At 63.7% G+C, this 57,671-nt stretch carries 46 protein-coding genes (1 of these 46 running past the window's edge); 28 read left to right on the forward strand and 18 right to left on the reverse strand.

The features are described 5' to 3' along the window. From MUB52_RS20305 to MUB52_RS20335, 7 genes are all read right to left on the reverse strand, one after another. A partial coding sequence (locus MUB52_RS20305) for an AMP-binding protein (RefSeq protein ID WP_263845977.1) occupies positions 1 to 1,477 on the reverse strand: 1,477 nt, incomplete at its 3' end. 27 nt (positions 1,478 to 1,504) lie between these two features. Then, a complete protein-coding gene (locus tag MUB52_RS20310) occupies positions 1,505 to 2,440 on the reverse strand; it encodes a TauD/TfdA family dioxygenase (protein WP_263845978.1) in 936 nt (311 codons plus the stop codon). Positions 2,441 to 2,564: 124 nt separating this feature from the next. Then, positions 2,565 to 3,506, reverse strand: coding sequence for a glycosyltransferase (locus tag MUB52_RS20315; RefSeq protein ID WP_263845979.1), 942 nt, complete (start codon positions 3,504 to 3,506; stop codon positions 2,565 to 2,567). A 77-nt stretch (positions 3,507 to 3,583) separates the two neighbouring features. Continuing rightward, a complete protein-coding gene (locus MUB52_RS20320; RefSeq protein ID WP_263845980.1) occupies positions 3,584 to 4,642 on the reverse strand; it encodes a glycosyltransferase family 2 protein in 1,059 nt (352 codons plus the stop codon). After that, the gene (locus MUB52_RS20325; RefSeq protein WP_263845981.1) at positions 4,635 to 5,939 is read right to left on the reverse strand and encodes a glycosyltransferase; all 1,305 of its coding nucleotides are present in this window, start codon (positions 5,937 to 5,939) and stop codon (positions 4,635 to 4,637) included. The genes MUB52_RS20320 and MUB52_RS20325 overlap by 8 nt, the downstream gene beginning before the upstream one ends. 3 nt (positions 5,940 to 5,942) lie before the next feature. Further along, positions 5,943 to 7,274 (reverse strand): Gfo/Idh/MocA family protein, encoded by a 1,332-nt coding sequence (locus MUB52_RS20330; RefSeq protein WP_263845982.1) that lies wholly within the window; start codon positions 7,272 to 7,274, stop codon positions 5,943 to 5,945. Next, positions 7,271 to 8,371 carry a Gfo/Idh/MocA family protein gene (locus tag MUB52_RS20335; protein WP_263845983.1) on the reverse strand — a complete coding sequence of 367 codons (1,101 nt, stop codon included), beginning with the start codon at positions 8,369 to 8,371 and terminating at the stop codon, positions 7,271 to 7,273. Before MUB52_RS20335 ends, MUB52_RS20330 begins: the two co-directional genes overlap by 4 nt. Before the next feature lie 445 nt (positions 8,372 to 8,816). Here MUB52_RS20335 and MUB52_RS20340 point away from each other — a divergent pair, with 445 nt between their 5' ends. Next, positions 8,817 to 9,380, forward strand: a complete 564-nt coding sequence (locus tag MUB52_RS20340; protein WP_263845984.1) for a VPLPA-CTERM sorting domain-containing protein — start codon at positions 8,817 to 8,819, stop codon at positions 9,378 to 9,380. 93 nt (positions 9,381 to 9,473) lie between these two features. On the opposite strand, the gene MUB52_RS20345 is transcribed toward MUB52_RS20340, so the two are convergent. Then, a complete protein-coding gene (locus tag MUB52_RS20345) occupies positions 9,474 to 10,532 on the reverse strand; it encodes a glycosyltransferase family 2 protein (protein WP_263845985.1) in 1,059 nt (352 codons plus the stop codon). Positions 10,533 to 10,711: 179 nt separating this feature from the next. Between MUB52_RS20345 and xrtD the strand changes: the two genes are divergently transcribed. From xrtD to MUB52_RS20360, 3 genes are all read left to right on the forward strand, one after another. Continuing rightward, positions 10,712 to 12,259 (forward strand): VPLPA-CTERM-specific exosortase XrtD, encoded by a 1,548-nt coding sequence (gene xrtD / locus MUB52_RS20350; RefSeq protein ID WP_318527450.1) that lies wholly within the window; start codon positions 10,712 to 10,714, stop codon positions 12,257 to 12,259. Between the two features lie 258 nt (positions 12,260 to 12,517). Further along, positions 12,518 to 13,513, forward strand: a complete 996-nt coding sequence (locus MUB52_RS20355) for a glycosyltransferase family 2 protein (RefSeq protein WP_263845987.1) — start codon at positions 12,518 to 12,520, stop codon at positions 13,511 to 13,513. Then, complete coding sequence (locus MUB52_RS20360; RefSeq protein WP_263845988.1) at positions 13,513 to 14,112, forward strand: serine O-acetyltransferase; 600 nt, start codon at positions 13,513 to 13,515, stop codon at positions 14,110 to 14,112. The genes MUB52_RS20355 and MUB52_RS20360 overlap by 1 nt, the downstream gene beginning before the upstream one ends. Before the next feature lie 3 nt (positions 14,113 to 14,115). Here MUB52_RS20360 and MUB52_RS20365 read toward each other — a convergent pair whose 3' ends face one another. Next, the gene (locus MUB52_RS20365; RefSeq protein WP_263845989.1) at positions 14,116 to 15,237 is read right to left on the reverse strand and encodes a hypothetical protein; all 1,122 of its coding nucleotides are present in this window, start codon (positions 15,235 to 15,237) and stop codon (positions 14,116 to 14,118) included. Between the two features lie 16 nt (positions 15,238 to 15,253). Next, entirely contained in the window at positions 15,254 to 16,684 is a 1,431-nt protein-coding gene (locus MUB52_RS20370; RefSeq protein WP_263845990.1) for an MBOAT family O-acyltransferase, read from the reverse strand. A gap of 265 nt (positions 16,685 to 16,949) precedes the next feature. On the opposite strand from MUB52_RS20370, the gene MUB52_RS20375 reads away from it, so the two are divergent. From MUB52_RS20375 to MUB52_RS20400, 6 genes are all read left to right on the forward strand, one after another. Continuing rightward, positions 16,950 to 17,771, forward strand: a complete 822-nt coding sequence (locus MUB52_RS20375) for a sulfotransferase (protein WP_263845991.1) — start codon at positions 16,950 to 16,952, stop codon at positions 17,769 to 17,771. A gap of 197 nt (positions 17,772 to 17,968) precedes the next feature. Further along, entirely contained in the window at positions 17,969 to 18,532 is a 564-nt protein-coding gene (rfbC, locus tag MUB52_RS20380; RefSeq protein ID WP_263846028.1) for a dTDP-4-dehydrorhamnose 3,5-epimerase, read from the forward strand. A gap of 3 nt (positions 18,533 to 18,535) precedes the next feature. Continuing rightward, complete coding sequence (gene rfbB, locus MUB52_RS20385; RefSeq protein WP_263845992.1) at positions 18,536 to 19,576, forward strand: dTDP-glucose 4,6-dehydratase; 1,041 nt, start codon at positions 18,536 to 18,538, stop codon at positions 19,574 to 19,576. Beyond that, complete coding sequence (rfbD, locus tag MUB52_RS20390; RefSeq protein WP_263845993.1) at positions 19,573 to 20,421, forward strand: dTDP-4-dehydrorhamnose reductase; 849 nt, start codon at positions 19,573 to 19,575, stop codon at positions 20,419 to 20,421. The genes rfbB and rfbD overlap by 4 nt, the downstream gene beginning before the upstream one ends. A 14-nt stretch (positions 20,422 to 20,435) precedes the next feature. Beyond that, positions 20,436 to 21,302 carry a glucose-1-phosphate thymidylyltransferase RfbA gene (gene rfbA, locus MUB52_RS20395; protein ID WP_263845994.1) on the forward strand — a complete coding sequence of 289 codons (867 nt, stop codon included), beginning with the start codon at positions 20,436 to 20,438 and terminating at the stop codon, positions 21,300 to 21,302. 33 nt (positions 21,303 to 21,335) lie between these two features. Beyond that, positions 21,336 to 22,703 carry a phosphomannomutase gene (locus MUB52_RS20400; RefSeq protein WP_263845995.1) on the forward strand — a complete coding sequence of 456 codons (1,368 nt, stop codon included), beginning with the start codon at positions 21,336 to 21,338 and terminating at the stop codon, positions 22,701 to 22,703. A 135-nt stretch (positions 22,704 to 22,838) separates the two neighbouring features. Here MUB52_RS20400 and MUB52_RS20405 read toward each other — a convergent pair whose 3' ends face one another. Then, entirely contained in the window at positions 22,839 to 24,602 is a 1,764-nt protein-coding gene (locus MUB52_RS20405; RefSeq protein ID WP_263845996.1) for an ABC transporter ATP-binding protein, read from the reverse strand. A 136-nt stretch (positions 24,603 to 24,738) separates the two neighbouring features. Here MUB52_RS20405 and galE point away from each other — a divergent pair, with 136 nt between their 5' ends. Beyond that, positions 24,739 to 25,734: a UDP-glucose 4-epimerase GalE gene (gene galE / locus MUB52_RS20410; protein WP_263845997.1), complete on the forward strand. Its 996-nt coding sequence runs from the start codon at positions 24,739 to 24,741 to the stop codon at positions 25,732 to 25,734. Positions 25,735 to 25,930: 196 nt separating this feature from the next. Continuing rightward, complete coding sequence (locus MUB52_RS20415; protein WP_263845998.1) at positions 25,931 to 26,944, forward strand: NAD-dependent epimerase/dehydratase family protein; 1,014 nt, start codon at positions 25,931 to 25,933, stop codon at positions 26,942 to 26,944. Between the two features lie 21 nt (positions 26,945 to 26,965). On the opposite strand, the gene MUB52_RS20420 is transcribed toward MUB52_RS20415, so the two are convergent. Continuing rightward, positions 26,966 to 27,670 carry a class I SAM-dependent methyltransferase gene (locus tag MUB52_RS20420; protein WP_263845999.1) on the reverse strand — a complete coding sequence of 235 codons (705 nt, stop codon included), beginning with the start codon at positions 27,668 to 27,670 and terminating at the stop codon, positions 26,966 to 26,968. 158 nt (positions 27,671 to 27,828) lie between these two features. Next, on the reverse strand, positions 27,829 to 28,845 hold the full coding sequence (locus MUB52_RS20425) for a replication initiator protein A (protein WP_263846000.1): 1,017 nt from the start codon (positions 28,843 to 28,845) through the stop codon (positions 27,829 to 27,831). Positions 28,846 to 29,263: 418 nt separating this feature from the next. Between MUB52_RS20425 and MUB52_RS20430 the strand changes: the two genes are divergently transcribed. The 3 genes from MUB52_RS20430 (at position 29,264) to MUB52_RS20440 (ending at position 33,700) form a co-directional block, all read left to right on the forward strand. Continuing rightward, positions 29,264 to 30,646, forward strand: coding sequence for an AAA family ATPase (locus MUB52_RS20430; RefSeq protein WP_263846001.1), 1,383 nt, complete (start codon positions 29,264 to 29,266; stop codon positions 30,644 to 30,646). Between the two features lie 13 nt (positions 30,647 to 30,659). Beyond that, positions 30,660 to 31,679 carry a ParB/RepB/Spo0J family partition protein gene (locus MUB52_RS20435; protein ID WP_263846002.1) on the forward strand — a complete coding sequence of 340 codons (1,020 nt, stop codon included), beginning with the start codon at positions 30,660 to 30,662 and terminating at the stop codon, positions 31,677 to 31,679. Positions 31,680 to 31,840: 161 nt separating this feature from the next. Further along, a complete protein-coding gene (locus MUB52_RS20440) occupies positions 31,841 to 33,700 on the forward strand; it encodes a tetratricopeptide repeat protein (RefSeq protein ID WP_263846003.1) in 1,860 nt (619 codons plus the stop codon). Between the two features lie 72 nt (positions 33,701 to 33,772). Here the strand turns inward: MUB52_RS20440 and MUB52_RS20445 are convergent, their stop codons facing one another. Both MUB52_RS20445 and MUB52_RS20450 read right to left on the reverse strand, forming a co-directional pair. Continuing rightward, the gene (locus tag MUB52_RS20445) at positions 33,773 to 35,131 is read right to left on the reverse strand and encodes an oligosaccharide flippase family protein (protein ID WP_263846004.1); all 1,359 of its coding nucleotides are present in this window, start codon (positions 35,129 to 35,131) and stop codon (positions 33,773 to 33,775) included. Between the two features lie 16 nt (positions 35,132 to 35,147). After that, the gene (locus MUB52_RS20450) at positions 35,148 to 36,161 is read right to left on the reverse strand and encodes a polysaccharide pyruvyl transferase family protein (protein ID WP_263846005.1); all 1,014 of its coding nucleotides are present in this window, start codon (positions 36,159 to 36,161) and stop codon (positions 35,148 to 35,150) included. 306 nt (positions 36,162 to 36,467) lie between these two features. On the opposite strand from MUB52_RS20450, the gene MUB52_RS20455 reads away from it, so the two are divergent. The 4 genes from MUB52_RS20455 to MUB52_RS20470 are packed head-to-tail and all read left to right on the forward strand — an operon-like array spanning position 36,468 to position 40,937. Next, positions 36,468 to 37,268 carry a WecB/TagA/CpsF family glycosyltransferase gene (locus tag MUB52_RS20455; protein ID WP_263846006.1) on the forward strand — a complete coding sequence of 267 codons (801 nt, stop codon included), beginning with the start codon at positions 36,468 to 36,470 and terminating at the stop codon, positions 37,266 to 37,268. After that, positions 37,265 to 38,797, forward strand: a complete 1,533-nt coding sequence (locus MUB52_RS20460; protein WP_263846007.1) for a hypothetical protein — start codon at positions 37,265 to 37,267, stop codon at positions 38,795 to 38,797. Before MUB52_RS20455 ends, MUB52_RS20460 begins: the two co-directional genes overlap by 4 nt. Beyond that, positions 38,797 to 39,756 carry a glycosyltransferase family 2 protein gene (locus MUB52_RS20465; protein WP_263846008.1) on the forward strand — a complete coding sequence of 320 codons (960 nt, stop codon included), beginning with the start codon at positions 38,797 to 38,799 and terminating at the stop codon, positions 39,754 to 39,756. The genes MUB52_RS20460 and MUB52_RS20465 overlap by 1 nt, the downstream gene beginning before the upstream one ends. A 53-nt stretch (positions 39,757 to 39,809) precedes the next feature. After that, positions 39,810 to 40,937: a glycosyltransferase gene (locus tag MUB52_RS20470; protein ID WP_263846009.1), complete on the forward strand. Its 1,128-nt coding sequence runs from the start codon at positions 39,810 to 39,812 to the stop codon at positions 40,935 to 40,937. Positions 40,938 to 41,070: 133 nt separating this feature from the next. Here MUB52_RS20470 and MUB52_RS20475 read toward each other — a convergent pair whose 3' ends face one another. Both MUB52_RS20475 and MUB52_RS20480 read right to left on the reverse strand, forming a co-directional pair. Next, positions 41,071 to 43,533, reverse strand: a complete 2,463-nt coding sequence (locus MUB52_RS20475; protein ID WP_263846010.1) for a tetratricopeptide repeat protein — start codon at positions 43,531 to 43,533, stop codon at positions 41,071 to 41,073. A 173-nt stretch (positions 43,534 to 43,706) separates the two neighbouring features. Beyond that, the gene (locus MUB52_RS20480) at positions 43,707 to 44,405 is read right to left on the reverse strand and encodes a sugar transferase (protein WP_263846011.1); all 699 of its coding nucleotides are present in this window, start codon (positions 44,403 to 44,405) and stop codon (positions 43,707 to 43,709) included. 548 nt (positions 44,406 to 44,953) lie between these two features. On the opposite strand from MUB52_RS20480, the gene MUB52_RS20485 reads away from it, so the two are divergent. The 3 genes from MUB52_RS20485 to MUB52_RS20495 all read left to right on the forward strand — a co-directional run bounded on the left by MUB52_RS20485 (position 44,954) and on the right by MUB52_RS20495 (position 48,272). Continuing rightward, positions 44,954 to 45,829 carry an ExeA family protein gene (locus MUB52_RS20485; RefSeq protein ID WP_263846012.1) on the forward strand — a complete coding sequence of 292 codons (876 nt, stop codon included), beginning with the start codon at positions 44,954 to 44,956 and terminating at the stop codon, positions 45,827 to 45,829. Beyond that, positions 45,826 to 47,382, forward strand: coding sequence for a GumC family protein (locus MUB52_RS20490; RefSeq protein WP_263846013.1), 1,557 nt, complete (start codon positions 45,826 to 45,828; stop codon positions 47,380 to 47,382). The genes MUB52_RS20485 and MUB52_RS20490 overlap by 4 nt, the downstream gene beginning before the upstream one ends. A 62-nt stretch (positions 47,383 to 47,444) precedes the next feature. Beyond that, a complete protein-coding gene (locus MUB52_RS20495) occupies positions 47,445 to 48,272 on the forward strand; it encodes a tyrosine-protein kinase family protein (RefSeq protein ID WP_263846014.1) in 828 nt (275 codons plus the stop codon). A 54-nt stretch (positions 48,273 to 48,326) separates the two neighbouring features. Here the strand turns inward: MUB52_RS20495 and MUB52_RS20500 are convergent, their stop codons facing one another. After that, positions 48,327 to 49,139, reverse strand: a complete 813-nt coding sequence (locus tag MUB52_RS20500; RefSeq protein ID WP_263846015.1) for a polysaccharide pyruvyl transferase family protein — start codon at positions 49,137 to 49,139, stop codon at positions 48,327 to 48,329. 256 nt (positions 49,140 to 49,395) lie between these two features. Between MUB52_RS20500 and MUB52_RS20505 the strand changes: the two genes are divergently transcribed. The 6 genes from MUB52_RS20505 to MUB52_RS20530 all read left to right on the forward strand — a co-directional run. Continuing rightward, positions 49,396 to 50,517, forward strand: a complete 1,122-nt coding sequence (locus tag MUB52_RS20505) for a glycosyltransferase family 4 protein (protein ID WP_404818255.1) — start codon at positions 49,396 to 49,398, stop codon at positions 50,515 to 50,517. A gap of 193 nt (positions 50,518 to 50,710) precedes the next feature. After that, positions 50,711 to 51,322: a polysaccharide biosynthesis/export family protein gene (locus tag MUB52_RS20510; protein WP_263846017.1), complete on the forward strand. Its 612-nt coding sequence runs from the start codon at positions 50,711 to 50,713 to the stop codon at positions 51,320 to 51,322. Positions 51,323 to 51,334: 12 nt separating this feature from the next. Beyond that, positions 51,335 to 52,714, forward strand: coding sequence for a hypothetical protein (locus MUB52_RS20515; protein ID WP_263846018.1), 1,380 nt, complete (start codon positions 51,335 to 51,337; stop codon positions 52,712 to 52,714). Between the two features lie 42 nt (positions 52,715 to 52,756). Continuing rightward, positions 52,757 to 53,452: a rhomboid family intramembrane serine protease gene (locus MUB52_RS20520; protein WP_263846019.1), complete on the forward strand. Its 696-nt coding sequence runs from the start codon at positions 52,757 to 52,759 to the stop codon at positions 53,450 to 53,452. 574 nt (positions 53,453 to 54,026) lie between these two features. After that, a complete protein-coding gene (locus MUB52_RS20525; protein ID WP_263846020.1) occupies positions 54,027 to 57,341 on the forward strand; it encodes an Ig-like domain-containing protein in 3,315 nt (1,104 codons plus the stop codon). A gap of 104 nt (positions 57,342 to 57,445) precedes the next feature. Continuing rightward, positions 57,446 to 57,671 carry the 5' end (the start) of a VPLPA-CTERM sorting domain-containing protein gene (locus tag MUB52_RS20530; RefSeq protein WP_263846021.1) on the forward strand. Its footprint extends 314 nt past the window's final position, so only the first 226 of its 540 coding nucleotides appear in the window; it begins with the start codon at positions 57,446 to 57,448; its stop codon lies beyond the right edge, outside the window.

Genomic DNA, 57,671 nt, shown 5'->3' on the forward strand with positions numbered 1-57,671 from the left:
CGGTGATCTCCGCAATCGTCTTGCCATCGAAGATCATGCGTGCGGTGTCTGGATCGAGGCCAAGCGCCTCCATCCGCATGATGACCGTCAGCGCCGAGAGGCTGTCACCGCCCAGATCGTAGAAGCTCTCGTGGATCGAAACCTCCGGCACGCCCAGCACCTCGGCCCAGAGCGCCTGCAGCTCGGCGGCGCGCGAGGCGGGCTGGGCCAGTGCGTCCGCGGAGGCCTCTGCCGGGGCCGCGGAGAGATCGGGCAGATCCGGCAGTTCGGCCCGTTTGACCTTGCCCGTGGCGGTCTTGGGGATGTCGGCCACCGTCCGGAAACTCAGGGCGCCGCGGGTCAAGCCGTAGCTTTCTGCAATCTCCACCGCCACCTTCTGCAGGCTGTCCGCGTGGGCGGCGCTGTCTTGAGCGACGGCAATCAGAACCTGTTCGCCGCGCAAACTGTCGGCGATCCGGCCAACCGCGATCCCCTCGGACAGCCCAAGCGCCTGCCCAAGCTGCTGCTCGAACCGGGTGGGGTCGATCTTGACGCCACCGCAGTTGATCAGCTCGTCGATGCGCCCCTCGTAATAGAGCAGCCCGTCACGGATCTGACCGCGGTCCGCCGTGGTCAGCCAGCCATCAGCATCCGTGATCGGTTTCACCCCGGCGCCGCCGACCACCCCCATCGCGAGATGCGGCCCGCGCACGCGGATCAGCCCCTCGTCGGAGATCGAAACCGCACAATCACCTGTGGCCGCACCGACGCTTTCCAGGGCGTCGCCCGTGGTGGCGCTGATATCCAGAAGCGTGCTGCGCGAGGCTTCGGTCAGCCCGTAGTGCTGGACGATCTTGGCGTTCGGAAACAGGGCCTTGAGCTCTGCCTTTTCCTGGCCGGACATGTATTGGCTGCCAATCTCGATCCAGCGCAGATCGGCGCCTGCCGTCCCGATCACCGATGGGTTGGCCAGAAGCACGCGCCACAGGGTCGGCACCGCGGAAATCGCGTTGATCTCTCCGGCGGACAGCATGCGCCCGATCTCGGCCGGGTCAAAGCCGTTGGGCGGCAGATAGGCTTTCCCGCCGGCCGCAGCCACCGCGCGGGCCCGGCCGAACCCGAAGGAAAAGGTGACCGGCACCCCGATATATTCACGAATGCTGTCGTCGACCTGCATCGCCTCATTGATGCGGGCCACGACGTCCGACAATGCGCGATGGCTCAGCAGGAGCGCCTTCGGCCGGCCCGTGGTGCCGGAGGAGAAGGCGATCTGCGCGGCCGCATCCGTGTGGATCAGATCCAGCCTGTCCTCGAACCAGCCGGGATCCTCCTCGAAACTCTGCCGGTCCAGCACTTTCGTGCCCGGGACGGTCTGCCGCCCCGCCCCGGGGGGCAGGGCCAGAACCACCCGGCCTGTGCGGTACGCCTCGAAGACCGCGCGCAGGTAGCTGCGCGCGTTGGCCCCTTCGAAGGCGGTGACCTCTATCGGCTTGGGCATGCTTGAGAGATCCATCGAAGACGCCCCTTATGCGAAGATTGGAGTGACGGCCGCCGTATCCTGTGGTTGTCCCATCGCGGCAAGCACCTTGCGCGTCCCGGTGAAGGGCGCCCGCCCGTGCATCCAGCGCATGTTGTCGATGATCGCCAGATCGCCATCCTGCCAGTCGATGTTTTCCGTGTGCTGGGTCAGCACCTGCAGGATCCGCTCGATGGTTGCATCGGGGATGGGCTCCCCGTCTCCGAAGACCGCGTTGCGCGGCAGACCATCCGCCCCCAGGGCCGCGACCAGCGCCTTGCGCGTGGCCTCGGGCAGTTGGCAGGGGTGGAACAGATGCGCCTGGTTGAACCAGAGCACGGTGCCATCCGGGCCCTGAACCGCGCCCTGGGCCTGCTGCGCCGTGCGCAGGGTCCCGTCCGGGCGCCACTCGATCTCGAGCCCGTTGCGCGTGCCGATCTCCAGCACCTCATCGGCATCTTCGGTGCCGAAGGCGGTTTGCCACGGGATGTCGAGACCCTTGCGGAAGTTGCGCTGATAGATGACTTCGCGTTCGTGGAATTCATCGAGGATCTCGCCCAGCGACGCGCTGACCGCGGCCAGATCGGCAATGGTCGTCGCCCCTCCGGTGGCGGCCGCGGTCTTGCACTGGAACATCAGCAGCCGCGGCCAGCTGCGGGCATAGGACATCTCGGAGTGCAGGACGATCCACTGCTCGGCCGGGTATTCGGTCGAGGTGAACGCCCCGTCGCCCACGGAAGAACGCGGTGTCGACCAGCGCGCATCGGTCATCGGATCGGCGCCGAACAGACCCAATGTCTTTTTCAGCGTGGTCGCGTCTTCGGTATCAAATCCGCGCAGCAGCACGATGCCTTCTGCGCTCAATGTGTCGCGGATGTCGTCCATATGGTCGGACATCCAGGATGTCAGCTCTGTCTGTGCTGTCGGTGCAAAAAATTTCTTCATTCTGAAACCCTCCAGAAAATGCTGGTACAAACTGATAATACTGGAGGAACATTTAACGATCTCACAGGACCGGATCAACTGTCGGCCACACCTTTAGGGTCATCTGACACAGGTTTTATGCACGTCACACGGCAGCGCCCGGCGCGACCCAGACCTCTGCCCGCTCCCTCTCTATTTCTTCTGTCGCACGGGCCTTGCCGACCTTCAGGGCCCGGCGCTGATAGCTGCGGATGAAGGCGCGCAACTCGGCGTCGCCATGTTGCGCCGCCCCGCGCACCCAGGCCCCCAGATACCCCTGCATCATGGCGAGCCCACCCAGCACATAAGGCGGCTCCAGCATGCGAAACAGGCAGGTCGCAGCGAAAAACAGCAGGTCAGACCCCATGTAATATTGTCCGAAGCCATGCCGCCGCCGCCCGGTATAGATGCTGATCTGGCTCGACCCCATCGGGCGCAGATGTTCGAACCGCAGCTCAGGCTCGTCCCAGCTGGCCACGCGCCATCCCAACTGGCGTGCCTTGTGGCAATCGATCGCGTCCCACATGACTTCATGCACGTAGCCACCGATCTGTTCGAAACAGGTGCGGCGGTAGAACTTGGTCATCCCCACGGACATCTCGTCGCCCCGCCGCTCCGAGACCAGCGTGCCGCCGCGGCGCACGTAGGGCTTGCCGGAACAGCTGCCCAGCCGCGGATCGGCTTCCATCCGTTCGATCAGCCGCTCGAAGTACCGGGGCGGCAGATCGAGGTCGAGATCCATCTTGCAGGAATAGGTGAAGGCGTCCGGCGCGAGCGTGTCGTATCCTGCGTAAAACGCCTCGATCACACCGGGGCCGACAGCGCGGTGGCCGCGATCGGGTTTTTGCACGATGCGGATCCAGTCGTGCCGGGCGGCATACTCCGCCAGGATGGCGGGCGTGTCATCGGTGGATCCGTCGTCGACGATCACCCAGAGCGTCGGCGTGACGCTCTGGGCCACAACGCTGTCGAGGGTGCGGCGCATGTAGTCCGCCTCGTTGCGGCAGGGCGAAATCAGGACGTAGGAACGGGGATCAGGGTCTGGCATGGATCGGGACGACCTCGGGCATGGGAGACGGGAGAGGGGGATCGGACGGGGGCGGCAGGAGGCACAGGCGCATCCCCTCACATGCCCTTGACGATACGGCGCTGTTCATCGGGGTACCAGCTGTCCAGCCTGTCGGGGGGCATTCTCCAGATGTCCGCCAGATAGCGCCTGGCGCCCAGGGTCCCGCGGGTCTGGGGAAAATCGAAACGCCGCATGCCGATGTCCTTGATGATGTCGATGACGATCCGGTGAAACATGTGCCGCCGATACCGGCGGCGCGCCCAGGCCTGATCGGGCGCGTGCCGCCGCAGCAGAACCGCCTGGTTCAGCGACCACAGCAGCGCCACCTGGCGTCGGTTCAGCCGCCCCGAGGCGCTGACGTAATGATGCAGTTTGGCCGTCCAGCAGGTCAGCAGCAGCCCGTTGCGCGAAATCCGGTAGCTGCCGTCGAGATCCTCTCCAGGGCAGTAATACCGCAGGCTGGCGTCAAAGGGCGTGTCCAGCACGGCCTGGCGCCGGAAGGTCATGCGAAACCCGCCGAAGAGCGCCACGGGCACCACCTGAAACTGCGCGAGCTCCGCAGGGACGGGGGCCTCGTGGAATGTGCCGTCATAGGGGATGAACACCTCGGTCTTGTTCATCATGAAGATCTTGCTCAGCACCCAGCTGAGCACGCGGGATTTCTTGCGCGCGGCACTCACATCCAGGGTCCGGTGCTGTGCGCCGGCGACATCGATGCCGGGCAGGTGCGGGCTTTCGGAAGCCTGGATACCTGCGATTTTTCCCTCCGTATCCGCAGCATAGACCTTCATGATCTCTTCCGCGCAGGTCGGGTACATGAGGGAATCGTCATCGATCATGAAGAGGATATCGGCTTCGGCGTGCCGCGCGGCCTGATTGCGCTGCACGGTCAGGGACGGGGCTTCGCCCTGCAGATACACCACCCGGAGATCAGGAGCCAAACGCTGCAGGATTGCCTTGATGATCTCGGCGTTCTGCGCCCAGTCCGCGCTGGAATCGGCCACCACGACCTCCACCGGAGGCCAGCTTTGCGTCACGGCCAGTTCGACACAGCGTTGCAGCACATCGATCCGGTCCTTGGTGGCAATCGCGAGCCCCCAGGTCAGCTCAGACATCCGAGACCTCCCGATAGGGGGCCGGGCGCAGGTCCGACCCGGCTGCCCCGGCCATCAGCGTGGCCATCCGGGCCGCTTCAGTGCGAATGTTGAAGTCAGCCCGGACCGTGTCACGCCCCGCAGCGCCCATCGCGGCGCGCAAGGCCGGGTCCTCTGCCAGCTGACGAATGCGTGCCATCAGGCTCTCGACATCGCCGGGCGGCACCATGAAGCCGGTCTCGCCGTCGCGGACAAGCTCGCCCACGCCAGCGACCTGCGTGGCGATGACGGGCCGGCCGCTGGCCAGGGCCTCCATCAGGACGACGGGCACGCCTTCGGCAAAGCTCGGCAGCACGCAGATATCGGCGGATTGCAAGGTCTCTGCCACCTCGGTCTGCGACATGTATCCGGTGAATTCGACCCGGTCGCCCAGGGGTTTGGCCGCCTCTTCGAGCCCCTCGCGGTCCGGGCCATCCCCCACGAGGATCAGCCGCAGCCGGGGCATTTCGGGGGCCAGCCGCTGCATCGCCTCGAAGAGCACGCGAATGCCCTTGACCGGGGCCAACCGCCCCACGAAGACCAACCGGATGTCGTCGTCGCTGCGCGCAGGCTGAGGCGGCTGCCCGTAGAGATCGGGGGCAACGCCGCAATGGATGATCCGGATCTTGTGCCAATGCGCGGGATCGGAAAAGAACATCAGCTGGCTGCGGGCGTAATGGCTGATGGTCGCCACGAAGGCGGCCCGCGCCGTCTTTTCGGCCAGCGCCCAGCGATAGGGTTCAAACAGATCCGCAGGGCCGTGCAGGGTGAAGCTGTAGGGGATGCCCGTCAGTTCGGACGAGAGCATCGCCACGGTGGCGCTGCCAAAGACGAAATGGTTGTGGATGTGCCCGACCTTCTGCGCTTCCAGGTGGCGCGCGAGCACGGTGGCTTCCAGGAAGAAGACAAGCTGATAGAGGGCTGCCTTCAGCCCCGGCGACCGTGTCTTCCAGGCCAGCGCCAGCGCGCCGAAATAGCGCCGGGGGCGGGTCAGCGCATAGGCCTGCGCCGCGATAAGTTTCAGAGGGTTACGGGCTGCCTTCAGCACATGAAAGGTGGTGCGCGCAGCCTCTTTCTCGGCCGGGCCGGGGTGCTGTTCGGGCGGGGTCTGGCGGATCGAGCAGGTGATCACATCCGCCCCCAGAGCGCGCAGCGCTTCCACCTCGCGCAGAATGAACGTCAGCGACACTTCCGGGTATTGCCCCGTCAGATAGGCGATCTTTGGCAAGGTGGCGGCGGTGGTTGCGTCCCGCGCGCGGGACAGGGTGTGCCCATCCATCCGTCAGCCTCCCCGCGACAGGAGGTTCTGCAGGCTGCGGGGCAGCAGGGCGGGTGTGGCATAGGCGCTGTAGTCAGGCCCGGCCCGGCGCGTGCGCTCGGGCAATTCAAGCGGCTCGAACCGCGTGGTCAGGGCCTGGCTGCGGCCCTCGGGGCCGGCGCCCTGAATGGCCAGTGTCAGCTCTGTCAGATGCAGGGTGAAATCGGGGGCGGGGAACTGCGGGCGCTGCTCCGTGAGTGCGGCGGCAAGCTCCGCAAGGCCGATGCATTTGTCCTGCTGACCGCGCTGAGCTGCCCGCACCCGGTTGATCCAGCTGCGCGGTGACAGCGGGGAGCCTTTCGGGCGGTACGTTTCGGTTGATCCGGGGGCGGGGCTCCGGGTCAGCGGCACCCTGCGCCCTCCGACCCCGAACAGGGCCTGCAGAATCGAATTTCCTCTCACGCTGCGCAAATTGCGGGCCTTTAGCGAAAAATTCGTGAAGGGCTCCAGATAAACCGGGCAGGTGTAGTCGCGGTAGGTGTCCGCGCTCAGAACGCCCCGATTGCCGATGATGCGCATCCGGTGATCGGTGGGGGCGGCGATGGAACAGGTGATGCGCCCCACGACACCGCTCTCGAAATCCAGACAGGCCACCGAGAAATCCGGCGTATCCGCCGGATCGAGAGGCTGGTCCGTCTTGTCGGGCAGGGTCGCCTTGGAGAAGGAGGTCACATGGCGCACCGGGCCGAAGATCGCGCACATCCATGTCAGGTGATAGCCCACATGCTCCCAGGTGCAGCCCATTTCGTATTCGTGCAAGTAAGGCCAGGGCGCGCCGGACCGCGAGACCCAGGTCTCGGGCTGCAACAGATAGACCGGGTTGTCGTCGAATTCCGCATAGATCATCCGCGGCGTGCCAATGGCGCCATCCGTGACCGCCTTCCACAGGGTCTGCACCGTGGCGCTGAGCGCATTGGACGGGGCACAGGACAGCCGCAGCCCGTTCTCGGCGGCCAGCGCGGCCAGATCCTGCGCGGCCTCCATCGTGGTGGTGAAGGGCTTTTCGGAATAGACGTGCTTGCCCGCCTCGAGCGCCGCGCGCGTCACATCATAATGGCTCTCGATCGAGGTGAAATTGGCCACGATGGTGATCCTGGGGTCGGCCAGCAGGGCCGCGGCGTCTTCATAGACATGCAGCCCGTAATAGCGCCCGACATCCTGCGCACGGGGTCCGTTGCGGTCGGCAACGCCGGCGATCCGGATGCCGGGGTGCCGCTCCAGCGTGGTCATATAGTGATCGAAGACGTAGCCGCAGCCGATCACGCCAATCTCAACCGGGGCAGCCTGTGCCGTCATGCGCGGGGTCCTTTTGTCCAATCGGCCGCGGCGGCATCGATGATCTCCAGCACCGCGATACTGTCCTGCGGGGTCATCCGTGGCTCGACGGTCTCGCCCGCGGCGACAGCCTGCATCAGCGCCTGCGCCTCATGGCGATAGCCATTGCCCTCGAAGGGGGCATGAAGCGTTGTCACGGATCGCCCCGCCAGACGTTTGAGCTGGCCCAACGCCCCCGACAGCCGCAGGCCCATGCGGCTTTCCCGCAAGGCCTCGAGGCGGCGTGGCGCCCCGGGTGCTGCCGATCCGGGCGTTGTCCTGTAAAGGCGCGCGCGGGTCGGGCGCCAGACCGGCCCTTCCAGTTCCAATGTGCCTGTCGTGCCGTAAATCCGGGTGCCCGGCCGGCCATTGCTGCGCAGGCTGGCGCGCAGGGTGGACAGGGCACCGGACGCATGACGCAGCAGCACGACGCTGTCTTCGTCAACGCCGGTCTCACCCAGACGCCCGAAGGCCTGCACCTCGGCAACCGGACCCAGGAAAAAATGGGCCAGCGATACCGGATAGATGCCACGGTGCAGCAGCGCGCCGCCCGCCTGATCGGGATCGAACAGGCTGACACCGGGCTCTGGACGGTTGGCGATCATGAACTGCCCGTCGAACCCGCGCAGCTCGCCCAGCAAGCCGGCGGCCAGCTCATCGCGCACCCGCGTCGGCAGAGGCTGAAACCGCGTCCACATCGCTTCCATGCAAAAGACACCCGCCTCGGCCGCGGCCGCGGCAATCCTGCGCGCGGATGCGGCATCGGGCGCCAGCGGCTTTTCCACGAGCACGGGTTTGCCCGCCGCGATGCCGAGACGCGCATGGGGCTCATGAAGGGCTGCAGGGGTTGCAATATAAAGTGCGTCACACTCGGACCGCGCGGCGGTCTCATAGTCGCAGGCGCCCTCGACCGCGCCGAACTCGGCGGCAAAGCGGCGGGCGTTCTCGAGGCTGCGCGAGGCCACGGTCTGCAGCGTCACCGCAGAGCCCATCGCCTGCAGGTCGCGGGCGAACTTGCGGGCGACCGATCCGGTGCCGAGAATTGCCCAACGGAATGAGCGGCCCGAGGGATGCGTCATGGTCCGGTTTCCTTGGCCTGTATCATCACGTCACGCGAGCCTGTTAATCCGAAGCCCATGCCGGTTCAACCTTGCTGGTCCGATGAGGGGCCCCGGTCGAAAAAGCGCTTAGAGAACAGGCAGAAAGCAGCCCTGCGCCCCCGCAGGCGCCCGGCGATTCACCTGATTCTCTTTAAACAACCCTGGCTAGAACTTTTTTGGGTCACTCTCAAAATGAGCGAAGGACCGCACAAAAAACCCGCATAAAAACTTAAAACCGCTGAGAATAAATCAGGATTATGTCAAGTTTTTTGGGGAATAGGTATTTTTACCCCCAAAAAAAGCGTGTTAGCGGCGGACAAACCTTAAGATTTAGTTGAGAGCACACTGAGAAATTGGTAGGGTTTTAATCATCCCGAGGGCGTGCCCTCATCGATCGAAATCAGTTAATGGTGAAAGTGAAGTCATGAAGTTATTTAAAGTCCTTGCAGTGAGTGCCGTTGTGGCGCTGAGCGGCGGTGCCGCATCCGCCGCGGTAATTTTCGCCGACACAGTCATTTCGTCCAGCGGTGGTGGTGTCTCCGACGGCATCGCAACGCCCGGTGATCGTACAGACGTCGACAACGCGTTGGGCGGTGCGGACAACACATTCTACTCCCTCGGTCTGGGTGGAGACATCGTTCTCGGCTTCAGCACTCTGGGAACAGGCCCGGTGACCACATGGGAAGTCACATTCGGCGACATCGGCACACACCTTGAATCAGCTAACGTGTTCGCTGTCCTGGGTGGTGTGGAAACACTTATCGGTGAAGTCCAGAACGCAAACGCCCAAGGTGGCCAGTCCCTGAACTTCGTCGGCGTGTTTGACTCGATCAAAATCGTCGACACATCGCCCGCAGGCGGTGGTTCGATTGACGGCTTCGACCTTGACGCAGTGTCGGTCAGCGCAGTTCCGCTGCCAGCATCCGCACTCCTGCTGCTCGGTGGCCTGGCCGGTATGGGCGCAATGCGCCGCCGCAAAAAGGCCTAAGACGGGTTTTACAATCCGCTTGAAATCGAAAACCGCCTCTCACGCAGAGGCGGTTTTTTTGTGTCTTCAATACCCTCCAACCGGACGGTCACGCTACCAAAAGCCGACACCCTGCCCACGCCACATCCGCAGGCTGGCCCGAATATAGACCAGCAGGTCCATCCCGGATCCGATTGCGGTCATGACGAACCCTTTCGCCGTTCTCTTGTCGCGCCGCAGGAAAGTCGTCACCCGATTGGTGGCAAAGGAGAAGGGGACATAGCCGAACGGGCGACGCGGCAATTCGGTCGTCACCCGGTGGTTCAACCAGTCCTCCTGCTGGGCTTCGGTCATCAGGTAGTCGTGCAATGCCGCCCCCCGCAGGCCTTCCCGATTGAAAAACCCGTAAAGGGCGGCGTTGATTGCACTTCCGATCACCAGCCGGGTTTGGTGATGCAGCAACTCGCCAATGCCCCGGATCGAGGTATAGACGTGGAAAACGGCCGGATCTCCGTCGATCCGCGTGAAATCCTCCGGGGCGCTGAAGAGATCGGTCAGCACCAATGCACGCACGAACCCGTCTTCGACCGGCAGGCCCGCGGGCAGGGCGATCTGCCGCGCCATGCGGCTGCGCATCATGTAAAGCTGACCGCAGATCGATTTGCGGTAGTTGGTCAGCCCGTCCCCGCCGGAGGCGATCAGCCGGGTGACCCTGCCCACATCGAGGTCGAAATGCGTGACATCCTTGACCGGCCGGCTCACGAAGACCTGAAGCTCCGGCCGGGTCCGCAAGGCTTCGACCATATGCGACAGGGTCTCCGGCTCCGGCAGCACGATATCGGCATCCATGAACCCCAGAATCCCGGCTTGGTCGCGCGCCTGCGCGTGGATGAATCGCTGCACCGTGCGCGATTTGCCGCCCTGCGCCAGATCGACGATCCGGATGCGGTCGCGCAGGGGCTCCGGCAGCGCCGCCCGGGCGGTCTCCGCCGCAGCCACGGTGTCGTCGCTGCATCCGTTTGCCATCACCCAGACCAGCGGATCGATATCGGCCCGGTCAAACAGGGTTTGCTCCGCGAGATTCGCCACAAGAGCGCCAATGGTCTCGGCCTCGTTATGGGCAAAGATCCCAATATCGACACAGAGCACGGAGGCGTCCGATACCGCTTGCATAGTCGTCACCAATCCTTCGTGCTCATCCGTTAAACACAACTATATGTGATGGCCGCTGAGGCTTCATTTTTGGGGTATTTTCGGGTATCACAACAGCGCATACTCACAATTCGTTTTGAGGATTCATAATGTCAGTAACAAGTGCGATGCGTGCGTCCCGGATACAACCGGGTGACTTTGTGTCCTGGGGCGTTTTCTGGTTCGTCCTGGCAACCGTCTGCACCGGGCTCTTCTTCGCCGACGGGCTCGACGCGCTGATCCGCGCCTGGCAACTGCCGGAATACAGCCACGGGCCCCTGATCCCGGTCCTGTCACTTCTGCTGTTCCTGCGTCAACTCAAGGAATACCCGCCCGAGCCCGGGCCCAAGCGCGATCGCTGGGTGGGCTTCACCCTCATTCTGGCGGCGATCTGCATGGGCGCCCTGGGCCGTTTGGCCAATATCTCCGACATTGTCGCCTATGCCACGATCATCTGGGTCGGTGGGCTCCTGCTGGTCAGCTTCGGCTGGAAAACCGGCAAGCACTTCTGGCCGCCCGTTCTGCACCTGGTGTACATGCTGCCGCTGCCCGGCGTCTTTTATTACAAACTGTCGACGTCGCTGCAGTATATCTCGTCCGAACTGGGCGTCTGGTTCCTACAGCTGCTGTCCGTACCGGTCTTCCTGGAAGGCAACATCATCGACCTCGGCGTGCTCAAACTGCATGTGGCCGAGGCCTGCTCCGGGCTGCGGTACCTGTTCCCGATTCTCAGCTTTTCCTACATCTTTGCCGTGCTCTACCGCGGCCCAACATGGCACAAGGCGGTTCTGCTGCTGTCGGCGGCGCCCATCACCGTCGTGATGAACTCCGTCCGGATCGCCGTCGCCGGATTGCTCGCGGACCGGTTCGGGATCGAATGGCTGGAAGGGTTCACGCATTTCTTCGAGGGCTGGGTGATCTTCCTGATCTGCATCATCCTGCTGTTCCTGCTGGCCTGGATCATGCTCTTCTTCCACCCCCAGAAAATGGGGCTGGCCGAAGCGCTCGATCTGGAGACCGACGGTCTGATGAGACAGGCGGCGCGGGTGCGTTACATCAGGGCCTCCAACGCGCTGATCGCCAGCACTCTCGCCATGATCCTCGCCATCGGTGCGATGAGCATGGTGCCCGACCGCAACGCCTCTGTCATCCAGCGGGACAACTTCGGTCTCTTCCCGCGCTCGCTGGGCGCCTGGGAGCAAACCGGCCCGGCGGAGGTGCTCAGCAAGAGCGTTGCGCGCTCGCTGGGGGCGGATGACTATCATTCGATCAATCTCGCCAAGCCCGGTGAAGCCGCACAGGTGGGCTTCTTCTCTGCCTGGTACGCCGATCAGAGCAAAGGCGGCGTGCATTCTCCGGAGATTTGCCTGCCCGGCGCTGGCTGGGAAATCGCCTGGCTGGAACGCACGGATATCACCGAGAAACTGGGCAGCGACACGCCCTTCAAGATCAACCGCGCCATCATCCAGAAGGGTGAGACCCGCATGATGGTGTTTTACTGGTTCGAGCAGAAGGGCCGGAAAATCGCCTGGGACTTTGCTGCGAAATTCTACCTGATGGTGGATGGGATCGCGACCGGGCGGACAGACGGTGCGCTGGTGCGCCTGACAACGCTGATCGGGCCCAATGAGACCGATGCAGAGGCCGAAGCCCGGCTGATGGAGGTCTTGTCGGAGGTCAACACGGTGATCCCGCGCTTCATCCCCTGACCACCAGCTGCAATGACATCCGACCGCCCGGGACCGTGGATTTTCCGGGCGGTCTGACGTTTTGGCCCGGCAATCCGCCGCAGACACGCAAAGCCTCTTGCCCATGGCGGGACTCTGGCCATAGTGCGCCCAAAGCAATTCGCCTTGGACTTGAAACACCTATCGCTGCCTGATTTCAATGAAATCAACGCAATAGGTGATACATCTGGTTTCGGGCCAAAGGCGATACGCTCTAATCCGGCCCGAAGGAGAGCAAGCGTGACTGACACCGTCCAGATATCGGCGGATATCTCTGTGATCATTGTCAATTACGGCACGGCAGATCTGGCGATCAAGGCGGTGGAGAGCGTGCTCGACCGCACGCATGGGCCCCATACCGTCGATATCCATCTGGTGGACAACGCCTCGCCCGGCGACGATGCCGCCCGGCTGCAGGCGGTCTTCGGCACGCCGGGTTATGCGGATCGGGTCACGCTCTATCTGGAACGCGAAAACCACGGGTTCGGGCGCGGCAACAATCTGGTCCTGCGGGCTCTGGCCCGTCGCAGCACGCCGCCGGACTTCGTCTTTCTGCTCAATCCCGATGCACAGCTGGAGAATGAAACCCTCGAGATCCTGGCGCAGACCCTGCAGGACAATCCGGAGGTGGCCGTTGCGGGGGCGGGGATCGCCTTGCCCTCCGGCCAGCGGGTGACGGCGGCCTTCCGCTTCCCCTCGGCCGCCGCGGAATTTGTCCGCGCGCTCAATTTCGGGCCCGTCAACCGGCTGATGCCCCGGGCGTCGGTGGCGCTGCCCGAAGATCATCCCATGGGCCCGGTCGATTGGGTGGCCGGTGCCGCGGTGCTCTTCCGCCGCGATGCGATCGAAGAGGTCGGCGGCTTTGATCCGGCTTTTTTCCTTTATTTCGAAGAGGTTGACCTGATGCGTATGATCCGGAACGCCGGGCATGAGATCTGGTATGTCCCCACCGCGCGGGTGATCCATGCCGAGGGCGCCGCCACCCAGGTGCGCAGCGGCGCCTCCCAGCGGCGCGCCCGGCCTGCCTATTGGTACGACTCCTGGCGGCACTATTACATCAAGAACCACGGCAGGGCCGGCGCTCTGGTCGCGGGGATGGCCTGGATGGTGGGAGCGGTGCTGAACCATGTGCTGGCGCGGCTCAGGCGGCAGGACCCGCACGCGCCCCTGCACTTCTTCCGCGACATGACCCAGCATGTTCTGCGCCCCTTGCTGGGGCGGACGGGAGCGGGCTGATGGTTGAAAAACACTGCGCCCGCGGCGAAGAGGATGCGCGGTTCATCCCCGGCACAGGGGCCGAAAACGCCAACCCCTCCGATGTGGGGTTCTGGCAGCTTGTGGCCGAGGATTTCCGCACCCATGATCGCGACTGGATGGCGCAGGGGTTCTGGGCGCTCTTCTGGCACAGGTTCGGAAACTGGCGCATGGGGCAGCGCAAGCCGCTGCGGGTCCTGTGCAGCGTGATCTACCGGGTCATGGAAAAACGCTGTCAGATCCGGGGGGGCATCATGCTGCCCTATACGGTCCGCGTCGGCCGGCGCGTCAAGCTGGAGCATTTCGGCGGTATGGTCCTGGTCGCACAACAGATCGGGGACGATGTGATCCTGCGCCAGAACACCACGCTCGGTATTGCCCGGACATCGCATCTGCAAGATCGCCCGGTGATCGAGAATGGCGTCGATGTGGGCGCCGGGGCCGTGATCCTGGGGGCGGTCCTGATCGGGGAGGGGGCGGTGGTCGGCGCCAATGCGGTGGTGCGCCGGGATGTCCCCAAAGGGGCCGTGGTCGGCGGCGTGCCCGCCCGGGTCCTGACGCGCGACGCGCCGCCCGGCTGAGCTCTATTGCGCAGCGCTGCGCGTGGCCATCAGGCGCAGGAACGCCTCTGCAAACAGACGATCGTTGTCATGGGTATAATGGCCATCGCCCACAAAGGCGGTCGGGTCGCGCGGGTCCACATGCTCGGCCGTGGCCAGGTAAGGGATACCGTGCTCCTGCAGCACCGGACCCAGCACCGCCAGGAGGTCGGGATCGTTCGGATCGCGGGTCTGGATCAGAAACACGACCGGATAGACCCCTTCGGTCTGCGCCTGCTCGGCAAAGCCCGTGACCATGCGGGAGAGCACCTGCGCATAGGGGAAGCCACCCGCCAGGACCGCCGTCTTGCGGTCCGACACATGCGATTTGGCCAGGGCGCGCCGCACCAGACGGGCAAAGGGCGAGACATCCAGCGCTGTCGCACCGAAGGTGGGCGCGCCGTAAAAGGCATCCTCCTGCGCCAGCTGCGCTGTCCAGGCGGCCTCTGCGGCAGGATCCTGCGCCAGAGCGCGCTCCTGTGCCGGGCTGGTGATCAGCGGATCGATGCGGCTCAGCCCGCCGTCCTGTGCCGGGGTGAAAACCGGATAGGTATAAGGTGCGGGCTGCTCGAACACCCAGGTGCGGTTGCTGAGCGCGGCCAGAGACGGCACGGAGGACGACAGGATGCCCAGAACCGCCACATCGCCGGCCTGGCGGTGCAGGTGATCGTCCAAAAACACCGCATAGGTATAATTCGGCGGCGCCCCGGGCCCGGCATGCCGGTCCACGGCCAGCGCAGGGTCGGCGGCGACGGCTTGACGCAGGATGTTGTCGACGAACGACATGCCATAGCTGCGCACCACGCCACCGGGCGCGTCAGGCCCCGTCAGGCTGTCGTTGAGCTGTGCCTCGATCCAGCCCACGTCGAAAAGATTGCCCTGCGCCTCGGGGGCGGCCTGCCAGGCCTCCAGCTTGCCCGGAACGCTGCGCCCATACTCGAAATACCGCACCAGTGAGCCGGCCACGCCCCGGCTTTGCGCCAGGCCCAACAGACCCGCCACCATCACATCCAGCACCACCAGAAAGACCAGGGTCAGCCCCAGAACCCCCAGGAACTGGCGCAAGCTGCCTGGCCGGTCCGGGCGGGAGGGGTCGGGTGCGGTCATCGGCTCTCTCTCCGTTTCAGAACTGAAAGTAGATGAAGGCGGCGGTCTGCGTCGTGGCCCCGAAGGCCAGAAGATAGATCATGCCCGCATAGAGCCCGGCGCGCAGCACGACCGGCCAGCCCCGATAGAACCGCACGTTGCCGCTGTGTTCCACCAGAACATCCCAGAACAGCAGCCACAGCATCCCCAAGAGGGCCGCAACCGGCGGCGGCGGCAGGCTGAGATCCAGATATCCCGCCTCCGGAGTCAAAAGACGCCCGGTGAAATCGACGATCTGCCCGAACGAGGTGGCACGGAACAGCAGCCAGCCATAGCACACCACCTGGAAGAAGAGCAGAATCGCCCCGATCCGCAGCACCCAACCCGTCAGGCTGCGCCGATCGCCTTCGCCAACGCGCTGGTGACGGCCCGCGAGCGCACGGTGCACCGCCAGAAGCCCACCCTGATAGATCCCCCACAGCACGAAATTCCAGGCCGCCCCGTGCCAGATGCCCCCCAGCGTCATCGTCGCCATGAGATTGCGATAGGTGGCCCACCGGCCGCCGCGGTTGCCGCCCAGCGAGATGTAGAGATAGTCGCGCAGCCAGGTGGACAGGCTGATGTGCCAGCGGCGCCAGAATTCCTGCGGATCCGCGGCGAAGTAAGGCTGGGCGAAATTGCGCATCAGGCCAAAGCCCAGCATCTTGGCCACGCCGCGCGCGATGTCGGTATAGCCGGAGAAATCGCAATAGATCTGGATCGCGAAGAGCCAGGTGGCCACGGCGATATCGGCCCCTGACGGTGCTGCGCTGGCGTAGACCGCATCGACCGACGGGGCGACGCCATCGGCGATCACGATCTTCTTGATCAGGCCGACCAGACACAGCACCGACCCGCGGGCCAGCGCCTCCCAGCTGAGCTGGCGCGGCATCGAAATATTGGGCAGCAGGTTCGAGGCCCGTTCGATCGGGCCGGCAACGAGCTGCGGAAAAAATGCGACAAACAGCGCGAAGTCGAGGAAATCCCGGGTCGGCTCCAGATCGCGCCGGTAAATGTCGATCGTGTAGCTGAGCGTCTGGAAAGTGTAGAACGAGATGCCGACCGGCAGGACGATGCCCAGGACAACCGGGTCGGCGGGGATGCCTAAACTATTGGAAAGGTTTATGAAACTATCGACGAAGAAGCCGAGATACTTGAAAATCCCGAGCATCCCGAGATTGACCGCCAGGGAGATGCCCAGCAGGTGCCTGCGCCGCTGGTCCCGGGGTTCGCGCGCCATCGCCAAGCCGACCAGGTAATCGACCACCGTGCTCAACAGGATCAGGCTGAGAAAGCGCCAATCCCACGCGCCGTAGAACACATAGCTGGCCACCAGCAGCATGCGATTCTGCCCGCGATGCGGCAGCATGATGTATAGGGCGGCAACAACGGCAAAAAAGACCCAGAAATTCAGCTCAGTGAACAGCATTCAACAGATCGGCCCACGCCCGCGGCGGTATAGTCCTGCATATCGCCGCATTTTACCGGTACTTTCCGCCTATGTTTTTTGCGATCATAAGACCAATGAGAGGTCTCCCTCCCGGAGTAAAACCACAGATATGTAAAAGATCACCCTTAAGCAGCGGTCCATCCTTAAGGTGAAGACAATAGTGCCCAAAAGAGGTGATACGGCAGGTCGCTGACGAAAAACAAGGCATCTTGCTCGTGGAGCCCTCCGTGCGAAAGGTCCAGCCATGCCCCAGCTGAAACATATTCCGGCGATCTTGAACAAGCAGCTGCGGCACATGACAAAGCCGCGGCGGCAGGGCGTGCGAATCTTCGGGCTGGGTGCATCGAAAACCGGCACGCATACCCTGTCGGACATGTTCGAAGCCCATGTGCGCTGCGGTCACGAGGCCGATGCCAATCGCCTGATCGGCCATATCCTGCACAAGGCCGAGACCCAGGATGCAGGCCCTTTGCACCGATGTCTCCAGTGGCGCGACCGGATCCGCAACCTCAAGATCGACAGCTCTTCGGTCAACGCCTATCTGATCGACGATCTGCTGACGCTGTTCCCCGACAGCCGCTTTATCCTCACCGTGCGGTCGCCGGGGGTCTGGCTGCGGTCGATGCTCGATCACAGCGCCCTGCGCGACCCCACCGACGCCTGGAAACGGTTCCGCGCCTACCGGTTCGGGCCGCGCTCGGGCCACCCGCCCCAGGAGGCGCATCTGAATGAGGCGGGGTTCTATCCCATCGCCGCCTATCTGGGGTATTGGCACCAATCGGTCAGCGCAGCGCTGGACAGGGTGTCGGACGGGCAGCTGCTGGTGCTGCGCACCGAAGAGATCGGGCCACGAGCGCAGGAGATTGCCGAATTCTGCGGCCTGGGCGCGCTGCCCACGCCGGACCGCACACATTCCTATGCAAACCGGTTCCGATCCGGCGCGCTCGACGGCATCGAGGATGCCTATCTGATCGACATGTTAGAGACACATCTGGGCCCGCTCGCCCGCCGGGTTCTGCCCGACTGGACCCCGCAGGCCGATGTCATGAAGCTGCGCAAAAGCTGACGCGGTCCGTTGAAGCGCGCACGGGCGCCTGTCACCTGGTGCGGCGCGGTGCCGGATTTTTGCACACCGCGGACCACCGATAGGGGGTTCTTTGCCATGTCCGGGCGCGACAGGCTGTTCGATCGGTTTTCGGGTGACAGTCCGGAGGTGTGTTGGTAACTGAAACCTGATTTTCAAGCGTGTCGCGGGTGTTGATTTTGGTGATCGAGAAAACAAGGCTTGAAGGGGTATTCATCCTCACACCCAAACGCTTTGGCGACGCCCGCGGATTTTTCAGCGAAAGCTGGAACAGGCAGCGCATGGCCGAGGCCGGCCTCGACTATGACTGGGTGCAGGACAACCACTCGCTCTCGATGCAGGTGGGCACCGTGCGCGGGCTGCACTTTCAGGCACCGCCCCATGCGCAGGACAAGCTGGTGCGCTGCGGGCGCGGGGTGCTCTACGACGTGGCCGTCGACATCCGCCGCGGCTCGCCCACCTATGGGCAGTGGGTCGGCGCCGAGCTCAGCTTCGAGAACGGCAAGCAGCTGCTGGTGCCCGCCGGCTTCCTGCATGGGTTCGTCACCCGCGCGCCCGAGACCGAGATCCTCTACAAATGCTCCGACTACTACGCACCGGAGTGTGACGGGGCCGTGCGCTTCGACTGCCCGCAGATCGGGATCGAGTGGGGGTTGGGCGACATAGAGCCTGTTTTGTCCGAAAAAGACGCCGCCGCCCCGGGGCTTGCCGCGTTCGACAGCCCCTTTGTCTATGAAGGATAACGCATGAAACTGCTCGTGACCGGAGGTGCGGGGTTCATCGGCTCGGCCGTGGTGCGGCTGGCCGTGGCGCGGGGGTATGAGGTGGTGAACCTCGACGCGCTGACCTATGCCGCCTGCCTGGAGAATGTGGCCGAGGTGGCGGACAGCCCCGCCTATACCTTCGAGCAGGCCGACATCCGCGACCGGGCCGCACTCGACCGCATCTTTGCCGCACACGCGCCGGACGCGGTGATGCACCTGGCCGCCGAATCCCATGTGGACCGCTCCATCGACGGGCCCGGCACCTTCATCGAGACCAACATCACCGGCACCTATCATCTGCTGGAGGCGGCGCGCAGCTTCTGGACGCAGGCGGGCAAGCCCGCAGGCTTTCGCTTCCACCATATCTCCACCGATGAGGTCTTCGGATCGCTCGGCGAGACCGGGCAGTTCACGGAAACCACACCTTACGATCCGCGCTCGCCCTATTCGGCCTCCAAGGCGGCCAGCGACCACCTTGTGCGCGCCTGGCACGAGACCTACGGTCTTCCGATCGTGATGACCAATTGCTCGAACAACTACGGGCCCTATCACTTCCCGGAAAAACTGATCCCCGTGGTGATCCTGAACGCGCTCGCCGGGCAGCCGATCCCGGTCTACGGCAAGGGCGAGAACGTGCGCGACTGGCTTTACGTCGAGGATCACGCCGATGCGCTGCTCTGCGTGCTGGAAAAGGGCACGGTGGGGCGCAGCTACAACATCGGTGGCGAGAACGAGGCCCGCAACATCGACCTCGTGCGTACGATCTGCCGCATCCTCGAAGAGAAGCGCCCCAAGAACAGCCCCTACGAGGATCAGATCACCTTTGTGACCGACCGTCCGGGCCATGATCTGCGCTATGCGATCGACCCAAGCCGCATCGCGACAGAACTGGGCTGGCGCCCGTCGGTGACGCTGGAGGAGGGGCTGGAAAAGACCGTGCAGTGGTATCTCGACAATGAGGACTGGTGGCGCGCCCTGCAGGACCGCGACGGGGTGGGCCGGCGGCTCGGGGCCCGCGCATGAAGGTGCTCGTCTTCGGCAAGACCGGGCAGGTGGCCACGGAGCTTGCGCGCCTCGAGGGGGTGACCTGTCTGGGCCGCGAAGAGGCGGACCTGACCGACCCGGGCACCTGCGAGCGCGTGATTGCCGATTGTGACGCGGATGCCGTGATCAATGCCGCTGCCTATACGGGCGTGGACAAGGCCGAGGACGACCGCGACACCGCGGTGATCGTGAACGCGATGGCCCCCACCGCGATGGCCGCCGCGGCCGCTGCCCGCGATCTGCCGTTTGTACAGATCTCCACCGACTACGTCTTCGACGGCAGCGGCACGGCCCCGTGGCAGCCCGGGGATGCCACCGGCCCTCTGGGCGTCTATGGGCACAGCAAGCTCGGGGGCGAGCGGGGCGTGGCCGGGGCAGGGGGGCGCTACGCGATCCTGCGCACCTCCTGGGTGTTCTCGGCCCATGGGGCGAATTTCGTGAAAACCATGCTGCGCCTCGGGGCCGAGCGCGACACACTCACCATCGTGGCCGACCAGATCGGCGGGCCCACGCCCGCGCGCGCCATTGCCGCTGCCTGCAGGACGATCGCACAGGCTCTGAAAGAGGATCCCGGCAAGGCCGGTACCTATCATTTCAGCGGCACGCCGGACGTCAGCTGGGCCGATTTTGCACGCGACATCTTTGCCCAGGCCGGTCTTGCCGTCGATGTGACCGACATCCCGACATCAGAGTATCCCACCCCTGCCGCACGGCCCCTGAACTCGCGGCTGGACTGCAGCAGCACCGAGGCGACCTTCGGGATCGCCCGGCCCGACTGGCGCAGAGGTGTTGCCGACGTTCTGACGGATCTCAACAGAGCCTAACAAGGGACAGTCTCATGACCAAACGCAAAGGCATCATTCTGGCGGGCGGCTCGGGCACACGGCTCTACCCGATCACGCTGGGGGTCTCCAAACAGCTCCTGCCGATCTACGACAAGCCGATGATCTATTATCCGCTGTCGGTGCTGATGCTGGCCGATATTCGCGAGATTGCCGTGATCACCACGCCTCAGGACCAGGCGCAGTTCCAGCGCATGCTGGGGGACGGCTCGCAATGGGGGATCTCGCTCACCTATATCGAACAGCCCTCGCCCGACGGGCTGGCACAGGCCTTCATTCTCGCCGAAGACTTCCTGGAGGGCGCCCCCTCGGCGCTGGTGCTGGGCGACAACATCTTCTTCGGCCACGGGCTGCCCGAACTGATGGCCAGCGCCGATCGCCAAGACACGGGTGCGACGGTCTTCGGCTACCAGGTGGCCGACCCGGAGCGTTACGGCGTGGTGGATTTCGACGCGGGCGGCACGGTGCGCGGCCTTATCGAAAAGCCCAAGGTGCCGCCCTCGAACTTCGCCGTCACCGGGCTCTATTTCGTCGATGGCACGGCGCCGGCCAAGGCGCGCAGGGTGAAACCCTCGGCGCGCGGCGAGGTGGAGATCACCACGCTCCTGGAGATGTATCTGGCTGAAGAGAGCCTCACCGTGCAGCGCATGGGCCGCGGCTATGCCTGGCTGGATACAGGCACCCATGGCAGCCTGCTTGATGCGGGCAACTTCGTGCGCACCATCGAACAGCGCCAGGGCCAGCAGATCGGCTGCCCGGAAGAGATTGCCTTCCAGCTTGGCTGGATCAGCCGCGCCGATCTTCAGCGCGAGGCGGAGAAATATGCCAAGAATGACTATGGCACCTATCTGGATCGTCTCTAAACAAAGGCTTCTTGCACAAACGGAGGGCAAGACATGTCCGTGAAATTCGGGACAAGCGGGCTGCGCGGGCTGGTTACGGCGATGACGCCGGATCTGATCACGGCGCATGTGCAGGCGTTTCTGGCCGCCTGCGACACCGGCGATGTGCTCTGCATCGGGCGCGATCTGCGCCCCTCCTCGCCGCGCATCGCGCGCGACGTGATCCGTGCGGCCCGTGCAGCCGGCGCCCATGTGATCGACTGCGGCGCGCTGCCCACGCCGGCGCTGGCGTTGGCTGCGCGGGCAGCAGGCGGCGGCGCGGTGATGGTCACCGGCAGCCACATCCCGGCCGATCGCAACGGGCTGAAGTTCTACGTGCGCAGCGGCGAGATCAGCAAGGCGGACGAGGCCGCGATCCTGGCGCATCTGACCGACAGCCCCGAGACCGGCGGGCCCGGCCCGCTGGCGCAGGACAGCGAGGCCAACGACCGCTATGTCGCGCGCTATGTCGACGCCTTCGGGCCGCAGGCGCTGACCGGTCAGCGGATCGGGCTTTATACGCACAGCGCCGTGGGCCGTGATGCGCTGGCCGCGATCCTGAGCGGTCTCGCTGCCGAGGTGATCGAACTGGGCCGGTCCGAAACCTTCATCCCTGTCGATACCGAAGCGGTGGACCCCGAGGTGCGTGCCCAGATCGCGGCCTGGGTGGGTGAGCACCGCCTGCACGCGCTGGTCTCGACCGATGGCGATTCCGACCGCCCGCTGCTGGCCGATGAGACCGGCCGCGTGATCCCGGGCGACATCCTCGGCCAGATCACCGCCGAGACGCTGGGCGCCGAAGTGATCGCCACGCCGATTTCCTCCAACAGCGGGGTGACGCTGAAAGGCTTCAAGGAGGTGCGGCTGACGCGGATCGGCTCGCCTTATGTGATCGCCGCGATGGAAGAGGGCGGCAAGGTCGTGGGCTATGAGGCCAATGGCGGCTTTCTGCTGGGGTTCGCGGCGCAGGGGCCTGCCGGGGTGCTTGCCCCGCTCGTCACCCGCGACTGCACCCTGCCGCTTTTGACCGTGCTCTATGCCAGCCGCGACGGCGGGATCGCCGCGCGGGTGGCGCAGGAGCCGCCGGTGGTGACCGTCGCGGACCGGTTGCAGGAGGTCGAACAGAGCAAGAGCCGCCCGCTGCTGGAGGCCTGGCAGGCCGACCCTGCCGCCCGCGCCGCCTTCCTGGCCCCTCTGGGCAAGGAAGAGGCGCGGCTCGATCTGACAGACGGGCTGCGCATGGTGCTGACGGACGGCGATGTGATCCATGTGCGCCCCTCGGGCAATGCACCCGAATTGCGGCTCTATATCGAGACAAAAGACCCTGTTTCGGCGGAGGCGCTGCTAACGCAGGCATTGGCTCAGGTGAAGGGCGCGCTTTGACATCTACATGTCGAATTGAGGGCAGCGCCCGACCCTGGGGTGGGCGTGAAGCGCCCTCCCTGGGAGAGGGTCGGGCGCTGCCCGGCGGTACCGCCGGGCGATCCAGTTGAACCGATCAGGTCTGAGTTCGTCACCCTACTCCGCCGCGTTGAACTGCCGGTCGTAGAGCGATTTGAAGAGCCCGCCCTGCGACAGAAGCTCGGCCTGCGAGCCTTCCTCGACCACCTGACCGTCCTTGATCACCACGATCCGATCCGCACTGAGGATGGTCGAGAGCCGATGCGCGATCACGATCGCCGTGCGCCCGGCCGAGAGCTTCTGCAGCGCCTCGTTCACCAGGTATTCGGATTCGGAATCGAGCGCGCTGGTGGCCTCATCCATGATCAGGATCGGGCTGTCGCGCAGGATCGCACGGGCAATGGCGATGCGCTGACGCTGCCCGCCTGAAAGGTTGGCGCCGTTCTCGCCCACATCCGTGTCATATCCCTGCGGCATGGCCGAAATGAAGTCATGGGCGTTCGCGGCCTTCGCGGCGGCGATGATCTCCTTATCGCTGGCATTCTCGCGCCCCATGGCGATGTTCTCTTTCAGCGTGCCGTCGAAGAGAAACGTCTCTTGGCCCACAAAGGCAATCTTGTCGCGCAGCGAGGCGAATGTGGCGTTGCGCAGATCGAACCCGTCGATCTCGACCCGGCCCTCCCCGGGATCGTAGAGCCGCAGAATGAGGTTGATTATGGTGGACTTGCCACCCCCCGACGGCCCCACCAGCGCCGTGGTCTGACCGGCGGCGAATGTCACATCGAGGCTGCGCAGCAGCGGCGGCTTGTCCTCATAGCCAAAGACCACCTCGCGAAAGCGCACCGCGCCCGGCCCGTCGGGCAGGGGGGTCGCATCGGGCGCCTCGCTGACCGCAATCGGCGTGTCGAGGATCTGGTACATCAACCCCACGCCCACCAGCCCTTCCTCGATCACCACGCGCATCCGCGCCAGCCGCTTGGCCGGGTCATAGGCCATCAGAAGCGCCGTCACGAAGGACATCAGCTCCCCCGGCGAAGTCGCGTCATCGCCGAAGATGCTGACCGTGCTCAGCGCCACAACGGAAGCAATGGCAAAGCCCGAAAGCGTCTCCATCAGCGGGCTGGTCGCACCCTGCAGCCGCGCCATGGCGTTGGAGCGGTTTTCCACCGTGCTGACAGCGGTGTTCATGCGCGCGGCCATCAGTTTCTCCAGCGCAAAGGCCTTGACCACGCGGATGCCGGTGGAGGTCTCCTGAACCACCTTGATGATCTCGGCAGTCGAGGCCATGTTCGCCTCGACGATGCTTTGCACCCGTTTGAGGATCTGGCGCACGCCCAGCACCGCCAGCGGCCCGAAGACCAGCGAGAAGAACGACAGGGTGGGCTGCTGGTAGATCATCACGATGATGAGGCCGATGAGGGTCAAAAGGTCCCGCACGAAGCCCATGATCAGCGTGTCGATCACCACGCGTGCCGCCTGCGCCGAGGTGGTGACCCGCATCAGGATGTTGGAGCTTTCCAGCGTGTTGAAAAACGCCACCCCATGTCTCAAGAGCCGGTCATAGAGCTTGCGCTGCTGATCGGCGACGATCCGGTTGCCCGCGCGGCTGAGGGCGATGACCTGGATGTAGGAGGCGATGCCCTTCACGGTGAAGATCGCCGCCACCGCGGCGGCCACCGAAAAGACCGCCGCGCGATTGCCGGAGCCGACCATGGAATCGATGATGTCCTTCATGATCCAGGCGGTGAGCGCCGTCATCACCGCGATCACCACCATGGCCACGATGGCGATACCGTAGTTGGTGGCCTGGAGGCGCAGGTTTTCCCGCAAAAGCCGCCCGAGCATGTCACTTTGGATATTGGCTTGAACGCGCTTGATCATCGCTGCACTGCCTGACCCCGATAAGGGCCTCTACCTAGGTGGGTTCGCCTGACCTGTAAAGGACCGCGCTTTTGGGCTGGATGCAACCGGACCGGGTTGTCATAAGACCCCAGCAGAAACCGCGATGAGTAGGGTGATGAACAAGAATGTCCTGGTGATAGGCGGCGCGGGCTACATCGGCTCTCACACGGTGCTGGCGCTGCAGGAGGCGGGGTTTTCCCCCGTCGTCTATGACAATTTCTCCTCCGGGCACCGCGATGCGGTTTTCTCCGAGTACGTGGTCGAGGGCGAGCTCGCCGATCGCGCACGGCTGGCGCAGGCGATGCGCGATCACCGGATCGGCAGCGTGGTGCATTTCGCGGCGCTGATCGAAGCCGGCCAGTCGGTGATCGAACCCCTGCTCTTTTATCGCAACAACGTGGCCTCCACCGTCTCGCTGCTGGAGGCGATGCAGGACGCGGGCGTCACCCGGCTGGTGTTTTCCTCGACCGCCGCGGTCTACGGCAACCAGACGGAGGCCGAACTGCTGCACGAGGATCTGCCGGTGCAGCCGATCAACCCCTATGGCCAGACCAAGGCCGCGGTCGAGGCGATGCTGCGCGACACTGCCGCCGCCTCGGGGCTGAAGTCCATCGCACTACGTTATTTCAACGCTTCAGGTGCGGATGCGCGCGCCCGCACGGGCGAACGGCATGACCCTGAGACCCATCTTATCCCGCTTGTGCTGCAGACCGCCGCCGGGGAGCGTGAGCAGATCACTGTCTTCGGCACCGATTATCCCACCGAGGACGGCAGCTGCATCCGCGACTACATCCATGTGAGCGATCTGGCCCGGGGCCATGTGGCAGCACTTGAGAAGCTGCTGGCGACGAATGAGGACGCCGGGTCCTTCACCCCGATCAACCTCGGCACCGGGCAGGGCTATTCGGTGCGTGCGGTGATCGAGACCGCCAAACGGGTCACCAACCGCTCCTTCACCGTGGTCGAAAGCGACCGCCGACCCGGCGACCCGGCCACGCTGGTCTCCGATCCGTCGCGCGCGCATGCGCTGCTGGGCTGGCGCGCAGAACACTCCGCGCTGGACACCATCATCACCGATGCCTGGAATTTCATGAACCGGGGGATGTCCTAGGGGCGGTCCTTGAGGGCGCGCGCCTTCGATATCACTGCAGATATGTAATGTGAATTATGTAAATTTATTCACCGGAAAGTGTCGGGACACCGCGCCCCCGGCCATGAGGTGAGATCACGGTGTCGGCGACCGCAAGGAGCGCCTATGGTCCGCACAGGCCTGATGGGCGGGCCGCCGATCACATGACAGGACCCATATGACCAAGGTATTGATCACCGGCTCCGCGGGCTTCATCGGGTTTCATCTGGCTCAGCTGCTGCTGGCAGAGGGCTTTCACGTGCACGGCTATGACGGCATGACCGACTACTACGATGTCGCCCTCAAGCGCCGGCGCCATCAGATCCTGTTGCAGACTGCCCATTTCGGGGCCACGGAAGCGCTGCTGGAAGACCCCGGCTGCTTCGATGCCGCCGCGGACGCCTTCGAGCCCGATGTCATCGTGCATCTCGCGGCCCAGGCCGGGGTACGTTACAGCCTCGACAACCCGCGGGCCTATGTCGATACGAATGTCACGGGCACCTTCACGGTGATGGAAGCGGCACGGCGCCATCAGGTCCGGCATCTGCTGATGGCCTCGACCTCTTCGGTCTACGGGGCCAACACTGCCCTGCCTTATGCGGAAACACATAAGGCCGACCTGCCCATGACGATCTATGCCGCCACCAAGAAGGCCGGCGAGGCGATGGGACATGCCTATGCGCATCTGCACGACCTGCCCACCACGATGTTCCGCTTCTTTACGGTCTACGGGCCATGGGGGCGGCCCGATATGGCCTATTTCAAGTTTGTCTCGGCCATTCTGGAAAACCGGCCCATCGATATCTACAACCACGGCGACATGTATCGCGATTTCACCTATGTCACCGATCTGGTGCGCGGTATTCGCCTGCTCATCGATGTGCCCCCTGCCCGGCCCGCCAGCCCGGATGACATTGCCGCGGGCGACAGCCTGAGCCCCGTGGCGCCCTGGCGCGTCGTCAATATCGGCAACTCCGACAAGGTGCGGCTGCTGGATTTCGTCGACGCGATCGAGGAAGCTCTGGGCCGGACGGCGATCCGCAACATGATGCCCATGCAGCCGGGCGATGTGCCCGCAACCTGGGCCGATGCCACGCTGCTGCACAGTCTGACGGGATACCGCCCGCAGACCGATCTGCGCAGCGGGATCGCCGCTTTCGTGTCCTGGTACCGGGCGTATTACGCGCTGTGATGCGGCCCCGCCCGGCCCGCGTCAGCCCGGCTTGCGAAACGCGATGGCAAGGTTGAAGGCGCGATCGCCATACGCACGGTCGTATTCCGCCGCACAGGCCCGGGCGATCCGCGCATGCCCGAGGGAAAGACCCAGCTTGCGCCGGAGCGCATCGCTCCAGCTGTAGAGCGGATCGTAGAAATAACCCCACTGGCGCATCTCCACGGGCTCCAGCGGGGCGAAGGCCTGCACGCAGTCTGCCGTGCTGTAGTGCTTGTGCCCCTTGCGGATATCGCAAAAGCCGTTGTGAAGCGCAGGGTGCATCCCCAGACGGTGCTGTATGCGGTTCACCAGCGGCTTGACCTCGAACGGGTCGAGCCAGGCATAGGTGCCTGCGTGCGGGACGCTGACCACCATGGTCCCGCCGGGTTTCAGATAGCGGATGCATCCTGCGACAAAACCGGCTTCCTGTTCGAGGGCCACATGTTCGAAGACATCGGCACAGAGGATAGTGTCGAAGCTTTCGGGCGCGAAGTCCATCTCCAGAAAGTCCCCTGCCCGCACGTCGATCTTGTCCGGCGTCGGCGCGATGATCCGCGGGTTCCAGTCGACGCAGGTGATCTGCTCTGCATGATCGAGATAGGGGTAGTCCGGTGCCACCCGGCCGCAGCCGACATCCAGGAGCGTGGCACTCTGGGCCGGAAGCAGCGTCTTGATGACAGAAATTCTTTTCTCGTTGGGTGTCATCCGACGGTCTCCTCCCCCTGAAAACCCCAGCATCCATTCCGCGCCGACGATATCGCAACGCCCCGGCACGACAACTGCACATTGTCGCGAAACACCGGAATTTTCCCTGGCTATCGGGCAAATCCTAAAATTCGGAATACCGCGGGAAAGCAAGACGCTCAGGTCTGCCGGTCCAGCCAGCCGAGAAAGGCCTTGTCGGGCGCGCGCAGCGGCCTCCGACCGGTTTGTGCCCAGAACGCCCGCCAGCGCGCCTCGAGCGCGTAGACATCCTGTCCGGGGCAGCGCTGGCGCGCCTCCTCCAGCGTCTCCGGCCTCAGGACAGGCGCTTCCCCTGGGTCGATCACCGCCGCACGCGGCGTGACGGCGATCAGATCTCCGGGCCGTTCCTCCAGCACATAGTCCGGCAGATTGTCCGCGCGGATAATCTCGCGCACCATGGCCCGAAAGACCCGGCGCGGGCTGGTCGAGCCCGATTTCTTCAAGAGCACCTCGACCGAGACCACCCAGTCCGGCTGGCGCCCGCAGTGTTTGCGGGCGAGCTCGTAGAGCCGCCGTTCAAGCGGCTTGCGCAGGCTGAAATACTCCCGGCTCAGCGTCAGAACCGATTTCGACACCACCGCCCGATAGAGCCACTCCGAGAGAGTAACCGACACGCTGACCATGCGCCCTGCCCGGGTGCGGCGCACGATCTCCCAGCTTTCGATCAGACCGAACCCGGTGGTGGTCTCGACCGGATCCTCCTTGGGACCGGTCCTGATATTGGTGGTGATCCGTGTGCCCGCCAGCCGCTCGAAGGCATCGCGGAGCCGCCGGTAGCTGTCGCCGGAGGTTTCCCGTTGGGTGGCCTGCAACAGATCATGTGCCGTCAGCGTCAGACGGCGCGACACCGTCTTGCCGGCGTTCAGCGCCGCCATGAGCTGCGAGATACAGAAGATCAGAATATCCGCGTCGAAGATCGTCGCCCGACCCTTCACGCTGGGCGTGATCGTCATCTCGATGTCGTTGTGGGTGTAGGACAGGATGCGGCGATCGGGCCGGGTCGAGAGCGAGAAGATCGGATGCTCCATGCTGGCCAGATCGTGCTTGGGGCTGACACCGAAGAAATCGCAGACAAAGAAGTCGCCTGTACCGCCCTGCACGGGGCGCGCGGCCCCCTGCCCTGTCCTGCTCACCATATGCCTGTCCTGACGCTGCCGTCACTGTGCCTACTGCGCGCGATCCCTCTGTGGGGATTCGTCGTTTCATTGACGCTCACCGTAGTTGTCCACAGGGGGGCCGTCTACCCGGGCCATCGGGGGATCGGAGTCGCTTGAACGGGGGATCGGAGTCGTCGGATCGGGGGATCAGAGTCACCCTGCCCCGATGTGAGACGCTTAAATATCTCTGATACAAGCATTTTTCACAGATGCCATGATCCGTAACATATTATAACCGATCTTTAACTGAAAATAAGATGCGGGGTGGCTTTGAAGCCCCGTCATTTCAGCGGCAAATGGTCTATTCTGCTTAGAAAATATCAGGAAGTGACGGAAAGATTTGCATGTAACAACTTTCGTGGTACTTTGCGAAAAACATGTAACATAAGGGGCCGTCATGAGCAGTGGCACCGCACCTCCCTATTTCAACATCTCGCCTGATGCGGCCCTTCGACAGCTGGACGCGCCCACTGATACGGATGGCTTTTCCGAAATCGCGCGCGCCTGCCTCCAGGGCCGGGACGACCTGGCCCGCCGCGGTATGAACGAGGCCGGTCAGAAGCGGCTGCGCCTGTTCTCGACCTGGGAAATCACAAAGTACCTCATTCCCGTGGCCCCGGCCCATTTTCGCCGCGTGCTGCGTCAGAACCCCAACCTTCCGCAGGGCCGCAGCGAGACCGAAGGCGGCTCGAAATGGTTCAGTCTGGACGAGGTTCTGACCCTGCGGGCGCATTTCGGTGCGGAAGGATCGAAGGCTAAGGACTACATCCCCTATCGCCCTGCGGATGCGCCGGCAAAAATCGTGGCCGTTGCCAATTTCAAGGGCGGCGTCGGCAAGACCTCGACCTGCGCGCATCTGGCCATGTCCGCCGCCCTCGACGGCTACAAGGTGCTGATCCTGGATCTCGACAGCCAGGGGTCCATGACCTCGATCTTCGGGGGCACGGTGAGCGATGAGTGGCAGACAGTGTTCCCGCTGATCGCGCGGCACTATGCGCAGCGGCTACAGGCCGACAACCAGCGCCGCGCGGATATGGGCGAGGCGCCTGTCGGGCTCGATGAGACGCTCTCCGAAGCCTTGCGCGTGCAGAGCAAGGATCTGATCCAGACCACCCATTGGCCGAACATCGATCTGATCGGCGCCCAGCTGAACCTCTATTGGTCGGAGTTCCAGATCCCCGTCTGGCGGATGCAGAGCCGGGGCTGGAAGCTTTGGGATGCCTTGTCCGAGACGCTGGCGGAGGACGGTGTGCTGGAACAGTACGATCTGGTCTTCATCGACACCCCCCCTGCCCTGGGCTATCTGACGATCAACGGGCTGTCGGCCGCGGATATCCTGCTGGTGCCTCTGGGCGCCAGTTTTCTGGAGTTCGATTCCACCGGGCGCTTCTTCGACATGCTGCATGCGACCTTCAGCTCGATCGAACAGGGCGAGAATACCGCCGCCCGCGCCCTGGGGCGGCCCGAAATGGCCTTTGAGTGGGATGCGGTGCGCGCCATCATCACGCGATACGACGGCAGCCAGCAGGCGGAAATGGCCGGGCTGATCCAATCCTATCTCGGGCGCGCCCTATCCCCCTACCGGCAGGATTTCACCGCACTCATCGGCCAGGCCGGAGAAAGCGTGAACGGGATCTACGAAGCGGATTACCGCGATTTCAATCGCGAAACCTACGCCCGCGGCCGCGCCACCTTCGACGACACCTATGCGGCGTTCAAGACCCTGTTGCTGGGGATCTGGCGCCGGGACGAACTGGCCGCGCAAGCGGCTGCGGAATGAGAAAGGGCGCGGCATGGCGAAACGCAAACGGCTGATCGTACCGGAGCGCAGCGGAGCGCAGGAGCCGCCAGTTGCGCGCCTGGGGTCCGAGACCCGGCCATGGCCCGGTGCGGATCCGGCCGAGGCCGCGCCTGGGCGTGCCCCGATTGCGCAGGTGGCCGGCGATGCTGCGGCGCAATCCGCGCTTGAAGATCTTGCCGCAGAGATGCACCGGGCGCGCCGCGACGGCCGTCTGGTTCAGGCCCTGCCCCTCGACCGCGTCTGCGAAGATCACATGGTGCGTGACCGGATTGAGGTCGCCGCGGATGATATGGCGGCCCTGAAAGCCTCGATCCAGGCGCGCGGCCAGCAAACCCCCATCGAGGTGATCGCCCTTAACGACGGGACATACGGGCTGATCTCGGGCTGGCGGCGGTTGCAGGCGCTGCGGGCGCTGCATGCCGAGACCGGGCTGCCGGAATTCGCCACGATTTCTGCTCTGATCAAGACATTAGAGACTGTATCGGACAGTTATGTCGCCATGGTCGAGGAGAACGAGATCCGTGTCGGCCTGTCGTACTATGAACGCGCGCATCTGGTCTGTGCGGCGGTGAAGCTCGGTGTCTACGCCACTGCCTCCGAGGCGATCCAGACACTGTTCGCCAATGGCAGCGCTGCGAAACGATCGAAGATCGGCGTCTTTGTGCGCCTGCATGACGCTTTCGGCACCGCCCTGCGGTTCCCGACGGCCATTCCCGAGCGCCTCGGCCTGGCGCTGGCCGCGGCGCTGGAGGCGGATGCCGCCTTCGGGCCCCGTGTGCGGGACATGTTACGCAAGACCCCGGCGGCGGATGCGGCTGCGGAGCGGTCCGCCCTGGAGCGGCAGCTCAAGAAGCGTACGCCTACGAAAAAGACCTCTGGCGTGGAGGTGGCGCCGGGGATCACGGCGCAGCTCAACAACGGACGGGCGGTGCTGGCCGGGACGGGTGTGGATGCACGTTTCCTCGACGATCTGCGCACCTGGGTCGCGCAGCGTCAGGCACCGGATGCCTGAAAACAGGAGTTTTCCGGCCTGTAGCCCGAAAATCGCATATGAATCAATGTATTGATACGTCTCTTTTCGCATGCGAAACGCAGCGGAGGTATGATTTGCAGCCGGGATCGATGGATGGATGAAGACACCGGGTGCCTTGCGCGCGGCATTCGGCAGGCTGAGTGCTCTGCTGGCGCGCGCTGGCCCCGGAGCTGCGCAGATACGCCCCTAGCGACACCCGGTCGGTCTGGCTGCATGCTCTGGCGCTGGCGGCCTCGGGCGAACTGCCTGGCGCCCGTGCGGCCCAGGCCGAAGGCGAGGAAGGGGAGGCGCTGGCCGGCCCGCTGCCGCATCTTGCAAACGCCATGCTGGCCTTCCGGAGCGGAGATCTGCGCGCGGCACAGCGCTTCGTTCAGAATGCGGTGCGGGCAAACCCCGACTATGCCTACAGCCATAACCTCAAGGGCATGATCGAAGCCGATCTGGGTGATCGTGCCGCCGCGGAAAGAAGCTTTGTCAGAGCCGCAGATCTGTCGCGCACCTCAGCGCTCTTTCACCGCAATCTCGGCGTGGTGCGGTTTCAGTCGGAGCGGTTCCAGGGCGCGGCTGATGCGCTCGATACCGCCTTGCAGATCGCTCCTGACGACTGCCTTGCGCTGACTGTGCGGGCCCAGGTTTTCGCAGCGACCGAGCGGCCCGACCAGGCCGAAGCCATGGTGCGCCGATGTGTCGATTCAGGTGCCGATGCCCCGATTGCCGTGAGCTACCTGCTTGAGCTGCTGGTCGGTCAGGACCGGTTCGACGAGGCCCTGTCCGTGATCGATCAGACAGCGGAGACCCTGCCAACGGCCACCGCCCTGAAAGGGGAGCTTCTGCTGACCCTCAACAGAGCCGACGAGGCCGTGGCCGCGCTGGCGCAGGACACCGCCCGGACCCCCGAGACAGCGCTGCGCCGGGCCATGGCGCTGGCGATGGCCGGAGACGCGGCGCAGGGGCTCGAGGCGCTGACCGAAGGGCAGGGGACTGCCAGCCCCTCTTACGCGCTGGTCCAGGCGGCGCTGTCCGTTGCGACAGGCGCCCCCGTTCCGGAGGCGGCCCGTGCGGCGGTCTCGGCGGATGCGGGCCTTGTGGCCCCTTTGATGTGGTTCGAGACGCTGCATATGGCGTCTGAGGATGCGGCCGCCGCCGCAGAGGCGGCGCGGCGGGCGGACGGGCTGCTGCCCGGCGTGCTCTTTGCCGGTGTGTCTGCGGACGACTGGCAGGCGCTGAGCGCCCCGGACATCCGGCCGCACGCCGCCCTGGGGATGCTCTGGCTGCTGCGCGAATACGATCGCGCGGCCCAGGCGGAGTTCGACCGGATCCTGGCGCAGGCGCCGAGCCTTCAGGCCCGCTATTTCGGGGCGCTTGCAGATATCCGTCTGGGCGACATTGCGCAGGCCTCGACACGGCTGGCGCCGCTGTCGGCCGCAGCCCCCGCGTTTTACTCCGCTCAGATGCTGTTGGGCGAATTGAACCTCAATCTCGGCGCGACCGCGGTCGCGCTTGAAAACTACCGGGCGGCGGTGCGTGTGGTCGAGGACGGCGGGGCCCTGATGAAGATCGGTCTCATCGCGGATGCGCTGAACGAGGTGGACGTGGCCGAGGATGCCCTGCGGCGGTTCATCGATCTCTATCCGGATGTCTTCATCGGGTACAATCAGCTGGCCTGGCTCTTCGTGCAGCGCGAGGTCCGGTTGGACGAGGCGCTGCGCCTCACGGAGAGGGCCAACGAGCTGAAACCGGGCAACGGCAGCGTGCTCGACAACCTGGGCTGGATCCTGCACCTGCAAGGCGACACCGAAGCCGCGGTGGAGTATCTGCGGGAGGCGAACCGCCTCACGAACAGTGCCAATCCCGATATCCTCTATCACCTGGCGGTGGTCGAAGCCGCCCTTGGCCAGACCGAGCGCAGCCTTGCCTTGCTCGATACGTTCGATCGGGTGGTGCCCGACGGTCACAACGCAATTCAGGCCGCGCTGGCCCTGCGGTCGGACATACAGTAGCGCCGCAGGGGCGACACGGTTTCTGAAGAAGAATAGTTTTTATTATCAGTATGTTGATGGTGCCCTAGGGCGCTATATCAGAAGCTGCCCAAGCGCGTCGCGATACATCCAGCAGATGGAAGCGACCACGGTCATGGCGGCCGCGAAAAACCCGATATCGGCCCAGGCGTCGAGCATGCGATAGGGCCGCATGAACCGGACCAGCAGCGGGTAGGTGGCCAGGGCCGCCGCACCCGGAGCAAGCGGCGCCGCGGCGATGCCCAGTATCCCGATGGTTCCCAGCAGGAAGCTGATCTGGACGATGGCCGTTGCGGCCTGATGCAGGAACATGCGCCGCGAATCCCCCACGGACATCAGGGCGCTGCTGTAGCTTTCCAGGATGATCTGCGGCACCGCCGAGACACAGATCAGCAGGATGACCGGGCCCGCCAGAGCGTAGCGGTCATCATAGAGCAGATCGACCAGCGGCAGGGACAGGGCCGCCAGCAGGACCGCGCTCAGCAGCAGGGCGGTGATCAGCAGCCGCCGGGCCCGCAGCATCTGGCGCTGATTTGCGACGCTCTCGGTCGGCGGGCGCTTGCGGTAGAGCGGAAAGATGACGGCGCGCGAGACGGTGCGCATCAGCGTCAGGGGCAGGAGGCCCAGCATGGAGCCGATGTTGTAGATCCCCAGCAGCGCCGTGGAGATATAGATCCCCAGAACGGCCTTGTCGCTCTGCGTGATGATGAAGGTCGCGGCGGTGCTGAGGAAGATGTATTTGCCGAAGCCGAAAATCTCGCGCACGGCCGCCGGTTCCCACCGCAGCCGGTTGCGCAGGCCCGGCAGGAAAATCTGGTAGAGCGCCACGCGCAGGACAACCGAGAAGATACTGCCCCAGACCAGAGCCCAGACCGTCTGATAGATCCAGGCCAGCAGGATCATCAGCAGGATGCCGGCGGCCTGCGAGACCAGTTGCACGACGGTCTGGCGCATCAGGTGCAGATTGCGCCGGGCCGTGGCCAGGTTGGTGGTGACGAAGCCCGAGACCAGCGGGCTCAGGCCCATGGTGATCAGGATCGGCAGCAGCAGCGGTTCTGCGTAGATGACCGACACAGGATAAGCCAGCGCGGCGCAGCCCAGGCACAGCACGATGCCGCGCAGGATCTGCATCGTCCAGGCGGTGTTGAGAAAATCGGGATCGTCGCCGCGCTTGCTCTGGATGATCGAGGCTTTAAGGCCCAGATCGGAGAACATCTGCAGCCCGGTGGTGAAGACCCCCACGATGGCCATCAGACCGAAGGCCTCGGGGAACAGCAGCCGGGTCAGCACCAGCGTGGACAGCAGCCGCAGCAGGTTCTGCCCGCCAAAGTTCAGAACCGAGATCAGCGTGCCGCGAACGGCCAGGGCCTTGAGGCCGCCATCCTTCAGAAAGACCGACAGTGTCGACATCATCTGGCAGCGCCCGGCATCATTGCGCGCCCGTGTGCTCTGCCAGAGCCGCCTTGAGCGCCTCCAGGTCGCTGACCTGCGTGACGAGGCCGTCAGGCCCCCAGGCGTCGATATAGCGCCTGATCTTGCCGTACATATTGTCGAGCGAGATATGCTCTTTGCGCATCAGGCCGGTCAGGATGTGGGCGTGCAGCCGGTCACTGACGATCAACGCCCCGCCGGACAGGAGCCGGATGCCATAGTGGACCCGATACCAGGCCTGGCGCCGGTACATGGCTTCGCGGCGGCGCATGAGAGCCGCATTCCGCGGCAGGGCAGGGGCCAGCAGTTTTTCGACGATCCGGTCTGTCGGGGTGCGCGCCTTGAATTGCGGCTCCCAGTCGGCCACCGGGCCCACTGTCTCCAGATAGGGCCGGATGTCGGGGTTTGTCTTCTCCTTATCCGCCCGCAGCAGCGACAGCACGGTGTGGTCGGGGGCGGCGGAGGGCGGCAGATGCCACATGTAGTGGGCTGCATCCGGGCACATCTGCACCGGGCAGTCGAAATGGGTCTGTACGAAGTCATAGCTGGGGGTGTCGCGCACCAGCATGGTGAAATCGGGGTGCTGGCCGATCAGGCGTTTGGTCTCTTCGAGGGTGTCGCCGTCGTGGCCGGCGTAATGGACCGATTGCGCCAGCTGCACCACCTTGCGGTCGCGGTAGTGTTCCATGATGGCGTGCCGAAACAGCTGGTGCTTGCGCCAGACGCTGCCGAAGTTCCCGCCCCCGTGGATGAAAAGCGGCCCCTCGGGGCAGAAGGCCCCGACGTCGCGCCGGTAGGTGGTCAGCGAGCAGACATAGGCCGCCGGGCGCCCCACATGGGCGTCGAAAAACTCCAGCTCGCCGGTATAGATGGCGCTGTCGCCCACGTTCGGGTGGTCGGGAAAGTCCAGCAGCGCATAGCTTTCGCCAGGGGCGACAAGCGGGCCGACAACAGATGCAAAGCTGTCCATCAGCGCTCTTGTATGCGCATCGGCCTGCGTGTGACTCTGCATATGTCGGCTCCGGTCAATGGTCTGGACATTCAGGGCGCGGGGCCGTCGGAAACGCCCCGGCAAAAGCGCCGCCATCTACATACCCAGATTGCGTGAACGTCAACTGACCAGGATGATAAAAAACCGGCATGAAACCGCTTTTGCCGGTGGCGCCACATCGGCTTGCAGGGCCGCGTATTCCCGCGGCGGTTGTGACAAAAGAGCGGGCTTTTGCTGCCGCTTTAATCATATTTCAGGTGGCGGCCGATAGTGACCTTCCGGGTGTGCGGGAGGTATGTTATCGCACATCAGCACAAGAGATAGCGCATGATTGACTGGTCAAACCTACATGACAGCGGCCGCGATATGTCTGCGGATGGTGTGTATGTGAACGCGCTGTCCAGGTCCGGGCTGTTGCAGGACGTCGAACGCCGCTTCGAGCAGCAGAGGGGATTTTGCATTGCCACGCTCAATCTGGACCATGTGGTCAAGCTCCAGCAGGATCCCGCCTTCCGGGCGGCGTACAAGCGACACAGCCATGTCACTGCGGACGGCAATCCGATCATCTGGCTGTCGTGGCTGGCGGGCACGCAGATGGAGCTTTTGCCCGGCTCCGATCTGATCGCGCCCGTTGTCGCGCTGGCGGCGGCGCAGAATGTGCCCCTGGCGCTTCTGGGGGCCACGCAATCCTCTCTCGACCGGGCGGCGGAGGCGCTCAAGGCCGCGCATCCGGGCCTGCGGGTGGTTGCCTCTGTGTCGCCTGCCATGGGGTTCGATCCGACCGGTGCGGAAGCGGACCGCTGCATTGCGCAATTGCGCGAGAGCGGGGCACGGTTGTGTCTGCTGGCCCTCGGGGCGCCGAAACAGGAAATCTTCGCGGCGCGCGCCGCCGACCAGCTGCCCGAAACCGGCTTCATGTCGATCGGAGCGGGGCTGGACTTCATTTCGGGAGATCAGGTCCGGGCCCCGAAATGGGTGCGCCGGATTGCGGCGGAGTGGTTGTGGCGGCTGCTGCAGAACCCCCGCAGGCTGACCGCCCGCTATGGCGCCTGCCTGGCCCTGCTGCCACGTCTGGTCAGAATGGCGCTGCAGAACCGGCGGCACACGATGAAACGGTCCGGCATATGATCCCGCCGCTGCTGGCCATCTGCGTCTGGCCCATTGCGGTCATGATCTTCTTCCGCCGCTACGATCTGGTGCGCGCCACCGTTCTGGCGCTTCTGCTGGGCTTTTTGTTTCTGCCGGAGCGGACCGGGATCAATCTGCCGGCCTTTCCGACGCTGAACAAGAACTCCGTGCCTGCGTTGGCCGCGCTGGCCATGGGCTTCGTGATCCTGCGCCAGATGCCGCGGGCGCGCAGTGCAGAGCTGCTTGCGTCCGGGAAGATCCTGCCGGGGGTGCTGCCGAGTAGCAAGCTGATCCTGGGTCTGCTGGCGCTCCTTGTGGGAGGGGCGCTCCTGACGGCGCTCGTCAATGACGATCCTCTGCCCTTTGCAACGCGCAGCCTGCCGGGGCTCAGCACCTATGACGGGCTGTCCTTCGCCTTGACCGCTGTGATGGGTGTGCTGCCGCTGCTGCTGGCGCGCAAGTATCTCGCGCATCCCGATGCGCATCGCACCTTTCTCGTCATCCTGACCCTTGCCGCGGCGGGGTACGCGCTGCTGGCGCTGTACGAGGTGCGGATGTCCCCTCAGCTCAGCAATCAGATCTATGGCATATCGGTGCGCAGCTGGCTGCAACAGGTCCGCAATGACGGGTTCCGCCCCGTTGTTTTCCTCGACCATGGTCTGCGACTCGCGGTTGTCTTTGCAAGTGCGGCCATGGCCGCCTTCGCCCTCTGGCGGCTCAGCAAGCCGCCCGAGAGCATCCGCTACCTCCTGGCGGCGCTGCTGATCCTGGTCACCATCACGCTGTCCAAGTCTCTGGGGGCGCTGATGATCGTGGTGGCCCTGCTGCCCGTCGTGCTTTTCACAGGCGTACGGGTGCAGATCCTTGTGGCGGCTGCTGTCAGCATGATCGTCCTGCTCTATCCGCTGTTGCGATCCGCGGATCTTGTGCCGGTGGACCGGGTTGTGGAATTCGCGCGCGGCATTTCACCCGAGCGGGCAGGCTCGTTGCAGTTCCGCCTGAAGAACGAGGATATCCTGCTCGAAAAAGCCATGCAGCGGCCCGTTCTGGGCTGGGGCGGATGGGGGCGGGCGCGGGTCTTCGATGAAGATGGAAATGACATCAGCGTGACCGACGGGTCCTGGGTGATCAGCATCGGTCTTGGTGGCTTCGTGCGGTATTTCGGTGAATTCGGCCTGCTGACCATCGGCCCGCTGCTTCTGGCGTTCCGACGGCGCCAGCTTGGCCTGACGTTGGCAACCTCGGGGCTGTGTCTGGCGCTTGCGGCCAACCTGATCGATCTCATTCCGAACTCCGGCCTGTCGCCCCTGACCATGATGCTGGCGGGCGCGCTGATCGGGCGGCTCGAACTCGGCCGCCTCCCGTCACAGGACCAGGAGCAGGCGGTTCTATCGCCTCAACCGAAAAGGGCAGGGCGGAGCCGCGCCGATCCGGAGGCCATACCGCCGCCTGCCGGCTCAGACGGGCTTGCACGCCCCGGCCCCAGGTACACGCGATTTGCGCCCAAAACCTCGAAGGGCAAACCCTGATGCCTGCTCCGCAAGCGGTCGGGGCGGTGGTGATTGGACGTAACGAGGGGGAACGGCTGCTGCGCTGCCTGCACGCGCTGCTGGGCTCGGGGCCGATCGTCTATGTCGATTCCGGCTCGACGGATGACAGCGTGTCCGCCGCGCAGGCTCTGGGCGTCGCGGTCGTGCAACTGGAGACCGATGTTCCCTTTACCGCGGCGCGGGCGCGCAATGCCGGGCTGGCGCGGCTGACACGGGATCACGACGTCGATCTGGTGCAATTCGTCGATGGCGATTGCGAGGTGCAGGCCGGTTGGCTGCCGGAAGCCACGGCCTTTCTGGCCGCCCACCCGGATGTCGCCGTTGTGGCCGGGCGCCGGCGCGAGCGCTTTCCCCAGGCGACCCTGTACAACCGGCTGATCGATCTGGAGTGGGACACCCCTGTGGGCGAGGCCAAGGCCTGTGGCGGCGATGCGCTGATGCGGGTGGAGGCTGTGCAGCAGGTGGGCGGCTACAACGGGGCGCTGATCGCGGGGGAAGAGCCCGAACTCTGCGTCCGGCTGCGGCTGGCAGGCTGGACGATCTGGCGGCTGGAGGCCGAGATGACCCTGCATGATGCCAATATCACCCGCTTTGGCCAGTGGTGGAAGCGGACGCGGCGCGCAGGACACGCCTATGCCCAGGGGCGCGCGCTGCACGGGCGACCGCCCGTCTGTCACAATGCCGCGCAAACCCGCCGCGCCCTGCTGTGGGGGCTGGGCGTGCCGCTTCTGGCGCTGGCGCTGGCGCTGATCTCGCCCTGGGGGCTGGTGGTCCTGGGCTTGTGGCCGGTGCAGGTGCTCCGTCTCATCCTGCGCGGTGAAGCGCCGTTGCAGGCGGTTTTCCTGACACTGGCCAAAATCCCCGAGGCGTTCGGGATCCTCGGGTTTCATCTGGACCGCGCCCTGGGGCGTCAGGCGCATCTGATCGAGTACAAGTAAGGAGCCCGCATGCCACATGACAGCCTGCCGTTGTTCCGGGCGCGGCCCGTCTGATGGCGCCGTGGTCCGCAGCGGACCGCCGGGCGGGGCGCGCCATGTCCGGCGGGGCGGCCAAGCCCCTGGCGGCCCGCTGGTTGAACCGCGGGTTTCCACGCAATGCCGCATGCCGGGTGCTGATCTATTACACGGACAGCGCGATCTGCTGGTCACAGATCTACCCGTTCGTGCATCACGCCGCAGCACTGCAGGCGCGCTACGGGGCCACCATCCGCTGTGCGCCCGTGCAGGCGTTTCTGGAAGGCCGGGCAGGGCCCGAGGCCGATATCGTCCTGATCCAGCCCTGGTTTACGACGCCCGCCGAGGATCTGGCCCGCGCGCTTGAGAGGCTCTGCACCCGTCTGCCGCAGGCCCGGGTCTCGTTTCTCGATTCCTTCGCCCATAACGATCTGCGCCTGGGTCAGGCGGTCGAGCCCTATATCCGCTACTATCTGAAAAAATCCCTGTTTCGGGACCGCGAGCAGTATCTGCGGGCCTTCCGCGGCGACACCAACCTGACGGAATACTACAGCGATCTTTACGGCGTCGAGACCGGGGAGCCGGTGGATTGGACCGTGCCGGCCGCCTTGCTGGACCGGTTGCGCTTCAGCCCCAATTTCTTCACCGCCCCCCGCTTTGTCTCGGGCTTTCTGGAGCATCCCCTGCCGCCGGCGTCCGGGCGCAGCATCGATGTGCAGTCGCGGCTCGGCGTGACAGGCTCACCATGGTACACGGCCATGCGCCGGGACGCCCAGGCGCGCATCGAACGCATCCCGGATCTGACCCTCTCACCCCCGGGCAAGCTGTCGCTGGCGGAGTTCATGGCAGAGCTCTCTGATGCACGGCTGTGTTTCAGCCCCTTCGGCTATGGCGAGCTGTGCTGGCGTGACATCGAGGCGTTTCAGGCCGGGGCGGTGCTGATCAAGCCGGACATGAGCCATCTCGAGACCGCGCCCGAGCTTTACGAGGCCGGGGTGACCTACCTGCCGGTGCGCTGGGATTTCGCAGACCTCGAAGAGGTCATCCGGACAGCTCTCTCCGATGAGGAGCGATGTGCGCAGATCGCCCGGACAGCCCACCAGCGGGTGCGCACCTATCTCGATCGCGGCGGATTTGTGCAGGATATGGCCTTTCTCTTCGCGTGAGGGCAGAGCGGTTCGCGCACGACTGGCCGCCGAGAGCGTTTCGCCTTTGACCTGAGACAGTGTGCATCACCTGTTGCGTTGGTGTCGTTGAAATCAAGCAGCGACAGGTGATGCACATTTCAGGTGTATTGCTTTAGTTGTCGGCCGGGCCTGCCTGGATCTCCTGCACCTGTGCCTTGATCTCCTCCAGCAACTCGGAATCGCCAATCGGCCCGATCACGTCGATGGCCTTCTGCATCTGCGCCAGCGCCTCTTCGGTGCGGCCGACCCCGTGATAGGCCATGCCGAGATGGTATTGCACACGCCCGTCATTGGGCAGCCCTTGGGCGGCTTTCTCGAGGTACGGGACAGAGTCCTCGATGTTTCCGGTCCTGTAGAGCAACCAGCCGTATGTGTCCTGCAGGGCCGGGATATCCGCATCCTTCAGCCGCTGTGCGATCGCGACGGCCCGTTGCAGGCTGGCCTCGTCGGTCCGGACTGTGGAGAGCAGGCTGGCGAGGTTGTTGGCAATGATGACGGAGGAGGAATCTCTCTCGTAAAGTGCCTCATAGATAGCGATGGCCCCTTCGGGATCGCCGCCCCGCTCCAGCACCGAGGCCTTGATCCAGAGCAGGTTGACGTTCTGATCGGTACTGGTCAGGGCCGTATCGATCAGGGAGAGGACCTCGGCATCGGACTGGCGATCCTGAAGGCTGAGATTGACCAGCTGGATCCAGGCCTGCGCCATGCCGGGCTGGTCCTCCACAAGGCCGGTGAGCCCGGCCCGGGCCTCTTCGGTCTGACCCGTCGCCATCTGAATGGACGCCTGGAGATAGCGCATCGAGGCGTTGGACGGGTCGTCTTCGAGAATGCCCGCCACGATCGCCATGGCCTTGTCCGGTTCGTTCGCCTGCAGATGCGCGCGGATCAGCGGCACCTTGAGCGTTTCGTCCTGCTGCGACAGCTGTTCGAGATATGCCACCGCTTCGTCGATGCCGTTGTTGCGCACCCGCTGGGAGACATCGAGTGCCGTGGCGGCGCGATCGGCCTCCGCGCTTCCCAGACGGCGCAGCGTTTCGATCACCTGCGTGGTCCGGCCGGCGTCATCCTGTTCGAGATAGACCTGACCCAGCGCGATCAGCACATCCATGTTGTTGGGCTGAATCCGCAAGGATTGCAGAAGGGTCTCTTCGGCCTGGTCCAGATTTCCCCTCTGTGCCAGGGCGGTGGCATAGCGCAGGGACGGCTGGGATGCGTAATTGGACGCCTCTGCCGCCAGTGACAGGAAATCCATCATCAGCTCGTTGTTGCCCGCGCGCTGATAGGCGCTGGCCATGAGGGTCATGGCCTGCACGTCTTCGGGCTCTTCCGCGAGGGCCGTGCGCAGGGCGGTGATCGCACCGTCGGTGTCGTCGTCGGCGATCATCCAGGTGGCCTGCATCTTCAGGGCCCCGGCCGCATTGGCATTCCTGGCCAGGATCTCCTCGACGGTCCGCCGGGCCCCGACTTCGTTGCCATTGGCGATCAGCATCGTGGCCAATGTGGTCTTGATGCGCTCAAGCGCGTCGGCCTCGGCATCGGTCATCTCGTCCTGCGGGAAGGTCCCGATGATCCGCTCCATCTGGGCCACCGCTTCGGCGCGCTCGCCCATGTCGAACTGCAAGGACGCCCGCAGGCTTTGCAGGATCGGATTGTCGGGATTCTGTTCCAGCTGGCTGTCCAGCTCCGCCAGCGCGGCCTCATTGCCCCGGACCTGCAGGATGAACTGCACAAGTGTTGTCACATCTGCAGCGTCGTCCTGTGCCGCATTCTCGGCCTGAACGCGCAGGAAGTCCTCGGCGGCATCGGTCTTGCCCTGCGAGACCAGGAACTGCAGGTACTGGGTGCGCAGCTGCGGATCGTCGGGGAACCGCTCGACCATCGTCGAGAGCGTGCTTTCCAGCGCATCCATGTCGCCCAGACGTCCTTGAACCTGCGCCTGGACGGTATAGAACCGCCGGTCATCCGGATCGGCCTCGAGCGCCTGCGCAATCTGGGTCAGCGCAGCCTCCAGCCGGCTTTCGCGGATGTAGCCATCGATCAGGATCTGGCGCAGGATCGCGCTGTCCGGGCTGGTGTCCTGCATCGTTTCCGCCGTGGTGATGATCGACCGGATGGCCGGGCCATCCTCTTCCATCGCGGCATTCCGATATTGGCCCGCCAGAGCGATGATCTGCACCTCGGGGTTGTCGGGGTCGAGCTCGACGGCCTTGCCGCTGTGGCGGTCGAAAATATCCCAGCGGTTTTCCAGGAAGGACAGCTGGGCAAGGACGAGCTGGACTTCGGCATCCTCGGGATCCTGCTCAGCGACCCGCAGGAATTCACGGAAGGCGCGGAAGGTGTCATCGCTCTTGAGGTAGAGCTTGGCGAGCTCCCGGCGGGCTTCGAGCATGGTCGGGACCAGCTGCAAGGCGTTTCTGAATTCAAGCGTGGCCCGCTGGTCATCGCCCTCCGCGATGAGTTCCAGCCCTGTTTCATAGTGGCCCTGCGCTTTCTCCTCGGAGCTTTCGCAAGCGGCCAGAAACAGACAAAACAGCACCATGGCGGTCGTCTTGGTGAAGACAGACTTAATACTCATCGAAAAATAACCTCGTACACAGAAAAGCACCTCGAGCATAATCATGACGCAGCGGTCGTTCCAGTCCGCAGCCCGTCATGAGAGGTGAACCTAGCTTATAATCCCGTCGAAGAAGATTACAATTTTTTGTGTTTTTTAGTGAAAGGGGCCCAGGCGTCGCGGCCGGGCGTGTCTCAGTAGCCGGTTCCGCGCAGAACCACGAAGACCGTCCGCCACAAAACCGCCACATCGGTCTTGAGGGACATCGCCCGCTCGTAGTTCGCGTCGTATTTTGCACGGTCGCTGAACTTGCAGTCGTTGCGGTCGGAGATCTGCCAGAAGCCGGTCACGCCGGGGCGCATGCGGTAGTAGCTCTGACCCGGGTAGAGCTCCTGTTGCGACACCATCATCGGCCGCGGCCCGACCAGGGACATGGAGCCGGTCAGGACATTGATCAGCTGCGGCAGCTCATCCAGGGATGTTTTGCGCAGGAAGCGTCCGATGCGCGTGATGCGGATGTCGTTCTTCAGTTTCTGCGTGGCGTCCCATTCGGCCCGCAGCTCGGGGTTCTTGCGCAGGTGCTCTTCGAAAACCTCATCCGCGTTGTGCACCATCGTGCGCATCTTGACGATCCGGAAGGTCTTGCCGTTCCGGCCGACCCGCAACTGCGTGTAAAACGGGGCGTGCCCGTCCAGAGCCACGAGAAACGCCATCACCAGGATGACGGGGGCGACAATGATGGCGCTCATCAGGACGAGGGTGACATCAAACAGCCGTTTCACGGTGTTCTTGTAGCAAAACAGAGGATCGGCTGGCGTGCTGGATGGAGCGTAGGTTGTTGCGGAGGGGCCCATCTCGATTTTCAATCGAGCATCATGGGTATCAAATGGCATCAATAACAACTCCCGATATTGAGGTCGGTCACCTGGTTAAGCACAAACATTTGGCGCAATTGCCGCACAACTTTCACATCACTGGGCACCCGCATTTGGACACCTCCCTACACTTAGAAGAAAATTGACTAAAACTCTAGCTGTCTCTTCGGTAGATCGATTTCTTGGTGAATTTTGCTCGAATTTGACGCAAGTTGTATGATGTTTGCTTGAAGCTTAGGTGAAACATCAACTTATGCGTGTACATCCGTGATCGAAATTCAACGAATGGGTGGCATGGTTGCCTAAAAATCAAGATGGCGCGCGAATCGGACGCCCATCACCCACGAAAGCAGCCTACAAGCGGTTCCCTATCAGTGCCGCAATTCATATGTATGGCGCGCGATGTGATGGCCCCGGAGGTGCGGTTTTGGATTCGCGCGTTGTTTCCGGTGCGTGTTAGATGTGCGATGATACGCTGGAAGGTTGAGTTAAGAGTGAGACGGTTTGAGGATATGGTCCGTATCGTTGCAGTGATCAAAAGCCTGTAGAAAAGGACATCTTGTTCAATGGTGGCAGAGCTTTACACATCGTTTTTTGGCTTCTCGGAGCGGCCTTTCACGCTCCTGCCGGATCCGGACTTCCTGTTCTGGTCGGACAGCCACAAGCGGGCGTATTCGGTGCTTGAGTACGGGCTGGCGACGCGCGCGCCCCTGACGGTCGTGACCGGCGAGATCGGCGCGGGCAAAACCACGCTGGTTCAGCACCTGCTGAGCACGCTGGACGATGACGTCACCATTGGCCTGATTTCCAACGCGCAGGGCGGGCGCGGCGACCTGCTGCGCTGGGTGCTCTATGCCCTGTCGATCGAAGCGATGGCGCAGGACGATTACATCACCCTCTTCCGGCGCTTCCAGGAATTCGTGCTGGATGAATACGCCAAGGGGCGTCACGTGGTGCTGGTGATCGACGAGGCCCAGAACCTCTCGGTGGAGGCGCTCGAGGAGCTGCGCATGCTCACCAACATCAACTCCAACAAGGACGAGCTGCTGCAGCTGATCCTGGTGGGGCAGCCGGAGTTGCGGGACATGATCGCGAGCCCCTATCTGGTTCAGTTCTCGCAGCGGGTGACGGCGACCTACCATCTCCAGCCGCTGGATCTGAAGCAGACGAAGGCCTATATCCAGCACCGCCTGATCCATGTGGGCGGCACGGGCAACGAGATGTCCTCCTATGCGATCAAGAGCATCTACGAAGAGAGCGGGGGGGTGCCCCGGCTGATCAACAAGTACTGCGATCTGGCGTTCGTCTATGCCGCGGCGAGCGAAAAGCGGATCGTCGGGATCGATCAGGTGCGCGAGCTGGTCGACGACGGCATCTTCGTGAAGATCCAGCCGGACAGCACGCTTGTGCTTGAAAACCCAATTTTCAAGGTTGCGGAATGATTAACGATCTCAAGTTCTACCTCAGGCTTCTGGTCCGGCGCTCGCCGGCCATGGTTGCGCTCTTCCTTCTGGCGGCCTGTATCGGCGTGCTGATGGCGCTGCGGTTGCCGCCGACCTTCTCGACCAGCGCGCAGTTGCTGGTCGAGAGCCCGCAGATCCCCGACAGCATGGTGCGCTCCACGATCGACGTCGATCCGCTGGAGCAGCTCGAGGTCATCCAGCAGCGTCTGCTGACCCGCGCGAATTTGCTGGATGTGGCGCGCAACAACAACATCTTCCCCAACCAGTCGGCGATGAACCCGGACGATGTGGTGGCCCAGATGCGGTCGCGGACGTCCATCAAACGCACCAGCGGGCGCAACCGCGCGACGCTCATGACCGTCGGCTTCAGAGGCGACAATCCGAACAAGGTCACCGGGGTCGTGAATGAATATGTGACCATCATTCTGTCCGCAAACAGCAGCTTCCGGGCCGAGCGCGCCGAAAACACGCTCGATTTCTTCCAAAAGGAAGTCTCCGACTTCTCGACGGAGCTCAACGAGATCAATGCGCGCATCGTGCAGTTCAAGAATGAAAACGCCGACGCTCTGCCGGAGAACCTCAACTTCCGGCTGGAGCGGCAGTCCTTTCTGCAGGAACGGCTGTCGCGGGCCGAGCGGGATCGCGATGCGCTGGTGGCGCAGCGCGAGAATATCAAACGGATCTTCCAGACAGCGGGCGCCCTGAACCCCGCTGCCGCCCAGCCGGCGCGGTCTCCCGAAGAGGCCGAGTTGCGCCGGCTGCAAAGCGAGCTGCGGTCGGCCCTTGGCGTCTATTCCGAGCAGAACCCGAAGATCAAACTGCTGCGCAACCGCATCGAGACGCTGACCGCCCAGATCGGCGTGCAGGCGCTCAATGACACGGCGTCGGATCTCAGCCCCGAGGAGCTGGCCGAGACACAGCGGGTGGAGGCTTTCGAGGTGTCCCTGGCCGAGATCGACACCCGCATCGAAACGATCGATGAAGAGATCGTGGACATCACCGCCGAGCTGGGGCGCCTTCAGGATACGATCGAGCGGACCCCGGCAAACCGGATTGCGCTCGACGATATGGAGCGGGACCGGGAAAATACGCGCAGCCTGTACAACAGTGCCGTGCAAGGGCTCTCGCAGGCCCGGACGGGCGAGCGGATCGAGCTGTCGGCACGCGGTCAGCGGATCACGGTTCTGGAGCCGGCCTCGGTGCCGCGGCGGCCGTCGGGCCCTAACCGGTCTGCAATCGCAGGCATGGGGGTCGCGATCGGGCTTGCCCTGGCGGGGGCGTTTTTCTTCCTGCTGGAGTTCATCAACCAGTCCATCCGCCGCCCATCCGAGATTGAAAATGCGCTGCAGATCACGCCTCTGATCACGATCCCGAGCTTCGAGCCTCCGGCGCGGCGCCGGTGGCGGCACATCCTGCTGCTGTCATCGACCGGGCTCGTCATCATATCCGTCCCGATCATCCTCTGGGCGGTCGACACCTATTACATGCCGCTCGATCTGGTCTTCCAGAAACTCAAGGACCTTGTGCTGTAGGGCCCCTGCTCTTGCGCCGGATCCTTTGGATGTCATCAATGCTTCACGGGTAGTCAGCTTTTATGGAAAAACTGCAAAAAGCGCTGAGCAAGGCTCGGCAGGAACGCGGCGAGGTGAAATCCGGCGTCAAACCCCATGCGCCCCGAACCCGCCTGGCGCGCTCCGAGCCGAGCGCCGTCGATCAGGCCTGGGCCGCGCTCACACCCTTCGAGCCGGATCCGCAGCTGCTGGAACGCAACACGATCCTTGCCCATACCGCACAGAAAGAGGCCGCCTCCTTCGATATTCTGCGCACCAAGATCTTCCTGACCATGCGCGAGAACGGCTGGAAACGGGTCGCCGTCACCTCGCCGGATTCAGGGTCCGGCAAGACGACGATCTCCTGCAACCTGGCAGCGGGGTTCTCGCGGCAGACCGAAGCGCGGGCCATGCTTCTGGATGCCGACCTGCGGATGCCGAGCATTGCCAGCCGGCTCGGATGCACGCCGGCGCATGATCTGTGCGACGTGTTGACCGGGCAGGTCCCGCCGCAGGAGCAGCTTCTGAGGTTGCGCGACAATGTGGCGATGTCGCTGTCTTCGAAACCGGTCAAGGACCCGACGAAGCTCTTGCTGTCCGACAAGGTGCCCAAGGCGCTCGACGATCTGCAGGCGCAGTTCGAACCGGATATCATGATCTTCGATTTGCCGCCCATGCTGCTGATCGACGACACCCGGGCCACGCTGGAGAATGTCGATTGCGCTCTGATCGTCGTGCGCTCGGAGCAGACGCATCTGTCGCGCCTCGACGTGTGCGAACGCGAAGTCGCCGAGTGCACCAATGTTCTGGGCGTCGTTCTGAACGATTGCCGGAACATCACCGAAGACGACAGCGAATACGGCTACGGCTGACCGGGTGGGTCATCGGGGCCGGGCCGCTGCAGCAGGGGGCGCGGGCCTTGGCCGTTACTGTTTGAACAGCTCGATGGGGCAGGCCGAGATCATCCGCTCCGGATCAAAGACCGGCGCAGGGTGATCCGGTGCCGAGAGTGCCTCGACGATCGTGTCATAGAGGGGCAGGTCGCTGCGGCCGGTGCCCTGCAGATAATCTTCGTATTTGAACAGGGGTTCCGCCGTGGACCGCAGCAGGCGGGCTTTCACGCCAAAGGCCTCTGCCAGAATGAAACCGTGCAGCGACGACGATACGACGATCTCGCTTTCATAGAGGTCCTTGAGCACGCGCCAGACCGGCGCGCGGGGGTTCAGCACCCGGCCCTCGCTGTGCCTGGCGGGCGCATCGTTCAGGTTGGGCACGAGGGTCATGCCGCCGCGCCCGGCCTGCCAGGCGGCCATCTGCTCCGGAAAGAGGGTCGGCACCAGCAGCCCGGGGTCACCATAGAGCTCCGGGACATCGAGGTCGCGCGCCTGGAGGAAGGCGCGTGTCTTGGGGCCGCGCACCATGCGCACGTCGAGCGTTGTGAACCTGTGCAGGGTGTCGTCGATCTTGCCGTTGCGCCCCGCGCCCCAAACCACATCCCCGTCGTTGGCGTAATGCAGGACAGAGCCCACGGACAGCAGTTTCCGGTGGCCTTCCGCGGCTTCGAACGACAGGCGTTGAGGCGCTGCAATATTCTGACGTTCAAGGATTTTTTCGACGACCATGGGCCCCAGAAGATCGCCAAAATTGTTCACCGGCGCATAGAAGGGCAACCGGCGGCCGATCCGCCCGCCGAACCGGCGCTTGATCGGATTCCAATGTGCAAGGGCGGGGCGGGTCATAGGCGCATATGTGCCGCACCGCCGTGGTGGAGAAAAGCGCTTTCTGTTCCTCATGCGCGGGTGCTTGCGCGCACCGTCTGGCCAAAGGTTGACGCCACCGGTGGTGCGACGCAAGAAAGGCGGGCCCGCACCCCGGTGAAAGCTGCAAGGAAGACCTCCGTATGACGCCAGACACACATGCGTTTGCCAGAGTGCAGCGGCCTTGGGGGGCGGGCTCTGCCGGGCAGGTATCCAGTGCGGTTGCGCGGTGCGCCGGGTGACGGGTTCCGCTGCCGGTCACATCGGCCCTCTGCATCAGGCGCATGCACGGCGGCAGCAGGGCCAGAAACTGCTGCGCGCGGCAGGCTGGAAGGCTCTGCACCCGCGCCGTCGATCAGTCTTGTACGGACCGGCGATCTTTGACAACCCCTATCAGACGCTGCTCTACAGCGCCTTTGCCAGCCGCGTCTCGGCTGCGGCGCCCGCACGGCTCAAGCTCTATCAGACCCTGGGGCTGGCCCAGGTGTATCATCTGCACTGGGACGAGTTTCACCTGACCCCGGGGCCCGGCGGGCAGGCCCCCTCTTACTGCGCTCGGCTCGAGGCGTTTCAGGCGCGGGGCGGCACGCTGGTGTGGACGGTGCACAACGCCGATGCCCATACCGAAATGGCCCCACAGACGCAGGCGCTGTTCGACGCGGGGCGGGCCTTTCTGTGCGCCCGGGCCGACGTGATCCATGTGCACAGCCAGCAGGCGCAGGATCTGATCCAAACGCGCTATGGGGCGGACCCTGCCAGAATCGTCGTGATCCCGCATCCCAGCTACCTCGGCTGGTATGCCCCGCCGGCGGATCCGGCGCAGCTTGCCGCGACGGGGCGATTTCTGGCCTTTGGGTTCTTCCGCGAGAACAAGGGGCTGGATCTGATCCTCGAGGGCCTGCGCCGTGCCGCCGAGACGGCGACGCTCGAAGGGGTGCATATTGCCGGGCGCGGCGCAGAACGGGTGCAGGACGCAGTGCTTCCGGGGGTGCCCATGCAGGTCTCGTCGGGGTTCATCCCGGATGCCCGGGTCGCCGAGATCTTCGGGGAGGCGGATTTCTGCATCTTCGGGTTTTCCAGCATTCTGACATCGGGCTCTGTGATGCTGGCCCTGACCTTCGGCACGGTGCCGATCCTGCCGGATCTGCCGGCGCTGCGCGACGTGCTGCCGGCCTCTCTGCGGCGGTTCTGCTATCGGGCGGGTGATGCCGAGGATCTGGCGCGCACCATCGCGGAGGCGGCGCAGATGCCGGCGGAGGCGGTGCGCGAGATGCGCCAGGCGGCGCTGGATGCGGCCCGGCGCCACGATCCCGAAACGATATCGGCCCGGCTCGAACGCGCGATCGAGGCTGTCTTTTGAGCACTGACCGAGAGGCGCGTGCGTCTGTGAATCCGCGCGATTATGGGCGGGATTCGGCCCGTTCTTGCCAAATCCCGTGTTATAAGGACAACATACCAGTACGGTGTCACCCGGCGGAGCACATTAACGTTCTACCGGATACGGGAACAGGTTATCGTTCGCGAGAAAAGCCAACACCAAATTGAGGCCCCAAATGAAAACCCTACTGGCAGCACTTTTCACCTTACTGTTTTCAGTTGTCGCCGTCAGCGCGCAGAGCAACTACCGTCTGCAGCCCGGCGATACGCTGGCCGTTGAGGTGCTGGAGGATTCCCTGCTCAACCGCTCGGTGCTGGTCCTGCCCGACGGGAGCATCAACTTTCCGTTTGCAGGCACCATTACCGCCGCCGGCCGGACCGTGGCCGACGTGCAAAGGGCCATCGCCGATGGAATCGCGGTGAACTTCGCATCGCCCCCCACGGTTTTTGTCACCGTCAGCTCCGTGCAGCCGGTTGATCCGGAGGTTGCCGCGGCCGCGACGGAAGAGACCATCAACGTCTACTTTGCCGGCGAGGTCGGCACACCCGGGCTGCGCCAGGTTCTGGCCGGGAGCACGTTCCTGCAGGCCTTTTCGCAAAGCGGCGGTCTGACGAATTTCGCCGCCTCCAAGCGGATTCAGTTGCGGCGGACCGACCCGCGCACCAATGAGCACCAGGTTTTCGAGATCAACTACCGTGCGATCTCGAACGGCGGCTCTTTCGAGCGCGACATCGTCTTGCAGGATGGTGATGTCATCCTCGTTCCGGAACGTAGGCTCTTTGAATAAGGGCGCAGGCCGTTGCGATACCCGTTGATTTCTTCGAAACACCGCAGGCTGGGCCTTGCGGGGGTTGCGGTCGTCGCCGTTGGCGCGCCGCTTTTTGGGCCGGTCATCGTGCTGGCGGATCCGGGCCTGCTGATGCGCTTCGATCTGTCACAACGGCTGGAGCACACCAGTGACGATTCAAACAGTGCGGATGACGGTCTTGAATCGATCACGCGCCTCGGGGTCACGCTGCAAAGCCTGACCAGCGCGCAGCAGCTGACATTCAGCACAAGTGCCGGCCTGTCCTACAACTTCGACAATTCCGGCGATACGGAGATCGACACGCCCTCGTTGAACCTCGGCTATGTCCGGACCAGCAAGAACGCGGAATTCACCTTCAACGGCAGTTTCCGGGAAATCGACCTCGAAGACAGCGCCTTTGTCGTCGACCCCACGACCAATGAGGTGGTGATCGATACCGGCGGGACCCGCACGACAACCGCCCTGAGCAGCGGGCTGACGCTGGGGCGCAGCGGTCCGGCCAGTCTCGAACTGGGGGTCAGCCACCGCGAGGTGGATTTCTCCGACACCAATGACACCAGCCTCAACGACAGCACGACAGACGCGTTCAACGCGACAGCACGGTTCCGGTTTTCGCCGCAGCTGACGGGGCGGTTGTTCGCGACATCTTCGGAGACCGATGAAGACGGCCCCGGGCAGGAAGACACCGAGCGCCAGACGATCGGGGTTGGCGCCGACTACCAGATCGATCGCCTGACCAACCTGTCGCTTGGCGTCTCCTACGAGGACAACGAGACCATCGAGGACAGCGGGATCACCCGCAACAGCGGCCTGGGGCTGGATCTCTCGGCCACCCGTGCGGTGACCAATGGCACCTATACGCTGGGCGTGTCCCAGTCGCAGACCGACAATGGGGTGCGGCGCCAGGTGCGGCTCGGCCGGACGCTGGAATGGCGTCAGACGGATATCTCCTGGAGCCTGGGCGCCACAAAGACGGAAGGGTTTTCGACGCAGCCCCTGCTGGGTCTGAACATCGACCAGACCATTGACAAGCTGTCGACGATCAGCGTGAGCCTCAGCCAGTCGGCCACGACCTCGTCCTCTGACGCTGAATCCGTTGCGACGCGCCTGTCGATCAACTACTTTCGGGAGCTGTCGAAACTGTCCTCGCTGAGCAGCGGCATCCAGCTGGTCGATGAGAATGTGCTGAACGGCACGTCGAGCGACGAATCCACAGTGCGGTTCAACGTGACCTATAATCATACGCTGGCGCAGGGCTGGAGCCTGTCCTCGGGGTATGTTTTCACCACGACGCGTCAGGACAATACGCCAGATGAAGACACCAGCGAGCTCTTTGTCAGCATCCAGAAAAGTTTCTCTTTACGGCCCTGACCGACAGCAGCTGTCGGAGATTGGCCATCTGGCAAGGAGAAGATGACCGCTCAGCATTCACGGTTCCCGCAGCTTCATGTCAAACCGGGTCGCGGTGTGCTGGTTGGCATCATCGTGCTGTGCTGCCTTGCCGAAGCCGCTCTGGTGCTGGGCGATGCCGGGGTGATCCCCGCGCCCCGGCTGCGCCAGACCGCCTATGAATATGCCGGGTTCTGGCCGGGTCTTCTGGGCGCCTGGACGGCGAACTACCCGCTCCAACCCTATGCGATGTTCCTCACTTACGCCTTTCTGCATGCGGGTGTGGTGCACCTGGCCGTAAACATGATGACTCTCTACAGCCTGGGGAACATCGTGGTGCAGCGTGTGGGCGCGAAAGGGTTCACTCTGCTCTACGTGCTCTCTGTTGTAGGCGGGGGCGCCGGGTTCGGCCTGATGGCGGACACGCTGCGCCCGATGGTAGGGGCCTCGGGTGGGCTGTTCGGTCTGGCGGGCGGCATTCTGGCCTGGAGCTATGTGGATCGCTTCACCGCGCGCGCGAAGCTTTGGCCGGTGGTCCGCGGGGCAAGCCTGCTGTTGCTGCTGAACGTGGTGTTGTGGTGGCTGATGGATGGTTTGCTGGCCTGGGAGACCCATCTGGGCGGGTTCGTCGCGGGTTGGATCGCAGCACTGCTGATCGATCCGCGGAGTGTCATAGAAGAATCGGACACAGGACCGGTTCAGGACGACGGAGACGACTGAAGATCCGGCGCCTTTGTGCGCAAAGCGGCTGGTCTATGTACGTTCGAGTATGTTTTTTTGGGCAGCAGAGCATGCGCGGCAGGCCAAGACTGTGCACAGCATCGTGTGAACGGGCAGCAAGAGTATGCCGGCCTTCTCGAAAAACATACGGCAGCGACCATTATTTATAAAATAAGATCAATATTTTAGACCTCATCTTGCGGGATTATGCGCGGACCGGCCCGGTCTGGCATAAAATTGCCGGGAAAAAGCAGCGCGTTTGCGTTTCCGAATGTTTCTTTCTATGCCACCCGTATATCGGGAGATGGATTCGGGTGTGTCTCCCAGAAAGAACGACGCGCTTCGCAGGGATACATACGTCAGGGCCAACTTAAACTGAGCGATAGGGCGCTCGGCTATCACATACCATCACAAGCGAAATGCCCATTGGGTCTGCACCCGATGTATTTCCCATGCTTTTGCCCAGCCTGCCTGCGCCGTTCCTCGAAGATAAACTGTCATGGTCTCTCGCTAGAGCGAGGGTCGTGGCGCAGAGAAATAGAAATAGAGACGTGCAGAGATACTTGAGGTCTTCATGAGCGATCAAACGCAAAACAGCATTTCCAACACGATCGAAGCGGTGCAGCTGGACGGAACGCTGAAAACGACTGTGACCGGAGGGCGCGTCACCACATTGGATTTGCCGGATCAGAACATTGTCGGTGTACGGGTTCTGGAAAATGCGGATTTCGGCAATGTCACGGTCAATCCGGACAATTCCCTGGCGCTTGTTCTGACCGGGATCAACAACAGCGAAACCGAGGCGCTGGATTTCGAGGTCGAGGTCGCTTACGCGAATGGCGGCACCTCCGTGAAGACTGTCAATGTCACCGTCGAGCCGCCGCTGCAGGACTCGGGCTGGGGCACGGGTGACTTCTACATGCTGGAGACCGATGCGCAGGGCGATCTGGTCATCGAGCACGGCGACAATCACCGCAAGGTCTATATTTCAGGCGATGAAAGCGCCTTGACCCTGGCCGAGATCGCGCAGGAAAACGGCCTCGACGTGAGCAAGATCACGGGAGAGTGGCTGGCTGACAACCCCGAATACGGCAGCACACCCGGCAAGGCGCTTGCCGCCGATGCCGGCATGGCGCTGTGGTATTCCATCAATGGGCTTCGTGAGGATGCGAATTCCAACTGGCTGCTGTTCGAGCGGGGCTATGACTATGGGGATGTGGGCCGGCTGATCCCGCGGGGCGCGCGCGGGGAATCCGAACTGCACCCGCAGGTCATCACGGCTTATGGTACCGGGGACCGGCCGGTGATCCAGTCCGAAGCCAACATGTTCCAGTCGCGCAACGAGAACATCGTGATCCAGGACCTCGATTTCCAGGAAGGGGTCAAGGCGTTCTGGGGTGAAAACGTCATCTTCGACAATGTCTCGGTCACCGGCGGCATTTTCAGCGTCAGAAGCATGGATGGGTTCACGCTGCGCAACTCCGAAGTCATCGATGTGGTGCGGGACGAGCCGATCAACAGCGCGGACGGGACCTGGGAGCAGGTGTCGAACCGCATCTCGGGCCTCTATGTCACGCTGAGCGACGGTGTGCTGGTCGACAACAACCTTCTGGATCACAATGGCTGGGAAGAGGGCTACGATTACAATGTCTCGACCGATGCGGGCCAGCCCCCCAGCTTCTACAGCCACAATGTCTATATTCAGTCGGCCAATGACGACGTCACCTTCAGCAACAACATCAATATGCGCGGCGCCTCCTTCGGGGCGCAGATCCGGTCAGGAGGATTCATCGAGGACAACATCTTCCTCGACAACAATGCGGCGCTGAGCACATTCGGCGGGAACTTCGACAATCAGGGCTATACCGCAAACTACTCGCTCATTGCCGATAACCTCGTGGTGTCCGCAGGCCACAAGCGGGTTGCCGAAAAGGAAGGGGCCTTGTCCCTCGGTATCGGGGCCTACGGGCAGACCCCGACGCTGGTCGACAACATCATCACCCACCTGGCCGATCCCAACAACCCGGCGGAGCAGGCGGAAAAGACCGACACCAACAGCCCGCTGAAAACCAGCGTCAATGCCGAAGCGCCGGTTTTTGACGATACGATCATCTACAACTGGCTTGGAGATATCGCGCGCAAGAAAAACGGGCCCAACAACACCAATGTCGAAGGGCTCGACCCGGCGGTTCTGGATCAGACCACGATCCAGAAATTTGCGGCCCAGGTGCTCAACAAGCCCAATGCGACGATCTCCGATCTTGCCGATTATCTGCGGGCGAATGCGGATGGCTCCGGCAGCAATGCGGTCGATGCCGATATGATCCTTGCATACTTCCAGAAGAGTTTCGGCATTGCCCAAGAGGCCCGGACCGACGATGAGGTCGTGCGGTTCGTGCCCAATGCGATCGGCGACGGTGTGCGCTGGGACAACCGTCTCAACTGGAGCACGGAGGATCTGCCGGGCAGCGTTGCGGGCGACAGCGTGGCCTTGGCCGGCAACTGGGTGAACTACGCCGGCACCACGACCCTCAAGGGGCTGGACCTGGGGCAGGGCGGGCGGCTCGCGATCTCGCAGGGTCATCTCGAGGTCACCGGCGGGATCACCGCCGATATGACCGGCCGGATCACCATCGACCGCGCCGGGCAGCTGTGGGCCGCCTCGTACCGTGACAGCGATCTGCTCGATCTCGATATCGATGGCGGGCGCTTTGCCAATACGGGTGTTTTCGAAGGGCGGGCCGATATCGATATTTCGGACAATGCCCAGGCCATTCTCGCAACCGATGGCGCGCGGTTCGTGCTGGGCAGCACAAGCAGCCTGAGCATCGAGGGCAGCGACGCCAAGGTCGGTTTCGATGGCGACAGCACCCAGCAGGCCAGCCTGAGCTTCGCATCCGGATCGGAACTGCGCTTCGTGGCCGATGCCGACGGGCTGGGCAGCATCACCGAATTCCGCAGCGGTCACTTCAGTGCCGGGACCGATGTCCGCTCGGCCGTCGATATCGACGGGGCGCAACTGGAACTCGATCTGTCACAGCTGACCGCGACCTTGAGCGGGGCAACCACCCTGATCGAGGCGGATGAGCTCACCGGCCGGTTTGCCTCCGTCAATGTGACGGGACTTGCCAACGGGAAGGATGCGTTCCTGACCTACAACTATGCCGCTGACGAGATCACCCTGCGGCTGGGTGTCAGCCAGGGGGACGGCGGCAAGCTGTTCATCTCCGAGATCCAGGAAGACAACGGTCCGGTCAATACCGCGCCCGAGGCCGTCAACGACGCCTATTCAACGGCCTTCGACACCAAGCTGGTCGTGGGGGCCCAGCAAGGGGTGCTGTCCAATGACAGCGATGTGGACGGCGACACGCTTCTGGGGCAGGTCCTGACAGGACCCAGGCACGGCACGCTCACCCTCTCGGCGGAGGGCGGGTTCGAATATACCCCCGAGCGCGCATTCAGCGGCACCGATACCTTCACCTACGAGGTCTCCGACGGGTCCGGTGGGGTCGATACGGCGACGGTGGAGATCACGGTGGAGGATCCGGTCGATCAGGGGCCGAGCCTCGTGCTCGGCACCGACGGCAACGATTATCTGACCGGCACCGATGCGGATGAGGTTCTGCGCTCCTTCGGGGGTCGTTCGGATGTTCTTGCGGGCGGCGCGGGGGCCGATGTCTTCGATTTCTCGAGCTCGGTCGGCAATGGCGTGCGGGAGACGCGCACCATTCGCGACTTCGAGGTTGGAATCGATTCTATCGATCTGGGCGATCACGAGGTCGCATCATTTCGCGTTATGGGGCAGAGCCTCTACATCACTCTCGACCCTGAGTTGGATATGCTGATCCTGAATGGCGTCACGACACTCGACGACAGCTACTTTATCTGAAAAGCGCGCCGATCTTTGTTGTCTGGAGGCCGATCTGTAAATATGCTCTGGCCTCATAGTTAACGTGTGCCGAGTGATCTCGACATAACCAGTTAGGATTTAAAATGCGCTCTTTAGGTTATGCGGTTTTGGCCGCCCTCATGATGTTTGTCCCGGCGACAGCCAAGGCAGCTCTGCTCGATCTGAACTCGTTCGGATATGAAAGGGCAGCGGTCGTAACCGAAGCCACTCCGGCGACAATCAGCATTTTCGGAGGCGCTCTGCTGTTTGCGAATGATCCAGCCTCCATCCTGCAGATCAACAGTTTCGATCTCACCGATCCGGCCCAGG

It is taken from the genome of Roseobacter sinensis (assembly GCF_025755255.1).
Lineage (GTDB): Bacteria > Pseudomonadota > Alphaproteobacteria > Rhodobacterales > Rhodobacteraceae > Roseobacter > Roseobacter sinensis.

Bases quoted from the DNA above. Each gene is read 5' to 3' on its own strand.
- MUB52_RS20475 (WP_263846010.1), bottom strand. From the start codon at position 43,533: ATGAGTATTAAGTCTGTCTTCACCAAGACGACCGCCATGGTGCTGTTT.
- MUB52_RS20310 (WP_263845978.1), bottom strand. From the start codon at position 2,440: ATGAAGAAATTTTTTGCACCGACAGCACAGACAGAGCTGACATCCTGG.
- MUB52_RS20450 (WP_263846005.1), bottom strand. From the start codon at position 36,161: ATGCAGAGTCACACGCAGGCCGATGCGCATACAAGAGCGCTGATGGAC.
- MUB52_RS20430 (WP_263846001.1), top strand. From the start codon at position 29,264: ATGAGCAGTGGCACCGCACCTCCCTATTTCAACATCTCGCCTGATGCG.
- MUB52_RS20485 (WP_263846012.1), top strand. From the start codon at position 44,954: ATGGTGGCAGAGCTTTACACATCGTTTTTTGGCTTCTCGGAGCGGCCT.
- MUB52_RS20500 (WP_263846015.1), bottom strand. From the start codon at position 49,139: ATGACCCGCCCCGCCCTTGCACATTGGAATCCGATCAAGCGCCGGTTC.
- MUB52_RS20495 (WP_263846014.1), top strand. From the start codon at position 47,445: ATGGAAAAACTGCAAAAAGCGCTGAGCAAGGCTCGGCAGGAACGCGGC.
- MUB52_RS20375 (WP_263845991.1), top strand. From the start codon at position 16,950: ATGCCCCAGCTGAAACATATTCCGGCGATCTTGAACAAGCAGCTGCGG.
- MUB52_RS20325 (WP_263845981.1), bottom strand. From the start codon at position 5,939: ATGGATGGGCACACCCTGTCCCGCGCGCGGGACGCAACCACCGCCGCC.
- MUB52_RS20520 (WP_263846019.1), top strand. From the start codon at position 52,757: ATGACCGCTCAGCATTCACGGTTCCCGCAGCTTCATGTCAAACCGGGT.
- MUB52_RS20340 (WP_263845984.1), top strand. From the start codon at position 8,817: ATGAAGTTATTTAAAGTCCTTGCAGTGAGTGCCGTTGTGGCGCTGAGC.
- galE (WP_263845997.1), top strand. From the start codon at position 24,739: ATGAACAAGAATGTCCTGGTGATAGGCGGCGCGGGCTACATCGGCTCT.
- MUB52_RS20525 (WP_263846020.1), top strand. From the start codon at position 54,027: ATGAGCGATCAAACGCAAAACAGCATTTCCAACACGATCGAAGCGGTG.
- MUB52_RS20470 (WP_263846009.1), top strand. From the start codon at position 39,810: ATGGCGCCGTGGTCCGCAGCGGACCGCCGGGCGGGGCGCGCCATGTCC.
- MUB52_RS20420 (WP_263845999.1), bottom strand. From the start codon at position 27,670: ATGACACCCAACGAGAAAAGAATTTCTGTCATCAAGACGCTGCTTCCG.
- MUB52_RS20510 (WP_263846017.1), top strand. From the start codon at position 50,711: ATGAAAACCCTACTGGCAGCACTTTTCACCTTACTGTTTTCAGTTGTC.
- MUB52_RS20415 (WP_263845998.1), top strand. From the start codon at position 25,931: ATGACCAAGGTATTGATCACCGGCTCCGCGGGCTTCATCGGGTTTCAT.
- MUB52_RS20330 (WP_263845982.1), bottom strand. From the start codon at position 7,274: ATGACGGCACAGGCTGCCCCGGTTGAGATTGGCGTGATCGGCTGCGGC.
- MUB52_RS20405 (WP_263845996.1), bottom strand. From the start codon at position 24,602: ATGATCAAGCGCGTTCAAGCCAATATCCAAAGTGACATGCTCGGGCGG.
- MUB52_RS20370 (WP_263845990.1), bottom strand. From the start codon at position 16,684: ATGCTGTTCACTGAGCTGAATTTCTGGGTCTTTTTTGCCGTTGTTGCC.
- MUB52_RS20345 (WP_263845985.1), bottom strand. From the start codon at position 10,532: ATGCAAGCGGTATCGGACGCCTCCGTGCTCTGTGTCGATATTGGGATC.
- MUB52_RS20455 (WP_263846006.1), top strand. From the start codon at position 36,468: ATGATTGACTGGTCAAACCTACATGACAGCGGCCGCGATATGTCTGCG.
- MUB52_RS20365 (WP_263845989.1), bottom strand. From the start codon at position 15,237: ATGACCGCACCCGACCCCTCCCGCCCGGACCGGCCAGGCAGCTTGCGC.
- MUB52_RS20435 (WP_263846002.1), top strand. From the start codon at position 30,660: ATGGCGAAACGCAAACGGCTGATCGTACCGGAGCGCAGCGGAGCGCAG.
- rfbB (WP_263845992.1), top strand. From the start codon at position 18,536: ATGAAACTGCTCGTGACCGGAGGTGCGGGGTTCATCGGCTCGGCCGTG.
- MUB52_RS20320 (WP_263845980.1), bottom strand. From the start codon at position 4,642: ATGTCTGAGCTGACCTGGGGGCTCGCGATTGCCACCAAGGACCGGATC.
- MUB52_RS20460 (WP_263846007.1), top strand. From the start codon at position 37,265: ATGATCCCGCCGCTGCTGGCCATCTGCGTCTGGCCCATTGCGGTCATG.
- MUB52_RS20465 (WP_263846008.1), top strand. From the start codon at position 38,797: ATGCCTGCTCCGCAAGCGGTCGGGGCGGTGGTGATTGGACGTAACGAG.
- MUB52_RS20445 (WP_263846004.1), bottom strand. From the start codon at position 35,131: ATGATGTCGACACTGTCGGTCTTTCTGAAGGATGGCGGCCTCAAGGCC.
- MUB52_RS20480 (WP_263846011.1), bottom strand. From the start codon at position 44,405: ATGCCATTTGATACCCATGATGCTCGATTGAAAATCGAGATGGGCCCC.
- MUB52_RS20490 (WP_263846013.1), top strand. From the start codon at position 45,826: ATGATTAACGATCTCAAGTTCTACCTCAGGCTTCTGGTCCGGCGCTCG.
- MUB52_RS20335 (WP_263845983.1), bottom strand. From the start codon at position 8,371: ATGACGCATCCCTCGGGCCGCTCATTCCGTTGGGCAATTCTCGGCACC.
- MUB52_RS20315 (WP_263845979.1), bottom strand. From the start codon at position 3,506: ATGCCAGACCCTGATCCCCGTTCCTACGTCCTGATTTCGCCCTGCCGC.
- MUB52_RS20400 (WP_263845995.1), top strand. From the start codon at position 21,336: ATGTCCGTGAAATTCGGGACAAGCGGGCTGCGCGGGCTGGTTACGGCG.
- MUB52_RS20360 (WP_263845988.1), top strand. From the start codon at position 13,513: ATGGTTGAAAAACACTGCGCCCGCGGCGAAGAGGATGCGCGGTTCATC.
- rfbA (WP_263845994.1), top strand. From the start codon at position 20,436: ATGACCAAACGCAAAGGCATCATTCTGGCGGGCGGCTCGGGCACACGG.
- MUB52_RS20425 (WP_263846000.1), bottom strand. From the start codon at position 28,845: ATGGTGAGCAGGACAGGGCAGGGGGCCGCGCGCCCCGTGCAGGGCGGT.
- rfbD (WP_263845993.1), top strand. From the start codon at position 19,573: ATGAAGGTGCTCGTCTTCGGCAAGACCGGGCAGGTGGCCACGGAGCTT.